This window comes from Pseudomonas sp. FP1154, from assembly GCF_030687245.1.
GTDB classification, from domain to species: Bacteria; Pseudomonadota; Gammaproteobacteria; order Pseudomonadales; family Pseudomonadaceae; genus Aquipseudomonas; species Aquipseudomonas rhizophila.
In genome coordinates this window covers 4,819,104-4,876,774 of record NZ_CP117465.1, presented here as the reverse complement: position 1 = coordinate 4,876,774, position 57,671 = coordinate 4,819,104, and the positions used below count along the sequence as shown (strand labels likewise).

Annotated in this window: 50 protein-coding genes and 2 pseudogenes (2 of these 52 cut by a window edge); 21 read left to right on the top strand and 31 right to left on the bottom strand. The window is 60.5% G+C overall.

The genetic code is table 11. From position 1 onward, the window contains the following. The 4 genes in view from PSH91_RS21840 to PSH91_RS21825 are tightly spaced (at most 35 nt apart) and all read right to left on the bottom strand, a layout consistent with a single transcriptional unit that may run on beyond the window. Positions 1-541 carry the 5' end (the start) of a heavy metal sensor histidine kinase gene (locus tag PSH91_RS21840; protein ID WP_047228908.1) on the bottom strand. 788 nt of this gene lie to the left of the window's left edge, so only the first 541 of its 1,329 coding nucleotides appear in the window; the start codon lies at positions 539-541; its stop codon lies off the left edge, out of view. A 35-nt stretch (positions 542-576) separates the two neighbouring features. Beyond that, positions 577-1,248, bottom strand: a complete 672-nt coding sequence (locus PSH91_RS21835; protein WP_047228825.1) for a heavy metal response regulator transcription factor — start codon at positions 1,246-1,248, stop codon at positions 577-579. A gap of 9 nt (positions 1,249-1,257) precedes the next feature. Next, positions 1,258-4,368 (bottom strand): multidrug efflux RND transporter permease subunit, encoded by a 3,111-nt coding sequence (locus PSH91_RS21830; RefSeq protein ID WP_305466757.1) that lies wholly within the window; start codon positions 4,366-4,368, stop codon positions 1,258-1,260. Further along, on the bottom strand, positions 4,365-5,522 hold the full coding sequence (locus PSH91_RS21825; protein ID WP_076383618.1) for an efflux RND transporter periplasmic adaptor subunit: 1,158 nt from the start codon (positions 5,520-5,522) through the stop codon (positions 4,365-4,367). Before PSH91_RS21825 ends, PSH91_RS21830 begins: the two co-directional genes overlap by 4 nt. A gap of 235 nt (positions 5,523-5,757) precedes the next feature. On the opposite strand from PSH91_RS21825, the gene PSH91_RS21820 reads away from it, so the two are divergent. Further along, positions 5,758-6,012, top strand: coding sequence for a hypothetical protein (locus PSH91_RS21820; RefSeq protein WP_047228828.1), 255 nt, complete (start codon positions 5,758-5,760; stop codon positions 6,010-6,012). A 27-nt stretch (positions 6,013-6,039) separates the two neighbouring features. Here PSH91_RS21820 and PSH91_RS21815 read toward each other — a convergent pair whose 3' ends face one another. Next, positions 6,040-7,008, bottom strand: a complete 969-nt coding sequence (locus tag PSH91_RS21815) for a LysR family transcriptional regulator (RefSeq protein WP_047228829.1) — start codon at positions 7,006-7,008, stop codon at positions 6,040-6,042. A gap of 311 nt (positions 7,009-7,319) precedes the next feature. On the opposite strand from PSH91_RS21815, the gene PSH91_RS21810 reads away from it, so the two are divergent. The 4 genes and pseudogenes from PSH91_RS21810 to PSH91_RS21795 all read left to right on the top strand — a co-directional run bounded on the left by PSH91_RS21810 (position 7,320) and on the right by PSH91_RS21795 (position 12,074). Then, a complete protein-coding gene (locus PSH91_RS21810; RefSeq protein WP_305466755.1) occupies positions 7,320-8,792 on the top strand; it encodes an efflux transporter outer membrane subunit in 1,473 nt (490 codons plus the stop codon). Between the two features lie 7 nt (positions 8,793-8,799). Continuing rightward, positions 8,800-10,998 (top strand): annotated as a pseudogene (locus tag PSH91_RS21805) (FUSC family protein). Next, on the top strand, positions 10,988-11,188 hold the full coding sequence (locus tag PSH91_RS21800) for a DUF1656 domain-containing protein (protein WP_024617598.1): 201 nt from the start codon (positions 10,988-10,990) through the stop codon (positions 11,186-11,188). Before PSH91_RS21805 ends, PSH91_RS21800 begins: the two are co-directional and overlap by 11 nt. A gap of 10 nt (positions 11,189-11,198) precedes the next feature. Further along, positions 11,199-12,074, top strand: coding sequence for an HlyD family secretion protein (locus PSH91_RS21795; RefSeq protein WP_047228832.1), 876 nt, complete (start codon positions 11,199-11,201; stop codon positions 12,072-12,074). Between the two features lie 118 nt (positions 12,075-12,192). Here PSH91_RS21795 and PSH91_RS21790 read toward each other — a convergent pair whose 3' ends face one another. Then, positions 12,193-13,017: an SDR family oxidoreductase gene (locus tag PSH91_RS21790; protein ID WP_305466753.1), complete on the bottom strand. Its 825-nt coding sequence runs from the start codon at positions 13,015-13,017 to the stop codon at positions 12,193-12,195. Positions 13,018-13,048: 31 nt separating this feature from the next. Then, positions 13,049-13,513 (bottom strand): multidrug transporter, encoded by a 465-nt coding sequence (locus PSH91_RS21785; RefSeq protein WP_305466752.1) that lies wholly within the window; start codon positions 13,511-13,513, stop codon positions 13,049-13,051. A gap of 173 nt (positions 13,514-13,686) precedes the next feature. Between PSH91_RS21785 and PSH91_RS21780 the strand changes: the two genes are divergently transcribed. After that, the gene (locus PSH91_RS21780) at positions 13,687-16,404 is read left to right on the top strand and encodes an RHS repeat domain-containing protein (protein ID WP_305466751.1); all 2,718 of its coding nucleotides are present in this window, start codon (positions 13,687-13,689) and stop codon (positions 16,402-16,404) included. 73 nt (positions 16,405-16,477) lie between these two features. Here PSH91_RS21780 and PSH91_RS21775 read toward each other — a convergent pair whose 3' ends face one another. From PSH91_RS21775 to yaaA, 13 genes are all read right to left on the bottom strand, one after another. After that, a complete protein-coding gene (locus PSH91_RS21775) occupies positions 16,478-17,929 on the bottom strand; it encodes a mannose-1-phosphate guanylyltransferase/mannose-6-phosphate isomerase (RefSeq protein WP_047228836.1) in 1,452 nt (483 codons plus the stop codon). A gap of 151 nt (positions 17,930-18,080) precedes the next feature. Continuing rightward, a complete protein-coding gene (locus tag PSH91_RS21770; RefSeq protein WP_047228837.1) occupies positions 18,081-18,749 on the bottom strand; it encodes an alginate O-acetyltransferase AlgF in 669 nt (222 codons plus the stop codon). A 14-nt stretch (positions 18,750-18,763) separates the two neighbouring features. Next, positions 18,764-19,939 (bottom strand): alginate O-acetyltransferase, encoded by a 1,176-nt coding sequence (locus tag PSH91_RS21765; protein ID WP_305466749.1) that lies wholly within the window; start codon positions 19,937-19,939, stop codon positions 18,764-18,766. A gap of 11 nt (positions 19,940-19,950) precedes the next feature. After that, complete coding sequence (locus PSH91_RS21760) at positions 19,951-21,516, bottom strand: MBOAT family protein (RefSeq protein WP_173406583.1); 1,566 nt, start codon at positions 21,514-21,516, stop codon at positions 19,951-19,953. Between the two features lie 132 nt (positions 21,517-21,648). After that, complete coding sequence (locus PSH91_RS21755; RefSeq protein ID WP_047228840.1) at positions 21,649-22,773, bottom strand: mannuronate-specific alginate lyase; 1,125 nt, start codon at positions 22,771-22,773, stop codon at positions 21,649-21,651. A gap of 23 nt (positions 22,774-22,796) precedes the next feature. After that, entirely contained in the window at positions 22,797-24,248 is a 1,452-nt protein-coding gene (locus PSH91_RS21750; protein WP_076383622.1) for an alginate O-acetyltransferase, read from the bottom strand. 11 nt (positions 24,249-24,259) lie between these two features. Continuing rightward, a complete protein-coding gene (algG, locus tag PSH91_RS21745; RefSeq protein ID WP_160893336.1) occupies positions 24,260-25,852 on the bottom strand; it encodes a mannuronan 5-epimerase AlgG in 1,593 nt (530 codons plus the stop codon). A gap of 26 nt (positions 25,853-25,878) precedes the next feature. After that, the gene (locus PSH91_RS21740) at positions 25,879-27,363 is read right to left on the bottom strand and encodes an alginate export family protein (RefSeq protein ID WP_047228909.1); all 1,485 of its coding nucleotides are present in this window, start codon (positions 27,361-27,363) and stop codon (positions 25,879-25,881) included. Between the two features lie 5 nt (positions 27,364-27,368). Next, complete coding sequence (gene algK, locus PSH91_RS21735) at positions 27,369-28,880, bottom strand: alginate biosynthesis TPR repeat lipoprotein AlgK (RefSeq protein ID WP_047228843.1); 1,512 nt, start codon at positions 28,878-28,880, stop codon at positions 27,369-27,371. Between the two features lie 9 nt (positions 28,881-28,889). Then, positions 28,890-30,059 carry an alginate biosynthesis protein Alg44 gene (locus tag PSH91_RS21730; protein ID WP_047228844.1) on the bottom strand — a complete coding sequence of 390 codons (1,170 nt, stop codon included), beginning with the start codon at positions 30,057-30,059 and terminating at the stop codon, positions 28,890-28,892. 35 nt (positions 30,060-30,094) lie between these two features. Further along, positions 30,095-31,576, bottom strand: coding sequence for a mannuronan synthase (gene alg8, locus PSH91_RS21725; protein WP_370695168.1), 1,482 nt, complete (start codon positions 31,574-31,576; stop codon positions 30,095-30,097). Between the two features lie 100 nt (positions 31,577-31,676). Then, a complete protein-coding gene (locus tag PSH91_RS21720; protein WP_076383623.1) occupies positions 31,677-32,993 on the bottom strand; it encodes a nucleotide sugar dehydrogenase in 1,317 nt (438 codons plus the stop codon). A gap of 811 nt (positions 32,994-33,804) precedes the next feature. Then, the gene (gene yaaA, locus PSH91_RS21715) at positions 33,805-34,584 is read right to left on the bottom strand and encodes a peroxide stress protein YaaA (protein ID WP_047228847.1); all 780 of its coding nucleotides are present in this window, start codon (positions 34,582-34,584) and stop codon (positions 33,805-33,807) included. Between the two features lie 177 nt (positions 34,585-34,761). Between yaaA and PSH91_RS21710 the strand changes: the two genes are divergently transcribed. The 6 genes from PSH91_RS21710 (at position 34,762) to PSH91_RS21685 (ending at position 40,096) form a co-directional block, all read left to right on the top strand. Next, complete coding sequence (locus PSH91_RS21710) at positions 34,762-35,886, top strand: polysaccharide deacetylase family protein (protein WP_047228848.1); 1,125 nt, start codon at positions 34,762-34,764, stop codon at positions 35,884-35,886. A gap of 335 nt (positions 35,887-36,221) precedes the next feature. Beyond that, the gene (locus PSH91_RS21705; RefSeq protein ID WP_047228849.1) at positions 36,222-37,616 is read left to right on the top strand and encodes a PhoH family protein; all 1,395 of its coding nucleotides are present in this window, start codon (positions 36,222-36,224) and stop codon (positions 37,614-37,616) included. A 261-nt stretch (positions 37,617-37,877) separates the two neighbouring features. Continuing rightward, a complete protein-coding gene (gene moaC, locus PSH91_RS21700; protein WP_076383624.1) occupies positions 37,878-38,351 on the top strand; it encodes a cyclic pyranopterin monophosphate synthase MoaC in 474 nt (157 codons plus the stop codon). Beyond that, positions 38,348-38,590, top strand: a complete 243-nt coding sequence (locus tag PSH91_RS21695; protein WP_047228851.1) for a MoaD/ThiS family protein — start codon at positions 38,348-38,350, stop codon at positions 38,588-38,590. The genes moaC and PSH91_RS21695 overlap by 4 nt, the downstream gene beginning before the upstream one ends. A gap of 3 nt (positions 38,591-38,593) precedes the next feature. Beyond that, positions 38,594-39,046, top strand: a complete 453-nt coding sequence (gene moaE / locus PSH91_RS21690; RefSeq protein WP_076383625.1) for a molybdopterin synthase catalytic subunit MoaE — start codon at positions 38,594-38,596, stop codon at positions 39,044-39,046. A 273-nt stretch (positions 39,047-39,319) separates the two neighbouring features. Further along, a complete protein-coding gene (locus PSH91_RS21685) occupies positions 39,320-40,096 on the top strand; it encodes an ABC transporter substrate-binding protein (protein WP_076383626.1) in 777 nt (258 codons plus the stop codon). A gap of 126 nt (positions 40,097-40,222) precedes the next feature. On the opposite strand, the gene PSH91_RS21680 is transcribed toward PSH91_RS21685, so the two are convergent. The 5 genes from PSH91_RS21680 to PSH91_RS21660 all read right to left on the bottom strand — a co-directional run bounded on the left by PSH91_RS21680 (position 40,223) and on the right by PSH91_RS21660 (position 45,419). Further along, positions 40,223-40,849 carry a transcriptional regulator gene (locus tag PSH91_RS21680; RefSeq protein ID WP_076383627.1) on the bottom strand — a complete coding sequence of 209 codons (627 nt, stop codon included), beginning with the start codon at positions 40,847-40,849 and terminating at the stop codon, positions 40,223-40,225. An 88-nt stretch (positions 40,850-40,937) separates the two neighbouring features. Next, positions 40,938-42,065, bottom strand: a complete 1,128-nt coding sequence (locus PSH91_RS21675; protein WP_305466742.1) for an FAD-binding oxidoreductase — start codon at positions 42,063-42,065, stop codon at positions 40,938-40,940. Positions 42,066-42,127: 62 nt separating this feature from the next. Further along, on the bottom strand, positions 42,128-43,075 hold the full coding sequence (locus tag PSH91_RS21670; protein WP_160893330.1) for an ornithine cyclodeaminase family protein: 948 nt from the start codon (positions 43,073-43,075) through the stop codon (positions 42,128-42,130). Between the two features lie 124 nt (positions 43,076-43,199). Next, positions 43,200-44,663: an ATP-dependent RNA helicase RhlB gene (gene rhlB / locus PSH91_RS21665; RefSeq protein WP_047228857.1), complete on the bottom strand. Its 1,464-nt coding sequence runs from the start codon at positions 44,661-44,663 to the stop codon at positions 43,200-43,202. Positions 44,664-44,762: 99 nt separating this feature from the next. Beyond that, complete coding sequence (locus tag PSH91_RS21660) at positions 44,763-45,419, bottom strand: alpha/beta hydrolase (RefSeq protein WP_173406587.1); 657 nt, start codon at positions 45,417-45,419, stop codon at positions 44,763-44,765. Between the two features lie 473 nt (positions 45,420-45,892). Between PSH91_RS21660 and PSH91_RS21655 the strand changes: the two genes are divergently transcribed. From PSH91_RS21655 to PSH91_RS21640, 4 genes are all read left to right on the top strand, one after another. Beyond that, a complete protein-coding gene (locus tag PSH91_RS21655; RefSeq protein WP_047228859.1) occupies positions 45,893-46,924 on the top strand; it encodes an amino acid ABC transporter substrate-binding protein in 1,032 nt (343 codons plus the stop codon). Between the two features lie 65 nt (positions 46,925-46,989). Then, positions 46,990-48,171: an amino acid ABC transporter permease gene (locus tag PSH91_RS21650; protein ID WP_047228860.1), complete on the top strand. Its 1,182-nt coding sequence runs from the start codon at positions 46,990-46,992 to the stop codon at positions 48,169-48,171. Between the two features lie 12 nt (positions 48,172-48,183). Further along, positions 48,184-49,281 carry an amino acid ABC transporter permease gene (locus PSH91_RS21645; protein WP_047228861.1) on the top strand — a complete coding sequence of 366 codons (1,098 nt, stop codon included), beginning with the start codon at positions 48,184-48,186 and terminating at the stop codon, positions 49,279-49,281. Between the two features lie 11 nt (positions 49,282-49,292). Further along, positions 49,293-50,057 carry an amino acid ABC transporter ATP-binding protein gene (locus PSH91_RS21640; RefSeq protein WP_047228862.1) on the top strand — a complete coding sequence of 255 codons (765 nt, stop codon included), beginning with the start codon at positions 49,293-49,295 and terminating at the stop codon, positions 50,055-50,057. 58 nt (positions 50,058-50,115) lie between these two features. Here the strand turns inward: PSH91_RS21640 and PSH91_RS21635 are convergent, their stop codons facing one another. Beyond that, a complete protein-coding gene (locus PSH91_RS21635; protein ID WP_047228863.1) occupies positions 50,116-50,604 on the bottom strand; it encodes a type II toxin-antitoxin system MqsA family antitoxin in 489 nt (162 codons plus the stop codon). Continuing rightward, on the bottom strand, positions 50,601-50,912 hold the full coding sequence (locus PSH91_RS21630; protein ID WP_047228864.1) for a type II toxin-antitoxin system MqsR family toxin: 312 nt from the start codon (positions 50,910-50,912) through the stop codon (positions 50,601-50,603). Before PSH91_RS21630 ends, PSH91_RS21635 begins: the two co-directional genes overlap by 4 nt. Before the next feature lie 319 nt (positions 50,913-51,231). On the opposite strand from PSH91_RS21630, the pseudogene PSH91_RS21625 reads away from it, so the two are divergent. From PSH91_RS21625 to PSH91_RS21610, 4 genes and pseudogenes are all read left to right on the top strand, one after another. Beyond that, a pseudogene (locus PSH91_RS21625) lies at positions 51,232-52,562 on the top strand (CynX/NimT family MFS transporter). A gap of 85 nt (positions 52,563-52,647) precedes the next feature. Further along, positions 52,648-53,118 (top strand): nuclear transport factor 2 family protein, encoded by a 471-nt coding sequence (locus PSH91_RS21620; protein ID WP_107321923.1) that lies wholly within the window; start codon positions 52,648-52,650, stop codon positions 53,116-53,118. Positions 53,119-53,159: 41 nt separating this feature from the next. Then, a complete protein-coding gene (locus tag PSH91_RS21615) occupies positions 53,160-53,483 on the top strand; it encodes a GIY-YIG nuclease family protein (protein WP_047228867.1) in 324 nt (107 codons plus the stop codon). 79 nt (positions 53,484-53,562) lie between these two features. Next, on the top strand, positions 53,563-54,495 hold the full coding sequence (locus PSH91_RS21610) for a glutathione S-transferase family protein (RefSeq protein WP_173406588.1): 933 nt from the start codon (positions 53,563-53,565) through the stop codon (positions 54,493-54,495). Positions 54,496-54,581: 86 nt separating this feature from the next. On the opposite strand, the gene PSH91_RS21605 is transcribed toward PSH91_RS21610, so the two are convergent. The 3 genes from PSH91_RS21605 to yejK form a co-directional block, all read right to left on the bottom strand. After that, entirely contained in the window at positions 54,582-54,857 is a 276-nt protein-coding gene (locus PSH91_RS21605) for a hypothetical protein (RefSeq protein WP_173406589.1), read from the bottom strand. A 309-nt stretch (positions 54,858-55,166) separates the two neighbouring features. After that, positions 55,167-55,523: a glutaredoxin family protein gene (locus PSH91_RS21600; protein ID WP_305466739.1), complete on the bottom strand. Its 357-nt coding sequence runs from the start codon at positions 55,521-55,523 to the stop codon at positions 55,167-55,169. Beyond that, positions 55,523-56,527, bottom strand: coding sequence for a nucleoid-associated protein YejK (yejK, locus tag PSH91_RS21595; RefSeq protein ID WP_173406591.1), 1,005 nt, complete (start codon positions 56,525-56,527; stop codon positions 55,523-55,525). Before yejK ends, PSH91_RS21600 begins: the two co-directional genes overlap by 1 nt. Before the next feature lie 395 nt (positions 56,528-56,922). Here yejK and PSH91_RS21590 point away from each other — a divergent pair, with 395 nt between their 5' ends. Next, positions 56,923-57,204: an HU family DNA-binding protein gene (locus tag PSH91_RS21590; protein WP_047228872.1), complete on the top strand. Its 282-nt coding sequence runs from the start codon at positions 56,923-56,925 to the stop codon at positions 57,202-57,204. A gap of 113 nt (positions 57,205-57,317) precedes the next feature. Here PSH91_RS21590 and rlmF read toward each other — a convergent pair whose 3' ends face one another. Further along, positions 57,318-57,671, bottom strand: the final stretch of a protein-coding gene (gene rlmF, locus PSH91_RS21585; protein WP_305466738.1) for a 23S rRNA (adenine(1618)-N(6))-methyltransferase RlmF. The gene runs 666 nt beyond the window's last position; the window shows 354 of its 1,020 coding nt (coding positions 667-1,020); its start codon lies beyond the right edge, outside the window; it ends in the stop codon at positions 57,318-57,320.

Here is a 57,671-nt window from a genome sequence, read left to right as displayed (position 1 = left end):
CGGACAGTTTGATCAGCGGCTTGAGGCCGATACGCGCTACCCAGTAGCCCAGCAAGGAGGCCAGGATCACCCCGACAATCGCCAAGCTCACCAGTGCCACGAGCAAATAGTGTTGGGTCTGGTAGAACGTCTGGGTGTCGATGCCGATCATGAAGCGCAACGGTGGACGCTGGTCCTTGGCCGGGAACTGGCTGACGAGCACTTTCATCGGGTATTGCTGGGCCGCCAGTTTCAGGTCGCGCTTGCCCAGCGAACCTTCGGCGAAGGCACGAATCTGTGGATCGGGGTTGCCATATTCAAAGCGTGGATCGCCACTGACGATCCAGAAGTGAATGCGTTTGTCTTCCTCTCCCAGCAGGCGCAACTTGTTATTGATCTTCACCCAGTGCTCGGGTGTGCCGTAGCGACCGACCGTGGATTCGAGCACGCTGTAGCGCGCATCGAGTTCGGCTTCCGGCAGCAGGCCCAGACCCTTTTCGACTTGCTGGTACAAGGCTCCGCCGATCAACAGGAACACCAATGCCGCCACCAGCGTGAACATGCCGCTCAGGCGCAGGGCAATACTGTCGGGCAAAGTCACTCTCTGCTCTCCAGCACATAACCCATTCCACGAATCGTGTGCAGCAGTTTCTGTTCGAACGGCCCGTCGAGCTTGGCCCGCAAGCGTTTGATGGCCACTTCCACCACATTGGCGTCGCTGTCGAAGTTGATGTCCCAGACCATTTCGGCAATGGCGGTTTTCGACAGTATTTCGCCCTGGCGACGTGCCAGGACGCTGAGCAGCGAGAACTCCTTGGCCGTCAGGTCCAGGCGTTGGCCTGCGCGGGTGGCCTTGCGGCTTATCAGGTCGATCCACAGGTCGGCGATGCTGACCTGCACCGGTTCATGACTGCCGCTGCGGCGGGTCAGGGCTTGCAGGCGGGCCACCAGCTCCAGGAAGGAGAACGGCTTGCCCAGGTAATCATCGGCGCCGTCTCGCAAGCCCTTGATGCGGTCTTCGACCCGTTCACGGGCGGTGAGCATGATCACCGGGGTCTGTTTGCGGGCGCGCAGGGCCCGCAGCACGCCGAAGCCGTCCAGGCCTGGCAGCATGACGTCCAGCACGATCACCGCGTAGTCGCTTTCCAGCGCCAGGTGCAGCCCCTCGACGCCGTCCGGCGCCACATCTACGGTGTAGCCCTGTTCGCTCAGGCCGCGATGCAGATAGTCCGCGGTTTTTTCTTCGTCTTCGATGATCAGAACGCGCATGGCCCCGCCTCAGTCTGTGGTCGCCAGCGTCGTCGGCGCAGGTCCGGGCTGCTGGACGGGCCGATGAAACAGTCGCTCGAGCCATAAGTATATGACCGGTGTAGTGAACAACGTCAGCGCCTGGCTCACCAGCAGGCCGCCGACCACTGCAATGCCCAACGGCTGGCGCAGTTCTGCGCCGGGGCCGGAGCCGAGCATCAGCGGCAGGGCTCCCAGCAGGGCGGCCAGGGTGGTCATGATGATTGGGCGAAACCGGGTCAGGCACGCCTGGAAAATCGCTTCCTGGGGCGTCAAGCCACCCTTGCGCTGGGCGTCGAGGGCGAAGTCGATCATCAGGATGCCGTTTTTCTTGACGATGCCGATCAGCAGCACCAGTCCGATCAGCGCCATGATCGAAAAATCCTGGCCCAGCAACCACAGCATGACCAGCGCGCCGAGGCCGGCCGAGGGCAGGGTGGAGATGATCGTCAACGGGTGTACGAAACTCTCGTAGAGCACGCCGAGGATGATGTACACCGCCAACAGCGCGGCGAGGATCAGCCATGGCTGGCTGGCCAGGGAGCTTTGGAATGCCTGGGCCGCGCCCTGGAAGTTACCGGTAATGGAGGCCGGCATGCCGACCTCGTTCTTGGCCTGGTCGAGCATGCGCACCGCATCCCCCAATGCCACGCCGGGCGCCAGGTTGAACGACAGATTGGCGGCCGGGAACATGCCGTCGTGGGCAATGGACAGCGGGCCGTTGGTCGGCGCATCGAAGCGGGCCAGGGCCGAGAGCGGGACCATCTCTCCACTGAGCGGCGAGCGCAGGTAGAAATAGGCCAGGCTCTCGGCCTTGCCGCGTTGCGCGGTGTCGAGCTCCAGGATCACGTTGTACTGGTTGGTTTCAGTCTGGAATTCGTTGATCTGCCGCTGGCCGAAGGCGTCGTACAGGGCCTGGTCGACATCGCTGGCGGTGAGGCCAAAGCGCGCCGCCGCGCTGCGGTCGATGTTGATGTGGGTGATGCTGCCGCCCAGTTGCAGGTCGTTGGAGATGTCCCGGAACGCGGGGTTACCGCGCAGCCTGTCGGTGAGTTTTTGTGTCCAGGTGTTGAGCGTCGGTCCGTCGTTGCTCTTGAGCACGTATTGATACTGGGCGCGGCTCGGACCGGGACTGAGGTTGATGTCCTGCCCGGCCCTCAGGTACAGCACCACGCCGGGGATGCCCAGCAGTTTGGGGCGGATCCGGTCGATGAACGCGCTGGCCGACACGTCACGCTGATCCTGGGGCTTGAGGGCGATCCAGAAGCGACCATTGGCGATGGTCTGGTTGGAACCCGAGACGCCGACAGCGTGAGAAAAGCTCTGCACCGCCGGGTCGGCGGCGACGATCTCGGCCAGGGCCTTGTGTTTGGCCACCATGTCCGGGAATGACACGTCGGCGGCGGCTTCGCTGGTGCCCAGCACCAGGCCGGTGTCTTGTACCGGGAAGAAACCCTTGGGAATGAATACGTAGCCCGCCACTGCCAGCGCCAGGGTCACGCCGAACACGCCGATCATCAGCCTCTGATGGGCCAGGGCCCAGCGCAGTGTCCGTTCATACCCACCCAGCAGGCGTTCGCCGAAACTTCGCTTGCCGTGGGCATGAGGCGTCGGGGCGCGCATGAACAGCGCGGCCAGGGTCGGTGCCAGGGTCAGGGACACCACCACCGAAATCAGGATGGTCGAAGTGGCGGTCAGGGCAAACTCCTTGAACAGACGCCCGACCACGCCACCCATGAAGAGCAGGGGAATGAACGCGGCTATCAGCGAAAAACTGATGGAGATCACCGTGAAGCCGATTTCGCCCGCTCCTTTGATCGCCGCTTCGCGCATGCCATCACCCGCCTCCAGGTGCCGGTGAATGTTCTCCACCACTACAATCGCATCGTCCACCACGAACCCGACCGAGATCACGATAGCCACCAGGGTCAGGTTGTTCAGACTGAAGCCCATCACATACATCAGGGCGAAACTGGCGATCAGCGACACGCCCAGGACCGCTGAGACAATCAGGGTCGCCGAGAGCTGGCGCAGGAACAGCGCCATCACCGACACCACCAGCAGCACCGCGATCAGCAAGGTGATCTCCACCTCATGCAGCGAAGCGCGGATAGTCTGTGTACGGTCGTTCAGTACCTTGACTTGCACGGCCGCAGGCAGCATGGCTTCCAGGGTCGGCAAGGCTGCCTGGATGCGGTCGACGGTGTCGACGATGTTCGCCCCCGGCTGACGGAAAATCACCAGGTTGAGCCCCGGTTGCTCATCGGACCAGGCCTGAATGTAGGCGTCTTCCGAACCATTGATGACTTTGGCGACGTCCTTGAGATGAACCGGTGCCCCATCCTTGTAGGACACGATCAACTCACCATATTCCTCCGGCTGGAACAGCTGATCGTTGGTGGACAGGGTGGAAACGCTCGACTCGCCGTAAAGCGCCCCCTTGGCCAGGTTGAGGCTGGCCTGCTGGAGCGCCACGCGAATGTCGGCCAGGGTCAGACCGATGGCGGCGAGTCGGTCCGCCGAGGCCTGTACCCGGATCGCCGGACGTTGCTGGCCGGTGATGTAGATTTGTCCCACGCCATCGATCTGGCTGAGTTGCCGGGCGAGCAGGGTTTCGACGTAGTCGCTCAATTCGGTGCCGGGCATCAGGCTGGAGCTGATGCTGAGGATCAACACCGGGCTGTCGGCCGGATTGACTTTGCGCCAGGTGGGCAGATTCGGCATGTCCTGGGGCAGTTTGCCGGAGGCGGTATTGATGGCCGCTTGCACTTCCTGGGCGGCGGTGTCGATGCTTTTGTCCAGGCTGAACTGCAAGGTCAGGTTGGTCGAGCCCAGGGCACTGCTTGAGGTCATCTGGGTAATGCCGGAAATGGCGCTGAATTGCACTTCCAGTGGGGTCGCCACCGACGACGCCATGGTTTCGGGGCTGGCGCCGGGCAACAGAGCCCTGACCTGGATGGTCGGGAATTCCGCTTCAGGTAACGGCGCGACAGGCAGGCGAGGAAAGGCGATCAATCCCAGCAGTATCAGGGCGAAGGTCATCAGGACCGTGGCGATGGGATGGTCGATGCACCACGCCGAAACCGAACCGCGGCCCTTCATGGTTTTGGCTCCGACACATTGGCCTGGGCCACTGGGTCACCGAGCACCTGGATGCGGCTGCCCGGCTTGAGCCGTGACTGACCGTCGCTCACCAGTTGATCGCCCGCGCTCACCCCTTTGATGATGTGCAGGTCACTGTCCTGGTAGACCATCACCACCGGTACGCTCTCTACCCGGTCGCCGGTGATTCGGTACACGAAAGGTTGCTCCAGGCCGCGCTGAACCACGGTCGGTGGAACCACCAGGGCGTCCTTGTCGAGTGCGGTCTGGATTTTCAATGTCACCAACTGCCCTGGCCATAGCCGTTGCGCGGCGTTGCTGAATTCAGCCTTGGCCCGCAGGGTGCCGGTGTTGGCGTTGATCTGGTTGTCGATCAGGCTCAGGCGGCCCTCGCCGAGCATTTCACCGGAGGTCCCATCAGCGCCTATGTAGGCCTGGACCAGCGCTTGCTCGGGGGCGGCCATCAACCGTTGCAAGGTGGGCAGCATTTGTTGGGGCAGGGCGAACTCCACTGCGATCGGGTCGATCTGGGTCACGGTGAACAAGCCCTCGGTGTCGCTGGTGCGCAGGAAGTTGCCTTCGTCCACGTTGCGAATGCCGACGCGACCGGTCACCGGGGAGCGGATCCGGGTGTAGGACAACTGCACCTGGGCGGCATCGATGGCCGCCTGATTGCCCTGGGCGGTGGCCTTGAGCTGGTTGACCAGTGCCTGTTGCTGGTCGTAGGTCTGTTTCGATACGCCGTCGTCGACACTGAGCAATTTGTAACGCTTGAGATTGACCTGGGCGACCGCCAGTTGTGCCTGGCTTTCACCGAGTTGGGCCCTGGCCTGGTCAAGGCTGGCGCGGATCGAGCGGTCGTCGATGGTGGCCAGCAGTTCCCCCTTCTTGACCTGTTGCCCTTCCTTGACCAGCAGTTGAGTGAGGATGCCGTCGATCTGCGGGCGGATCACCACGCTGTGCAGTGACAACACCGTGCCGATGCCACTGGCAAAGCGCGGCACATCCTTTTGCACCACGCTGACGACCCTTACCGGCACGGCCACGGGCGCGCCGGGCTTGGCGGTGACAGGCTTCATGACATACCAGAGGGCGACAGCTGCCAGAGCGACCAGGAGCGCGACGAGCAAGACGGTTTTTTTCTGGATGTGCATGGATGTGGGAGGCCGGTTCAGGACAGAGGGATTTTTATCTTTCTTATATAGCGTTGTGAGGTGGTCAGGAAGGTGACGCCTAACTGACGGGCTTGTCAGTTTTGTCCCGACTTGCTGTCAGACGAGTGAAGGGCCGATTGAATCCGCCCTGCGCGCGCTGGTATCGGGCGGGTATACTGCCGACTTCGCGGCTCGCTCTCCGGGCCCGACTTGCACGCATTACCCGGAGCTTTACATGACTTCCCCAACACCTTCGCCCGCGGACGAACGCCCGAACGGCGAACAGGCCGACCGGCCCGACAGCGATGTTTCCAGCGGCGAGAGCGTCAACGCGATCCCGACCTTCAAGTTTCCGTTCAAGCCCGGTGAGCTGGCCGCGGCCAAAGGGGCCGGGCAGCAGCCTTGGTACAAGAACGGCGCGAAGAACGGTCATACCAAGACCCCTGGCGCCGCGCCTCCCGGCACGCGTCGCTCGATGGGCAAGCGCTGATATCACCCTTGGAGCACGGGCGCGAAATCAGTTCGCGACCCGTGCACCGGCCAGACTGCCACTCAACTCATAGGCCGTCAGTTCGGCCTGGTGCGCCGCGAGGATTTCCGGCAGCGAGCCGCGCAGGTACTCGACCCAGGTCTTGATCTTCGCATCCAGGTACTGGCGCGAAGGATAGATGGCGTAGAGGTTCAGTTCCTGGGAGCGGTAGTTGGGCATGACCCGCACCAGCGTGCCATTGCGCAAGCCCTCAATGGCGGCATACACCGGCAACACGCCCACGCCCATGCCACTGGTGATCGCGGTTTTCATGGCATCGGCGGAGTTCACCAGGAACGGTGAGTTGCTGATGGTGACCATCTCTTGGCCTTCGGGGCCGTCAAATACCCATTTCTCCAGCGGAATGACCGGGCTGACCAGGCGCAGGCAGGCGTGGTTGAGCAGGTCGCCGGGTTTCTGCGGGCAGCCGCTGGCTTTCACGTAGGCAGGTGATGCGCAGACGATGCTGTAGGTGATCCCCAGGCGCTGGGAGACAAAGCCCGAGTCCGGCAATTCGCTGGCCAGTACGATGGAAACGTCGTAACCCTCGTCCAGGATGTCCGGCACACGATTGGCCAGGGTCAGGTCGAAAGTCACGTCGGGATGGGTTTTACGATAGCGGGCGATGGCATCGATCACGAAATGCTGGCCGATGCCGGTCATGGTATGGACCTTCAACTGCCCGGCAGGACGTGCGTGAGCATCGCTGGCCTCGGCTTCAGCCTCCTCGACATACGCCAGGATCTGCTCGCAACGCAGCAGATAACGTTTGCCGGCCTCGGTCAGGGCGATGCGGCGGGTGGTGCGGTTGAGCAGGCGGGTTTGCAGATGGGCTTCCAGGTTGGAAACCGCACGCGAAACGTTGGCTGTGGTGGTATCCAGTTGCACGGCGGCGGCGGTGAAACTGCCCGCTTCAGCAACACAGCTGAACGCACGCATGTTTTGCAAAGTGTCCATGGGAGGCTCTCTTGGGAGATGGCAAATTGTGACACGAAGTTACAGCGCCGCGGACCCCGACTAATGGATTATCGCAGTAACGGTAACAAAGATTCGCAGAAAGGTCGGCTTATCGCCGTTCGATGGGGTGCCTAGAATTGCGGCCAATCCTGGATCGCTGATTGCTGTGGGAGCGAGCCTGCTCGCGATGGCGGCATCACATTCCCCTCAATGTGTCTGCCTGGACGCTATCGCGAGCAGGCTCGCTCCCACAGTTGCGTCACCGGGCATTCAGCCTCTTCACGCCTCCCCATCTCAGGAATTTTGCGCAAGTGCCGCGTTGCATCAGCAGAGAGCTGAAGACTCTCAGTGTTTGGCTTTTAACGTTCACCATCAGCGGTTGCATCGGCACGGGAGGGATTGCGCCGCAAGGCCAGGCATTGTCGGCCAATCAACTGGCCACCGATGAAGCGATCCGCGAGGCTGCCCGTGATGCTAACTGGCCCACCGGCCAGTGGTGGAATGCCTATGGCGACCGGCAACTGGATCGCTGGACCGACCTGGCCGTGCATGACAGCCCGAGCCTGGCCCTGGCCGCTGCCCGCGTGCGGCAGGCCAAGGCCATGGCCGGTGTCGTCGAGGCTGCCGAGTCGCTACAGATCAATGGTCAAGCGACCCTCAAGCGCCACAACTGGCCCACCGATCAGTTCTATGGCCCTGGCGAGTTGGCCGACACCACCACTTGGGACAATAACGCGGGCCTGGGCTTGAGCTATGCGCTGGACCTGTGGGGCCGCGAGCGCAACGCCAGTGAGCGGGCCGTCGACCTGGCTCATGTCAGCGTGGCCGAGGCGCGGCAGGCGCAGTTGGAGTTGCAGAACAACATCGTGCGCACCTATATCCAGTTCGCGTTGCACTATGCCCAGCGCGATATCGTCGTGGCGACCCTCCATCAGCAGGAGCAGATTCTCGAACTGGCGCAAAAGCGTCTGGACGGCGGCATCGGCACCCATTTCGAAGTCAGCCAGGCCCAGGCGCCATTGCCTGAGACCCATCGGCAACTCGACGCCCTCGACGAAGCCATTGCCTTGAGCCGCAATCAAATGGCGGCGCTGGCGGGCAAAGGGCCAGGAGACGGGGCGCGGCTGCAGCGCCCGACCCTGGCCCTCGGTGCGCCCTTGAAGTTGCCGTCGGCCTTGCCCGCCGAATTGCTCGGCCAGCGTCCGGACGTGGTGGCCGGGCGTTGGCAAGTGGCCGCTCAGGCACGGGGTATCGATGTCGCGCGTGCCGGGTTTTATCCCAATGTCGACCTGGTGGGCAGTATCGGCTACATGGCGACCGGTGGCGGGGCGCTGGAGTTCTTGACCGGCAAGAAGCTCAACTACAGCGTCGGACCGGCCATCACACTGCCGATTTTCGACGGTGGGCGCCTGCGCTCACAGTTGGGGGAGGCGGCGGCCGGTTATGACATCGCCGTGGCCCACTACAACCAGACGCTGGTCGATGCACTCAAGAGCATTTCCGATCAGTTGATCCGCCGTGAGTCCATGGACAAGCAACACGTCTTCGCTGCTGAGTCGGTGGCCGCCGCGCAACGCACCTACGACATCGCGATGGTTGCGTTCCAGCGCGGGCTCACTGACTACCTCAACGTGCTCAACGCCCAAAGCCTGTTGTTCAAGCAGCAACAGGTGCAGCAGCAAGTGGAGGCGGCGCGCCTGACGGCCCACGCCGACCTGGTGACGGCGTTGGGCGGTGGCCTGGACGCCGGCAAGGACATCCCTGACTTGAGCCATGTTGAGTAGTTCTATTGTGATGTCTTTATTCGCTCCTGCCCGCTGGCTGTACCGCCTCGAATGGCGCCGTGGTTTCTTCGACTGGGCTCGCAGCGACGGTGTGACGTGGGTCTACATTTTCAAAGTGCTGCTCGCCGCCTTCCTGACATTGTGGCTGGCGATGCGTCTGGAGCTGCCGCAACCGCGCACGGCCATGATCACGGTGTTTATCGTCATGCAGCCCCAGAGCGGGCAGGTGTTCGCCAAGAGTTTCTATCGCTTGCTCGGCACGCTGGCCGGCTCGGCGGTGATGGTGGCGCTGATTGCCTTGTTCGCCCAGAACACCGAACTGTTTCTGGGCAGTCTGGCGATCTGGGTCGGCGTCTGTTCAGCGGGCGCGGCGCGTTATCGCAACTTCAGGGCCTATGGTTTTGTGCTGGCCGGCTACACCGCGGCCATGATCGGTCTGCCGGCCCTGGCTCATCCGGAAGGCGCGGCGCGTTCATGGCGGCGGTCTGGCGTGTGCTGGAAATTTCCCTGGGGATTCTCTGCGCAACCCTGATCAGCGCCGCGATCTTGCCGCAAACCGCCAGCGCCGCCATGCGCAACGCCCTGTACCAACGCTTTGGAGTGTTCGCCCTGTTTGTCACGGATGGCTTGCGTGGACGCAGCAAACGCGAGGCATTCGAGGCGCGTAACGTCGGTTTCATTGCCGAAGCCGTGGGCCTGGAAAGCCTGCGCAGCGTGACGGTGTTCGAAGACCCGCACATGCGTCGGCGCAAACGGTCGGCTCAGCCGCTTGAACAGCGAGTTCATGGGCATCACCACCCGATTCAACGCCTTGCACCAGTTGCTCGAACGTCTACGCAGCCGCGGGGTGGATCATGTGGTGAATGCCATTAAACCGGGTCTGCTAACGTTGGCCGAGTTGCTGGACGGTTTTAGCGCCCGCGCCTTGACCGATAAAGACGCCGCGCGCCTGGCGGCGGAGCTGGCAACCTATAAAGCCGATTTGCCGGCACAGGTCCGCAGGCTGCGTGGGGTGTTCGAAGAAACAGATCCGAGCGAAGCGCAACGGCTGGACTTTCACACCGCCTACGAGCTGCTGTATCGCTTCGTCGATGACTTGCACGGTTACGCCCAGACCCATGCGTCGCTGGCTGATCATCGCCACGAACGCGAGCAATGGGACCAACCTTTCATGCCGCAGACCAACGGTCTGGCGGCTGCGGCGTCGGGGTTTCGGGCAGCGTTCATCCTGCTGGTGCTGGGCAGCTATTGGGTCGCCACGGCCTGGCCGAGCGGTGCGACCATGACGATGATTGCCGCCGCCACGGTGGGCTTGTCGGCCGCCACGCCCAACCCCAAACGCATGGCGTTCCAGATGGCGTGTGGCACGCTGCTCGGGGCCTTGATCGGTTTCGTCGAGATGTTTTTCATCTTCCCGCTGATTGATGGCTTCCCCTTGCTCTGCGTGATGTTGGCGCCGGTGATCATGTTGGGCTCATTCCTCAGCTCGCGACCGCAATACGCCGGGGTCGGGTTGGGGTTGTTGATCTTCTTCTGCACAGGCTCGGTGCCCGACAACCTGACGGTCTACAACCCCTACACCTTCATCAACGATTACCTCGCGATGATCCTTGGCATGCTGGTATGTGCCGCTGCCGGGGCAATCATTCTGCCGCCCAACAGTCGCTGGTTGTGGCGCCGGCTCGAACAAGACCTGCGCGAGCAGGTGGTGTTTGCCATCAGCGGCCGGCTCAAGGGCCTGGCCTCGGGCTTTGAAAGTCGCACCCGGGACTTGCTGCATCAGGCTTATGGACTGGCGGCGGGGCAACCTGGGGTGCAGCGGGATCTGTTGCGCTGGATGTTTGTGGTCCTGGAAGTCGGCCACGCGATTATCGAATTGCGCAAGGAACAGGCGATCTTGCCCGTGCATCCGGCCTATGCCCCAAGCCAGCCCTGGCGCCAGGCGATCCGCGTGATGGGGCGGGCGTTGGTGCGGCTGTTTCGTCAGCCCGGCCAGAGCAATCTGGAGCGCGCCCTGCTGGCGGTCGACCATGCCATCAGCCGCGTACAGGCCAGTGACGAACCCTTCGCCCCGCATTTCGACACCTCAGCCCTGCGCCGGGTGAAAAGCTACCTGCATTTCATCCGCACCTCGCTGTTGGACCCGCAATCGCCATTGGCGGCCTACGCCAGGCCGCTGCCCCAGGAACCCGAACATGCCTCGTGAAATCGCCTTCCATGGCGTGTACATGCCCACCATGACCCTGATGTTTTTCATCGCCGCCGCCCTGGCCTGGGCCCTGGATCGTTTTCTGTCGGGGTTGGACCTGTACCGCTTCTTCTGGCACCCGGCGCTGCTGCGCCTGAGTCTGTTTACCTGCCTGTTTGGCGCGCTGGCGCTGACGGTCTACCGTTGAGATCAATGCGATGAAAAAGTTTTTCAGCCTGCTTGCGACGCTGTTGGTGCTGGCCCTTGCCCTGTGGATCGGCCGGGTGTTGTGGGTGCACTACATGAACACTCCGTGGACCCGTGATGGTCGGGTACGCGCCGACATCATCAACGTCGCCGCCGACGTCAGTGGTGAGGTGGTCGAGGTACCGGTGCGTGATAACCAGTTGGTAAAAAAGGGCGACCTGCTGATGCGCATCGACCCCGAGCATTACCGCATTGCGGTGAAACAGGCTCGCTCTTTGGTGGCCTCGCGCAAGGCGACCTGGGAAATGCGCAAGGTCAACGCGCATCGGCGTGCCGACCTGGACAGCCTGGTGATCTCCCGGGAAAACCGTGACGACGCCAGTAACATTGCCGACTCGGCCCTGGCCGATTACCAGCACGCCCAGGCCCAACTGGAGGCCGCCGAACTGAATCTCGCCCGTACCCAGGTCCGCGCGGCGGTGGACGGTTATGTCACCAACCTCAACGTGCATCGGGGCGACTATGCGCGCATCGGCGAGGCGAAAATGGCCGTGGTGGACATGAATTCGTTCTGGGTCTACGGCTTCTTCGAAGAAACCAAGCTGCCCAAGGTGCGGGTCGGTGATTCGGCGCAGTTGCAGTTGATGAGCGGCGAGGTGCTCAAGGGGCATGTGGAAAGCATCTCGCGGGGCATCTACGACCGTGACAACCCCGCAAGCCGCGAGTTGATCGCCGATGTGAACCCGACCTTCAACTGGGTTCGCCTGGCGCAGCGGGTGCCGGTGCGGATCCATATCGATGAAGTGCCGGACGGCGTGCTGCTGGCGGCGGGGATGACCTGTACGGTGGTGGTCGATCCCAAACCGAGCGCTGACGCCCACGGATAATTGTGGGCGCGAGCCTGCTCGCGATAGCGGTGTTTCAGTGGGCAAGGAGGTTGGTTGTGCCGTCGCTATCGCGAGCAGGCTCGCTCCCACAGGGTTTCATGCGTGTTTACCCTGTGTTTTACAGCGACCCACCCAACCCAAACCGCTTCATCAAGCCTTTTTCCAGCAACCCCTTGGGCAGCAAACCGGCCATCAACGGCAACGCCCGGCTGCCATTGCCCAAGCGCAGCAGGCGCGGGGGGCTGGGTTGCTGCACGGCCTTGAGCAGTCCTGCGGCAAAATCGCTGGCCGGGGTCGGGTTGTCCTGGGACGCCTTGGCGCGGCTGCGGATGCCGTCGCGCAGAGGCCACCAGGGTGACTGTTCGCTGATCAGTTGCTCGGCTTCATGGCCGGCATTTTTGGCGAAGCTGGAGGCAATGGCGCCGGGCTGGACTTCCATCACGCGGATGCCGAACGGTGCCAGTTCCATGCGCAGCGCATCGCTCAAGGCATGCACCGCCGCTTTCGAGGCGCAATAGGCGCCGGCAAATGGCGTCACCAGCACGCCGGAAACGCTGCCGATGTTCACCACCAATCCCTTGGCCCGGCGCAGCACCGGGAACAGTGCGCGGGTCACTCCGACGACCGCGAACACGTTGGTTTCGAACTGGCGCTGCATGGCCGGCACACCACCGTCCAACAATGGACCCATGGCGCCGTAGCCGGCATTGTTGATCAGCACATCGAGACCGCCGTGTTGTTGGTTGATGCGTTCGCTCAAGTGTTCCAAGGCCTGGCCATCATTGACGTCCAGTTGTACGGCGGTAAACCCGGCAGCACTGAGCAGCGCCACGTCCTCATCCTTGCGTGCACTGGCCCAAACTTGATAGCCGGCAGCCTTGAAGGCATCGGCGAGGGCGCGGCCGATGCCGCTGGAACATCCGGTAATCAACGCAACGGGCATAGCCATTCCTTATGCAAACAGTGAGAGGGGATCAGTTGGAGAAGCTGCCTTGCAATCGTTCGGCGCGAAACTCCAGGGTTTGTGGGCGGTAGCCGGGACGCAGTGGCGGCAGGGGCAGGCAATCCTGCCAGTCCGCGCCGGGCTGCAACTCGCCTGGGCCTCTGTAACGAGGTGCGGTGTACTGATTGTCGGCCAGGTTGATGGTGTCGCCGGCTGCATACGCCGCGATTCGCCAGCGCAGTTCGATCAGCGGTACATCGTTGCCATTGGTCATGTTCAGCAACAGCGGACGGTCGGCCGGGCAGCGTTCGGGGGCGTAAGTGACGCGCAGATCCAGGCGCGCCAGTTGCCGGGTTTCGCGGCTGTCCTCCCAGAGTACCCACGCGGCCACCAGTCCCAGCCCGACGAACGCCGCCAGGGACACCGGCAACGCCTTGGCCGGATAGCGCAGCAGCAGGATGAGCCAGGTGATGACCAGCAAGACGCCGATAAGCATGGGTGAAGCCTCCGTTACCGTCACACCATCCTACCGGAGGGGGCGGGCCGTGGGTATTCATCCGTCTCGGGCCGTCGGTCGCCGCTGTCATATCTGACAGTAGGCAAGGGTTGTCTGCCCTTGTTAGATGCCGTTTACGACGCAGCGGTGCTACGACCAAGAGGTCTGATTAGATGGGCATGGATCAGAGAACCCCGAGGCTGATGGCCTTTGACCCAAGGAGTTTACCGGTTCGTTCGGTCGACTATTGGCGCAATATCGAGAACGGGCCCACGCAAGAGCGCGTCACTCGCAGCCTTTTCGATGCCGCCGGTCGTTTGGCAAAACAGTGGGATCCTCGATTGTGGCGCTTGCAACCAGACGATCAGTCGGCGCCGGCCAACCTTACGACGGTTTATTCGCTGTCCGCTGCCGCGCTGCGTACCGATAGCGTCGATGCGGGCAGGCAGATCGATCTGCCTGGGCTCGCCGGCGAGGGTTTGCGGGCGTGGGACGGTCGGGGCACGCATCGCGAGGTGGGCTACGACGACCTGCTCCGTCCCGTGGTGGTGCTCGAACAAGGCGCCGGGCAACTGCGTCGGTGCATGGAGCGGTTGAAGTACGGTTCCCCGGGCCGGGGCGATCGCGACCATAACCAGTACGGGCAGTTGATCCGTCACGATGACCCGGCGGGTAGCGTGCTGCTGGAGTCGTTTTCCCTCACCGCGCAAAACCTTGTCCAGAACCGTCGCTTCATCCTTGATGCCGTCACTCCCGACTGGCCGGAGCCGGAAGCCGAGCGCGAAACACTGCTCGAGCCCGGCGAGGGAGCCCGGTCAACCTGGTGCCTTGGCCCCCAGGGTGACGTGCTGGAGCAAATGGATGCCCTGGGCCATCGACAACGCAAGAGACTGACCCGCGATGGCCGGTTGCATGAAAATCACTTGTTATTAAACGGGCAGGACACATGGCAGCCGCTGGTCAGGGATATCCGTTACAGCGCCGAGGGGCAAATAGAGCAAGAAACGGCCGGTAACGGCGTGCAGACCACACTTAGCTACAGTCCCGATGATGGCCGGCTGATGGAACGCCACGCCAGGTGCGCTGATCAGGTGCTGCAAGACCTGTTCTACACCTATGACCCCATGGGTAACGTGCTGAGTATCGAGGACAAGGCCCTGCCGGTGCGCTACTTCGCCAATCAGCGTATCAACCCGATCAGTCGTTTTATCTACGACAGTCTCTACCAATTGCTTGAAGCCAGCGGCTGGGAGGCGGGCGCTGCCAACCAGGGACCGGAGTCCGTTGGTCGCGTCGACCCGGCGGCGGTGAGCAACTACCGGCAGACCTATCGCTACGACGAAAGCGGCAACCTTCTGGAGCTGACCCATGTCGGCGCTCAGAATCATGGCCGCCAGTTGCAAGCGGCCCGCTACAGCAATCGTTGTTTGCCGTACCGCAACGGCGTGCCCCCAACGGAAGATGAAGTCTGCGCCGCGTTCGATGCGCGGGGCAATTGTCTGGAACAGGACGAGGGGCGTTTCCTGGCTTGGGATCTGCGCAACCAGTTGAGTTCGGTCACCCCCATCGAACGCGCCTCAAGGCTTAACGACGGTGAGATTTATGTTTACGACGGCAGCGGTCTGCGCGTTCGCAAATTGCGCACTCTGCAAGCCGGTGCCCGGACGCTGACCGCCGAGGTGCGTTATTTGCCTGGGCTGGAACTGCGTGCCGACAGCGGCACTGGGGAGTCTCTCCAGGTCATCATCGTCCAGGGTGGGCTCAACAGTGTGCGGGTATTGCATTGGGAAAGCCCATCACCTGCGGGGGCCAATGACCTCTATCGATACAGTTTTACCGACCAATTGGGTTCGACCAGTCTGGAGCTTGCCCAGGACGGGAGAATCATCAGCCGCGAGCACTTCTATCCTTTCGGCGAGACCGCGTACCTGGCCGGGGAAGATGTGATCGAGGTCAGTTACAAGACGGTTCGTTACTCGGGCAAGGAGCGGGATGCAACAGGGTTCTATTACTACGGCTATCGGTACTACATGCCCGGTCTGCAGCGCTGGCTGAATCCGGACCCTGCGGGAGATATCGATGGGCTGAATCTGTACGCGATGGTGAGCAATAACCCGCTGACTTTTCGGGACGCCGACGGGCTCAACAAGACTGGCAAGTACGAAATAGAAGTGGGCGTAAAAAACCGACTGAAGCTCACAGCGGCAGCGCTTACGAGCAGGGTTGGCGTGTTCAAGGAAGCCACAGGAAAGTTCAGCGATGTGAATGACTTCAAAGTGGTGGAGGTCGGTGCATTCAATGACTATCTGGTGGGAGGGGATGAGGTCAAACAGAATCTACAACGCTACAAGCAACGCTATAAAGCCCTCTCCAGCGAAACATCGAGTTCGAAGGTCGTTGGGCAACCTTCAAACTTCGGTCTGGGGGCAAGCATTTCCAGTTACATGTTGCGCAGTGCCAATGATGTATTCGTGGACGAGCCGATCGATCCGGACGCGTTGAACAGGCACCCTGATTTCGTCGTTGAGCGGCGCTTTTTCGCGGTCATGAAAAAATCCGACAAGTTGAAACCACCTGAAGAGCGACAGATTTATGGTCTGGCCGAATTGAACGCGTTTACAACGAAGGGAAAAACCGAAGTGGATGTTGTGCAAGTGGTCGTCCACCCTGAAACCCAGGATGGCGGGACCTTGAAGAAAGAGGCGTTGGCGCAGGCCACCTCAGTGGCGCGACTGCCGATCCTGAAGGGGGTGGGTACATTCTTGACGGTGCATGCAATCAAGGCCATTTCGAAGGGCGCGGACATCAGAAAAATCAGAACGGACGCGGTCAATCCGCGCTCGGCCAGGATTGCCGAAAAGTTTGATGCCAAGCGAGTGGTCAATCAATAAAAAAGCCCCCACCCAACCCACTGCGGATAGGGGACGCAGTGGGCTGGACGGGGGCTTCTTGTTCTGCTGATCGTTATTGGGCGATGGTTTTCACCGACACGCCGCGTTCGACCGGGGTGGAGCGACCGTAGATGTCTTCGAAGCGTTCGATATCGTCTTCGCCCAGGTAGCTGCCGGACTGCACTTCGATGATTTCCAGCGGGATCTTGCCCGGGTTGCGCAGGCGATGAACCGAGGCGATCGGGATGTAGGTCGACTGGTTTTCGCAGAGCAGGAACACGTTCTCGTCGCAGGTCACTTCAGCGGTGCCGCTGACCACGATCCAATGTTCGGCGCGGTGGTGGTGCATCTGCAGCGACAGGCATGCGCCCGGCTTGACCGAGATGTGCTTGACCTGGAAACGACCGCCCATGTCCACCGAGTCATAGGAACCCCATGGACGATAGACCTCGCAGTGGTTCTGGGTTTCGGTGCGGCCCTGGGCGTTGAGGGTGTTGACCATTTGCTTGACGCCTTGGACCTTGTCCTTGTGGGCGATCATCATGGCGTCCTTGGTTTCGACCACCACGATGTTGTCCAGGCCGATCACCGACACCAGCTTGCCATTGCCGTGGATCATGCAGTTGCGGCTGTCCTGGACGACGACGTCGCCCTTGGTGACGTTGCCGTTGGCATCCTTGGCGTTGACTTCCCACAGCGACGACCAGCAGCCGACATCGCTCCAGCCGGCCGACAGTGGCACCACGCAGGCGCGCTGGGTCTTTTCCATCACCGCGTAGTCGATGGAGTTGTCCGGGCAGCAGGCGAAAGTGGCTTCGTCAAAGGTGATGGTATCGGCCGTCTGTTCGCTGCGCTCCAGGGTCAGCAGGCAGGTGTCGTAGATGTCCGGATCGTGTTTTTTCAGCTCTTCGAGGAAACGGCTGGCGCGGAACAGGAACATGCCGCTGTTCCAGAAGTAACCACCGGCTTCGACGAACTCGGTAGCGCGCTTGACGTCGGGTTTTTCGACGAAGTGCGAAACGCGGCTCACCCCTTCAGGCAGCAGGGCGTCGTTGGTCGACTTGATGTAGCCATAACCGGTTTCCGGTTTGGTGGCCGGTACGCCGAACAGAACCATTTCGCCACGCTCGGCGGCCACGGTGGCCAGGGCCAACGCACGCTGCAAGGCTTTCTGGTCTTCCAGCACGTGGTCGGCCGGCAGGACCAGCATCAGCTCGTCGCGGCCTTCATTGACCAGCATCATCGCCGTCAGGGCCACGGCCGGCGCGGTGTTGCGCCCGAACGGTTCCATCAGGATGCGCTGGGCTTCCAGCTTGCGGTTGGTCAACTGCTCGTTGACGATGAACCGGTGGTCTTTGTTGCAGACCACGATCGGGGTGTCCATGCCTTCGAACACCAGGCGCTCGAGGGTCTGCTGGAACAGGGTATGTTCGCCGGTCAGGGCCAGGAACTGTTTAGGGAATTGCTTGCGCGAAAGCGGCCAAAGACGTGAGCCGCTACCACCTGACAAGATCACCGGAATCATGTTTGTTACTCCTACAAATCGAAATGGTTTTTAGAGCTACTGCGTTCTGTCGTTTCACTCTCTTGTTGTTGTTCCTGCGGCAGTGGCAAGTCTTGAGCTTCAAGCTGCAAGCAAAAGCTTGCCGCTTGAAGCTGGAAACTTGCCGCTGCTCTTATCGGGTCGACACCGGGCGTTTTACCCACACTGGCGACAGGCTGCTGCCGGAGCCGGTGACGTACAGCACGGCCGCTTCGCCGCGTTCCAGGGCCACGGGCTTGAGGTCGCCGACTTTCTTGTCGCCGTCGAACAGCGCCAGGCTCACTTTCACCGGGTTGATTTCACGCTCGCCACGGCTCTTGGCCGCTACGGTCTTGACCACTTCGGTCTTGCCGTCGGCGGTCTTGAGGGTCAGCGGCTTGTCGCTAAGGTTCTGCACGCGAACCAGGGATTTCTGCTTGTTCTTGAATGGCGGTTCTTCGATCAACTGAGGCTGGCCGCTGGCGTTGTTGACCAGGGTGTAATAGTGATCGGGAGCCAGTTTTACCGGGACGGTCTGGCTGCCGACCTTGGCACTGTAGTCGCCGCCAGGCATGAAGCTGAAGTCGGTGCTGGCCAGTGGTGCTACGTCGCTCAGGTTGGTGCTGCCGACGGTCGCGCTGACTTCGGCGTTGCTGGCGTTGTAGATCCGCACGAAGCTCGACCCTTTTGGCGCTACCGGGCCATACAGGGCCGAGTCACCTCCGGCAAAGGCAGACAGTGAAAGGGCGCTCATGCTGGCAACCAGGGCAACGGCCTTGAGGGAGCGAGCGGCGAGACGGCGAGGAGTTGTAGTGAAAGTCATGGTGGACCTCTCTTTCAGTTTTGCGCCCGGTCGGGCGTCTCGGATGGGGTGTTGGCGGCTACGTTCTGTTGGCGTGCGCCGGCTTGCTTGAGTTCTGCGACCCACTGCGGGTCGGCGTCACCGATTTCGTTGTTCACAGGCAGATAACGTTCAGGAAACTCCCAGATCAGCACCTGGGGCGGGCTGTTCTTGAAGGCGTCGCTCTTGAGGTAGCTGAGCATCGGCAGAATCGGGCCATGGCCGTCTTCGGCGTAGTTCACAACGTCGCTGTTCAGGGCCTGCTTGAGGGCACCGACGAAGTTCCAGGTGGGGTTGGCGCTGTAGCTGGTGCCGATCAGCGCCACCGGCACTTGGGCATCGGCAAACAGCGCGTCGCCTTCGGCCGGCTGGTCGTCGGCTTCGCGGGTGGTGCGCTTGACCAGCGGCTCCTGGGCTGGCATCAGGTTTTCGAACAGTGGGTCCAGAGGCAGGAACTGACGCAGGTCGCCCTTGTGGATGATTTTTTCCGCTGGCGTTGTCACGAAACGTTGTGGCTCGCCGTTGAGTGGGGTGCGCTCGGCAATCGTCTTCGCCAGCTTCTCGGCGGCGACCTGCGCGCCTTCGGGAGTCCAGTGGGTGTCGGTGCGCAGGAACACTTGTTGGCCGCTTTGCTTGGCCTGTTGCATCGGGCCGAGCAGGTCAGGGGCCAGGATCTTGTCTGCCGCCACACGGGCATGGAAATCCTGGTAGAGGTTGGTGTGAATGCTGGACGGCTTCACTTCACCCAAGTGTTCCGGGTAGAGGCGCGCCTTGGCTGGCACGATCGCCATCACCAGGGTGATGCCCTGTTCCTTGAGCTTCTGGCGCACGCCTTCGACCAGCGCGTAGTTGCCCTGCAGGTTTTGCTCTTCGTTGACGATCGGATTGAACTCTTCGTCGCTGTACAGCCACTGATCGCGACCCAGGACCACGCCTTTGCGGCCCTCGTTGAACAGCTTGTAGTCCAGTGCCGCCCAGATGTTGGTGCCCAGGCGCTTGATCGGGAACTCGTCGTCGTAGTGCGTCTCGACGGCTTTGCTCCAACGACCGTTGAGCACGGTCGCATCCGGGTTGGTGCTGAAGCCGAAGAAGCTGCGCACCGACCACAGGCCCAGGACCGTCAAGGTCAGCAGGAACAGTGCGATGTAGAAGATGCGTAATGAGCGGGTCATGTTCAGATCCCTCAGAACTGGAAGTAAAGGAACGGCGAGAAGCTTTGCGCCGAGAGTTTGAGAATCGAGGCGATGAACAGCACCAGCACCAGCGTGCGCATCACGTAGCGCGGCCAGTCAGCGACCCAGTACGCCGGTTGCACCTGGGCTTCGACGCCCACGGTGTAGCCCGGTTGATGAATGCTCGACGGGTTGTCGCCCGGTACAGCCTTGATCAGTCCCGGTTGTGCAGTGGCCGGGCCATCGGCCTCGGTGTTCACTTCAGGCTTGGTCTTGACCGGTGGACGATTGGTGTAGAGATCGCGCAGGCCAAAGAAGGCGAGGGTGGCGTAGGCCACCGCCAGCGTGGCGATTTGCAGGCCGGTGAGGTTGGCACGGGTCAGTTCCGACAGCGACCAGTCACCGAAGCTGAACATGGCGCCATACATGCGGCCGGCCACATGCAGGTTCTCGGCACGGAAGATCACCCAGCCCATCACCACCAGCAGGAACGTCAGTGCCCAACGGATCGGATTGATGCTGCGTGGCGTGGTGTTGATACCCACCGCTTTTTCGATGGCCAGCCACATACCGTGCCAGGCACCCCAGATCACGTAGGTGATGTTCGCGCCGTGCCACAGACCACCGAGCAGCATGGTCAGGAACAGGTTGCGATAGGTCATCAGCGTGCCTTTGCGATTGCCGCCCAGGGTGATGTAGAGGTAATCGCGCAGCCAGGTCGACAGGCTGATGTGCCAGCGCCGCCAGAACTCGGTAATCGACTGGCTGATGTAGGGCTGCTTGAAGTTCTCCATGAAACGGAAGCCCATCATCAAGCCCAGGCCGATGGCCATGTCGCTGTAGCCGGAGAAGTCGAAGTACAGTTGCGCGGTGTAGGCCAGGGCGCCGAGCCAGGCATCGCCCGTGGTCGGGTTCTCCAGGGCAAAGCAATGATCGGCCACCACCGCCAGGGTGTCGGCGATGAACACCTTCTTGATGAAGCCCTGCATGAAGCGCGTGCAGCCTTCGGAGAACTTGTCCAGGGTGTGGGTGCGGTTGTTGAACTGATCGGCCAGGTCGCGGAAACGCAACACGGGGCCGGCGATCAGGTGCGGGAAGATCGCCACGAACGCTGCAAAGTCGATCAGGTTGTGGGTCGCCGGGGTATCACCGCGATACACGTCGATGATGTAGCTGATGGACTCGAAGATGTAGAACGAGATCCCGATCGGCAACAACACGTGGGTCAGGATGAACGGATTGAGACCGAAGCCGGTAATGATCGCGTTGAGGCTGTCCACACCGAAGTTGGCGTACTTGAAGTAGCCCAGGATGCACAGATCCACACCCACGCCGAGCAACAGCCAGCGCTGGGCGGGTTTGGTGCGCACGCCGGCGGCGCCGACTTTCAGGCCGATCCAGTAGTTCCACAGGGTGACGCCGGCGAACAGCGCAAGGAAGTCCACGCGCCACCAGGCATAGAACACATAGCTGGCCAGCAATAACAGCAGGTTGCGATAGCGTTGCCCGCTCAAGTAGTACAAGCCGAGAAAGATCGGCAAGAACAGGAACAGGAACACATTGGATGAAAATACCATCCCGATCTCTCCATGTTGAATCAACAGTCAAGGGCCAGAGCCCCCCCAAACCCCCCCATGAAAACCGGGAGGTTTTATTACATTTCAGACGCTTTGCTCCCACAGCTCCCCTGCCAGGCAGGGGATACGGCATCAGCTACCTTTTTCGCCTTTTTCCCATGACGGGTCGTACACCTTGGTCAAGTCCCCGCCGAGGCGGAACGTCTTGAACGGTTGCATTTCATGCTTGCGTTCCAGCACATCCTCGGGGCATGTGTAGAGGCTGCAGAACGGTTCCAGCCAGGCGAACTTGGAATCGATTTTCAGATCCTTCATGTCCTGCTCATCGCCGTTCTTGTCTTCGAATATCTCCGGGTCTTTCACCCCGGCCAGCACCTGGTCACCCAGGCGCTTGAGGGCGCCGTTGTTTTCCTGGCGCAGGTCCACGCCGTTGACCTGGGCGAAACTGGCGATCATCGCCAGGGGCGGCAGGGCATAGTTGTGATAGGACAGCGCCCGTTGCTTGCGCTTGAGTTCGTTGGGCAAGAAGCCCTCGGCGTCGACTTGGTTGACGCCGACCTTGTATTCCTTGACGGCCCAATCGAACAGGTCGCGGCGGTTGGTCGCCACGGCGGTGGCCATCACCGACCAGGCGGCCCAGTAGGAGTGGTTGTTGATTTTTTTCAGCGGCAGGTTGTCCCAGTCGCTCACCACCTGATCGGCCATCTTGCTGAACCAGCCTTCGATCAGTTGCGCCTGCTCCTGGTGATTGGCCAGTGGGCGAGACTCGGAGAACTTCAGGCGTACGTAGGCCGAAGCCATGCTTCCCAGGGCCCATTTGCGCATGGACTTGCCGGTGTGGTTGAAGTCCTTGGACATCAGCGCATCGGCCTTGGCCCAGGCGGTCAGCCAGTTCAGGGTGCATTCCAGCTGCTCGGGGCGGCCGTCACGCATGAATTGCATCACTTGTTTGCTGACGCCGCGTTCGATCCGGGTGATGTCGGAAGTGGCATCACGGAAGGCTTTTTCCGATTTCACGTTCAGCGTTGCGCGGGCCTTGTCGGAACCCTCGTACTTGCTGCGAAATTGCAGGGCGCCCGTGTAGGGCGTTGGTACTGCCTCGCAGCGCTCGTCAGAGCTGCCCGTCTTGAATTTTTCAATCGGTGCGAAGTAACCCTGGGGCGGGCGTAGCGGGGCCGCGGCCTGCGTCGCGCCGGCGAATATCGCCAGGGTCAGCAGGGACGGCGCCAGCAGCGTTTTCAACGTTCGGGTGCGCATGGTTCTAGTCATGAGACGAGACCTCATTGTCCGATTTGAGCCGTTTGTTGCCCGGCTTGCGGAGATGCGTTGCGTTTGCAGACTTTCGCTTCGATTTGCTGTGGCTCGGCACCGGCTTCAGGTCCCTGGACTTCTACAGCCAGCAGGTTCTGGGAAGCCCAGTCCTCGTCGGTGCGCAATTGGAAGGCGAAACGTCCGTCGGTTTCGGAAGTGTCCGGTTTTTCGATCTTGATATCCTCGTGGCGCCCATTCATGTACCAGAGGGTGGCTTGTAAGGTTTTCACCGACGTATCGGCGAAGCGGATATCGATCTGGTGGCTGCCGTTACGCAGGTCCATGTTCTTGCTGTTGACCATCAATTCGTTCTTGCCGGGCTTGAGAGCAGTCTTGCTGCTCATCAGCGCGGGCTTGCCTTCGCAACCGTTGTTGTCCAGCAGCGCCATCATCTGGCGATAGATGGTTTCCTGGTCCAAGCGATACAGCGGCGAGAATTCCCAGATGAGGATTTTCGGCGGGCTCTTCTGGAATTCTTCGCTGCCCAGGTACTGGATCATCGCGCCTTCCAGACCGCCGCCGGGGAAGGCGACGTTGAGGACGTCGGCGCCGATGGCTTCTTGAAGGAAGCCGGCGAAGTTGTAGTTCTTGCCGCTGTGACTGGTGCCCACGAGGGTGATTTGCGGATCACTGGAGTCGCCGAACAGGTCGCCGTCGCCGGCCTCGCCTTTAGGCTCGGTGGTGAACTGGTCCATGTACTGGACCGCGTAGCTGGTGCCGCACAGCTGGCCGGCCATGTTGTGCAGGGTGCCGGTCTTGCCCATGCGGCCGGACTTCTTGGTCTCGAACTCACGCTTGGGAATGTCGGCAAAGGCCGGGATCTGCTTGACCTTCTCGGCCACGATCTTCGCCGTGCGCTGGGCGCCGTACGGGGTCCAGTGCTGGTCGCCACGGAAGTAGAAATCGTGGGCCGGCAGGGTGTCGGGCAGGTTTTCGTTGGTCAACGGCGACAGGTCCGGCACCACATAACCCATCTGCGCGAAACGCCCGAGCATGCTCTTGTAGTTGGTCAGGGCCTTGTCGAAGTCGTAACTGGCCTTTTCCTGAGGGTTGAGTTTGTTGCGGTTCACCAGGCCCCGGGTCGGTTGATAGACGAGCACCAGCTCAACGCCTTTTTTCTTGAACGCGTCGTGCAGCTGCTGCATGCGCTTGTAACCGGCCGGGGTGGTGTTGAATTCGGTACGCAGGTCTTCCTGGGTACGGAACAGCCAATCGCCCTGGGCCTGTACCAGCGTGGTGAAGTTCTGCTGATAGCGCGTGGTGTAGTTCTTCGCGTCATAAGCAGCCGGGCACAGGTTGCAGCACGGTTCGGCAGTGAACACAGGCGCTGTGGTTTCAGCGGCGCGCGCGCCGCTTGTGGCGGCGAGAATGCCGGCAGTCAGGGCGGACAGGCCCAGAAGTTTGATCATCTGTGGGTTCATAAAGGTCATCCTCAGTCCCGCAATTCAGTCTGGCGTTCGACAGGGTCGATCAGCACGGCTTTCTGCTGGCGCACCAGCAGGTCGAGAATTTCATCCTGGCGCTCGCCCAGGATCCCCGAGAAGCTGATGCCGCTGGATTTGGTCGGCGCGAGCATGGACACGCGGTAGAGCTCAACGCTCAACGGTGAGTCGATGGACAATGGGCCGCTGCCGTTGGCAGCCAGTTCACCACCGACCACGATCAGCGAGACCTGGGCGTCGAACGGGTCGAGCTTGATGTCCCGGTCGGTGTCGGACAGGTCCTTGATGTGGCCGTAAAGACCGGTCAGGCCGTTGGCCATGGACACGTTTTCGTAAAGGCGGATGTTCACGCTGTTACGAATCCGGATGCCGTGGCGCCGGTTGCTGATCACTTTGTTGCCCCACAACAGGTTGTCACCACTCTCGTAAAGCGTGATGCCGTCGGTGTGGTTCTTGTAGATCTCGTTGTAGGCGATCAGGTTGTTCACGCTGTTACGGTCGATCACCAGGCCCGAGAGTTTGTTGTCGTAGCTGCGGTTGTTGAAAATGAAGCTGTCGTTGACCTCACGGGAAATAATGATCCCGTGCTTCTTCTTGGTCCCGTAGACGGTGTTGTCGGCGATGATCAGCCGATGGGAACGGTCGTGGGGGTCAATGCCGTAGACGATGTTGTCCTTGTAGGTGTTGCCCTTGACCACAAAGTCGTTGGTTTCGTAGCAATAGAAGCCGTACCACATGTCCGAGAACTCGGAATCGATGATCCAGCCGGTCGGTTCCGGGCGCTTGAGGACCTTGGCCATGTTGGGCGTGTACTGGGAAATACTGACCCCGTACGACTTACTGTTGGCGTAGCCGAAGCTGGCCATTTTGGTATTGACGATGTAAGTCTCGGTGCCGCCCCAGGACAGCAGGAACGGACGGAATTCGTTGGCCGAGCGGAACGTGGCGGGGCCATTGTCCTTTTCGCGCCAGCCAGTGACCTTGGTGTCGCGGATGAACATCTTTCCATCGTTGACCAGGAAGGAGCCGCCCTCTTGGGACAGGCGCAGTTCCTGGGTCTGTTGGTCGATTTCCAGAATGCCTTTTTCACCCACCACAATCGGAATCCTGGCCAGGAAGACACCTGGCGAGGTTTCCCTGAGGTACTGCTTGGGCACTTTCTTGGCCAGGTCCTTGAGGTTCATGTAGCCATCGTCGATGAAGATGGCCTGTGGGATGCCGTGCTGGCGCACCACCCACTCGGCCATCTTGTTGTCGCCGCCGATGAAGTCCTTCAAGGCGTTTTCCTGCATCATCCGGCGCACGCTGACTTTGCCGGGCTTGCTGCGCACGATCTTGGCCGCAGCCGCTTCGGCGGTGAAGCCTGTGAGGTCGGGCAGGGTCGGCGTAGCCAGCTCCAGTGGAGCGGTCGGCGCGCTGCTGACGGTGTAGGTCTTGGCCTGCTGCAGTTCCTTGACCACGTTGCCCGGTTTGACCACCGGTTCAACGTTGGCGAACGCCGACGAGCCGGCCAGCAGCATCGCTGCGGCCAACAGGCTGATCGAACCTTTCATCGCCTGGCTGTTCCTGAGGTAGCGGTTCATATCGGGCACTCCCATGGTCATTCGCATCAGAAGCGCCAGATCACGTCGACAAAGGCGCGATGCATGTATGAATCGACCTCTTTGCCGTAGGCGTCACCAGGCTTGAACACACCGCCACGAAAGCGCACCAGCGCCGATGGCTCGTCGATGGACTGGCTCAGCGCGGCCGGCAGCAGGCCTTGCTTGAAGTACTTGGTGACCACAAGGTCGACTTCCTGGCCCAGGTCCTTGTTACCGTCGCGCAGTGGCAGGGACGAGGTGGACAGGATTGCGCCGGTCACATCGTCGGTGTTGTTTTCCACCGCGTTGATACCGTTACTGCCCACAGGCTTGTTGCCGTCCACGCGCCAGAACTTGTGGTACACCAGGCTTGCGTCGTATTCGTCACGCAACTGCCAGGAACCGAACAGGCTGGCGCTCTGGGTGTTGGCCATTTCGCCACGGAAGGCTTCACCGAAACGGTGGACCCGCGAGCGGGTACCGGTGTAGTTCGAGCGGTTGCTTTGCAGACCGTTCTGTTCGTAGTCCTCGCTGGCGCGGGCATAGGCCGCACCGACTTGCCACTGCGGATCCAGGCGCAGACGGATGCCCAGGTCGGTGGCCCAGCCATCGACGTCGTCACTGCGCTTGAGTTGCGTGGGGCGCGTGCCATCGGCGTTGAGCGGGTTGACGGTGTCGCGATCGCCGGTCATGCCGGTCAGGCTGGCCCAGTAATTGACGGTGTTGGTGTTACGCCAGTTGTAGGCGTCACTGTTGGCTTCCAGGCCCAGCCAGGACAGGTCACCGTTCTGGGTCTTGTCCAGGGAATCGGTGGCTTCGCCCGGGGTCGGGTAATCGAGGCTGCCATTGTCGTGGGTATGGTGGGCACGGATTCCGGCCCACTGGCCTGGCATCCACTGGTAGCCCACGTCACCGTAGACGTGCAGGCGGTCCTTGTCGTCAGGCGACAATTCCTTGAGGTCGGTGCGGTATTCGCTGAAGCGCTCGGCGACACCCAGGTTGGCCCGCAACAAGGTGGTATCGAAGGTCCAGTTCAGGGCTTCGATGTTGGTGTCGCGCCATTGGCCGTCTTCGTTGCGCAGGCGTTGGCGACCAAACTTCAGCTGTTCGCCCGGGTAAGGGGTCAGGCCCCGATAGCCAATCCAGAATTCGCGCATGGCCAGGTAGTTCTTCTTGACTTCGCGATCACCGCTGTCGGTTTGCGCGGTCGCGTCATCGGACTGTTGCAGGGTGTCGGTCTCGATGGTGTCGGTAGACGTCACGGCCTGGGCCATGGCGTAGGCGCTCCAGGCCCCGCGCTCACCGTAGATCCACGGACGCAGGTCCAGACCGATACCGTTGACGTCGCCGCCGCGCTGGGTGCCGAGGTCGCGATCGTCTTCGGACTGGGCGGTGATTTTCACGTCCAGGCCGAAGTTCTGGTCTTCAGTCAGGGCCGCCAGGGTCGGACAGGACCACAGCAGGGCAAACGACAGGCCAATACCGGCCTGCACAAAAGGATTGAGCTTCAAAGGCTTCATAGAGGTTCCTCGCCGTCATCTTCTTTTAGGGCTTGCAGTTCCAGCGTATCGGGGCTCATGGAGCCGCGAATGGCCTGCTCTTGTTGTAGCAGGCGCTGGGCTTGTGCAAGCTGGTTCGGCGGTAATTGGGCTTCGAGGGTCTGGGCAAGCTCGATGGCTTGCGGGGTGTTCTGGGCCTTGGCCAATTGACTGAACACATAGGCATTGACCGGGTCGGGCTTGGTGCCCTTGCCTTGGGAGAACAACTGGGCAATGGCGAAATCGGCGCTGTTCTGGCCGTTACGGGCGGCCTTGAGCAGATGGTCCAGGGCCTTTTGCGAGTACACCTGGCCCAGGTAACCACGGCGATAGATCTGGCCCAGGTAGTAATCGGCGGCCACTTCGCGGCCAACGGCTTTCTGGAAATGCGCTTCGGCGACCTTGGCGTCAGCCGGCACCCATTTGCCTTCGTAGTACAGCTTGCCCAGCAACAGATCGGCACGTGGCTGATCGGCGGCGCGGCCGTTTTCCAGGTACTGCATCATCTTGTCGACGTCACCCAACTCGGGGAAGTCGTAGAGAATCTGCGCCAGGCTGACCCAGGCAGCGGGATAGCCAGGGGCGATGCCTTCGAGCAACGACTGTGCGGTTTTTTCGTCGGTCTTGCCCAGGCTCGCATCGGCCAGGACACGGGCGACGCTGTCCACACGCTGGGCGGAGACGGTGCCACTCTGGTGACCGGCCTGCATTTGCTTGAGCAACTCGGCCTGCTGTTCAGGCTGGCCGCGTTTCTGATAGACCGTGGCCAGTTCGACGTAGCAGATGTCGGTGGTGGCCAATGCCGCCTTGCAGACTTTTTCCACTTCATCCAGATGCTGGTCGTAGGTCCCCTGGGTGCGATAGAGCAGAATCTGCGCCAGGCCCGCTTCCGGGTAACCGGCGCTGCGCCATTGGCTGATCTGCTGCTGAGCGTTGACGTTCGGGAAGCTTTGGGGATATTGCAGGTACAGCATCGCCAGCGGGATCAGGGTGCCGCCCTGACCGTTGGCGAAGGCTTTCTTCAACAGGCCTTCGGCTTCGTGCTTTTCCGCTTCGCTGGAGCCTGGCTTGGCCACCAGCAGGCGGCCCAGGCGAGCCTGGGCCCGTGGCGAGATATCGGCCGCGGCGCGGTAAGTCGCCTCGGCCTTTTTCATCTGCTCGGGGTCGCGGCTGTCCACCTGGATGTCGGCCAGGCCGACCTGGGCTTCGCTGTAGCCCAGGTCTGCCAGTTGCTGATAGTTCTGCTGCGCCAGCGTCGTGTCACCGCGCTTGAGGGCTTCGTTGGCCAGGCGCTGGTCGGGCAGACCGGCGCAGCCGCTGAGGCCGATTGCCAGCGCCAGCGCACACAACGCATACCCTGTGTGGGAGCGAGCCTGCTCGCGATGCGGGCGGCTCGATACACCAGGCACACCGCTTTGATCCCATCGCGAGCAGGCTCGCGCCCACAGGGTATGCGGCGTCTTGTTGTCTTGTGGAGTCGTCACGAGCATGTCCTCCGCTTAAATACCGACAGCCATGGCTTTGTCGATCAGCCAGTTCAGGTTCGGGCCACGGTCGCTGGTAACTTCTACCGGCCGGCCGGCCAGCGAGCTGTCCAGGGGTTCGTCAGGCTGGATCAGTACGCGGATATCGGACGACAGGTCGGCACTTTTCAGGCTGGTGCTGCTGACGATCTTGCCGGTACGGGTGGTGTCTTCGCCGGCAACCTGGAAGCTGACCGGAGTGCCTGGGCGCACGTCGCCGAACTGGCGATAGGAGAAGCGTGCTTCAACGTTGGCTTCGGTGCCCCGTGGGACCAGTTGGAAGATCACGTCACCCTTGCTGGCGTACTGACCGTCGGACACCAGTTGCTGGGACACGATGCAGTCGCACGGCGAGGTCAGGGTGCCGGTCATTTGCTTGCCGAACAGCTCCTCGACCTTGGCCGGTTGCAGCTGGTTGTCGTCCAGATGGCCCTTGAGCACATCGAGCATGCTGGTGCTGAACGTGGCCAGCGGGGCGCCTTTGGCAGCAACGCCGTCAGCCTTGACCAGACTCTGCACGGTGCCGTCGCGCGGCATGGTGATAGCCATGCCCGGTACGTTCACCAGGCCCGCCTGGGCGTGGCTGACGAAGTACATGCCGTACACCGACTTGAAGATGAAGCCGAATGCCGCCAGGCCGACGATAAAAATCGCCAGGCTGAAGGTCACGGCCCGCAGGCGGCCCAGGGCGGTCATGCCACCGTTGTCGTCCTTCTGCTTGCGCGCCTTGGTGAAGTTGTCGCGTTGCAAAGTCGCCAGCACATCGCCGACGCCGACGATGTCGCCGGCCAGGTGCGAGGTGATGATGTGACGCAGCGTCGAGATGTCCCGAGGCTCCAGATTCTGGAACTGGCAACCGGTACGACCGGTCTGGCGGTCGTAGGAGCGAACCTGCAGTTCCACGTCCATGGCCAGGCCAAGGTTGTCGATCACGAATTGCAGGCGGCCTTTGTACGCTTCGCCGACCTTGAGCGGCATCTGGCCGGCGTTGAAGCACAGGCCTCCGGCCGACAGGTCCAGGACCTTGACTTCCATGGGGGTACGGTCGGGACCGAAGAAGCGCAATTTGGCCGGGATTTTCACTCGGGCGTGTTGGCGCTGGGCTTCGGATTCATGCACTACGTTGACATTCACGGCGGTGTTCATAGGGGCGATTTCCTAGTTAATTCAGGCGAGTTCGGTCAGACCATCATCAGCAGCACGGCAACGAAAACGCTGCCGGCGGAGAAGGTCATGGTCCGAGACGACCAAGTGTTGAACCAACGTTGAAAGCTGGCGAGATCACGGGTCAGATGGGTGGGCTGGCGAGTCCAGGACTGTTGGTCGAGGCGGAAGAACACGTAGATCTTCACCAGCGCGCCAACGATCTGGTTGTAATACAGAATCGCCGGGTAGGCCGGACCGATCCGGTGTCCGGAGCACGACAGCAACAGGGTCAAGAGCAACCGAGTGATGCCGATCCACAGCAGGTACACCAGGATGAACGCGGTGCCGTACTTGAAGCTGGCAATCAGCGCCACGGTCAGGCCCAGCAGCGAGGTCCACATCGACACGCGCTGGTCGAACAGCACCACCGAAGTGAACAGGCCCAGACGCTTCATGCCCAGGCCCAGTGCCCGGGAGTTCTGCCGCAGGTTGTTGCCATACCAGCGGAACATCAGCTTGCGACTGGCCTTGATGAAGCTTTTTTCCGGCGGGTGCTCGACGGTGTTGATCGCCGCATCGGGTACGTAGAACGTGTCGTAGCCCAGGCGCATCAGGCTGAACCAGCTCGATTTGTCGTCGCCGGTGAGAAACTTGAAGCGGCCCAGGCGCCAGTGTTGCAGCGAGTCGCTTTCCACGTCGGCGATGAAGTCCGGGTTGGTGACCACGGTGGCGCGGAACACCGACATGCGGCCGGTCATGGTCAGCACACGCTTGGACAGGGCCATGGAGCACATGTTGATGTGGCGCTGAGCGAAGCGCAGTTTGTGCCATTCGCTCATGATGTAGCCGCCGCGCACCTCGCAGAACTCGTTGGTGGTCAGGCCGCCGACGTTGCCGAACAACTGGAACCACGGCACGGTCTTGCGCACCACGCCTTCGCCGAGCACGGTATCGCCATCGATCACGGCGACCACTGCACGGTCGTCCGGCAAGTGGCGGGAGATGGCGCGGAAACCGAAGGCCAGGCCGTCACGCTTGCCGGTGCCAGGAATGCGCACGAAGTCCAGCTTGACGTGCTCTGGCGGGTTCATGCGGGCCCAGAGGCTCTTGACCAGTAGTTCATCGGACATTTCCACGATGGAGCAGACCACAGTGGTCGGCAGCCCGCAGTCGATGGCTTCGCGGATTACCGAACTGTAGACCTGGGCGGTCGTCAGCGCGTCGATCCGGAAGCTGGTGACCATCAGGTACACGTGGGACGGATCCGCCGCCTTGCCCAGCTTGCGTACCTTGCGGCGCAGATGCGGGTAGACGATGTACAGGAAGATCATGCCGCGCACGAAATGCGTCGCTCCCATGGAGTAACGCCAGATGCCCACGGCGCCGATCAGGAAAATGAAATCCTTGGATTCGGAATCGAACGTGGACGTGGGCAACGCCATGGCGATGCCCATCAATAAACTCAAGTAAAACAGCCAACCGGCGGCCTGAAGCAGGCCGTGCTTTAGCCTGTGCATAATCTGCATCCGTCTCTATCTCGGGCGGGCCTTGTGGGCGGCCCGATGGGTTAAGGCAGGCGAAAGGCCGGCCGGGCCTGGGCCCGGCCGGCAAACAGACTTACCAGCAGATGCCTTCGGTCCGGCCACTCGGGTTGGTGGCCTTGGACATGAAGCCAACCAGGTCGATGACCTGCTTGCCTTCCGGTACGTTCTCGGTCAGCGCGCGGAACTTCTCGTCGCGGTTGCCCAGGATGATGATGTCGGAGCCGTCGATCACCGAGTCGAAGTCGGAGTTGAGCAAGGACGAGACGTGAGGGATCTTCGACTCGATGTAATCCTTGTTCGCACCGTGGACGCGGGCGTATTCGACGTTGCTGTCGTAGATTTTCAGGTCGAAACCCTTGCCGATCAGCATTTCCGCCAGTTCCACCAATGGGCTTTCACGCAGGTCGTCGGTGCCGGCCTTGAAGCTCAGGCCCAGCAGGGCGACTTTGCGCTTGTCGTGGCTGGAAACGATGTCGAAGGCGTTCTGCACCTGGGATTCGTTGCTGCGCATCAGCGAGTTGAGCAGCGGCGCTTCCACGTCCAGGGAACCGGCGCGGTAGGTCAGGGCGCGAACGTCCTTGGGCAGGCACGAGCCGCCGAAGGCGAAGCCTGGGCGCATGTAGTACTGGGACAGGTTCAGGGTCTTGTCTTGGCAGACCACGTCCATCACTTCACGGCCATCGACGCCGACTGCCTTGGCGATGTTGCCGATCTCGTTGGCGAAGGTCACCTTGGTGGCGTGCCAGACGTTGCAGGTGTACTTGATCATCTCGGCGACAGCGATGTCCTTGCGGATGATCGGCGCATCGAGCTCTTCGTACAGCGATTGCAGAACGTCGCCGGAGGCTTTGTCGAACTCGCCGATGACGGTCATCGGTGGCAGGTCGTAGTCCTTGATCGCGGTGCTTTCACGCAGGAACTCAGGGTTGACCGCGACGCCGAAATCGACACCGGCTTTTTTGCCGGAGCAGTCTTCCAGAATCGGGATGACCACATTCGCCACGGTGCCTGGCAGCACGGTGCTGCGAACCACGACGGTGTGGCGGGTGGTCTTGTCGCGCAGGACAAAACCGATCTCGCGGCACACCGCTTCGATGTAGTTGAGTTCCAGATCGCCGTTCTTCTTGCTCGGTGTACCGACGCAAATCATCGACAGGTCAGTATCACGAATCGCTTCGGCGAAGTTGGTGGTTCCGCGCAGACGGCCTGTTTCAATACCTTGTGCCAACAGCTCGCCCAGACCGGGTTCAACGATCGGCGATTTACCGGCGTTGATCATGTCGATTTTGTCTTTGGCGACATCTACGCCAACGACATCATGGCCCCGTGCAGACAGGCAACCGGCACATACTGCACCGACGTAACCCAAACCAAATATGCTAATGCGCATCGCATTTACCTCTGTTTTTCACGCCATTAAATGGCCGGAGTTAATAGTGTTCAGCGGTCATAGTGCACTCGGAAGTGTGGAATGCAGGCGCCACAGTGCCGTGTGCAGGCATACTAAGTTCCGAGTGTCTAAATAAGTGCACTCAAGTTGTGCGCAATGCGGCCTAGTTGTTATGACCTGCCCTGTTATGCAGCCAGTCCTCGTATTCGGGAACGTTCGTGCAAAGGTCCTTCACCTCCGATCCCTGGCAAAAAGCCCACAAAATCAGAAGCTTGTGTGCTCTGGCGAGCACGTTATAGGGGCGCAGCCTTGGCCTTGTAGGGGATAGTAATGGTGCGTTATCTCCTGTCCTTTATAAGATGGATCCAAATAGGCGACCGTTTCGCTAAATTGCCATGACAACTTGGTTACTTGGATCGACGGCCTATGTAAGTCATCTCTTACACGCACGGCGAGAATCGTTACGGGTGGTATGAGCCGTGCAATTTCACATAGTTCCGATCCGCTCATCGCGATTTTCGAAATTTTTCGAAATATTATGAAAGATGGCACTGACCTCATGATGATGGCACTCACCGTTTTGACCTTTGATAACGGGGAGTTAAGGGGGGTAGATATTTTTGTGCCACTACCGAATAAAAAATTTGGTGCCACTACGTAAAAAACTGACAGGTGTCGAGTGAAACAAAAGTTAGCGAGGGAAGGGGGCGATTTATTGGCGTCATGGAACTGACGAAGTGGGCGGGGAAGTTGGATGACGTGTTCGGGTTTGATCAAGGCCCCTGATCAAGGGGCCATATAAAGATGTGCTTTATTCGGGGGCATGGTCACGCAGGAACACCAGTTTGTCCGCGCTCGATTGTTGAGCATTGAAACGGTAGCCCTGGGCATCGAACTGCTTGAGTGCTGCTGGATCGTTGATGCGTTCCTGAATCACGAAGCGGCTCATCAGGCCGCGGGCCTTCTTGGCGTAGAAGCTGATGATTTTGTACTGGCCGTTCTTCAGGTCCTTGAACTCGGTATCAATGACCCGCGCTTTGAGCGCGCTGCGTTTGACCGCCGAGAAGTATTCATTGGAGGCCAGGTTCAACAGTATGTCGTCGCCCTGGTCAGCCAGCGCTTCGTTCAGCCATTCGCTGATGCGTGTGCCCCAGAAGGCATACAAGTCTTTGCCGCGGGCATTGGCCAGCTTCGTGCCCATCTCCAGGCGATAGGGTTGCATCAGGTCCAGTGGGCGCAGCAAGCCATAAAGACCGGAGAGCATGCGCAGATGCTCCTGGGCATAGTCGAAATCGGCTTCGGCAAAGCTTTGTGCATCGAGGCCGGTGTACACATCACCCTTGAAAGCCAGCAGAGCCTGTTTGGCATTGGCCGGGGTGAACGCCGGCGTCCAGCTGCCGAATCGTGCGGCATTGAGACCGCCGATCTTGTCGGAGACGTGCATCAGCTCGCTGATCTGTGCCGGCGAGAGTTCGCGCAACTGTTCGATCAGTTCCTGGGAATGATCCAGGTACTGCGGCTGGGTAAAACGCTCGGTGGCCGGCGGTGTTTCGTAATCGAGGGTCTTGGCGGGGGAAATCACCATCAGCATGCAATCGTCTCCTTCAAAGGTGCGGCGATTCTAGGGGGTTGTCCGGGTGGACTCCAGCTATTGGGGTGATAGGTGATGGATGGGCAAGCCTTGCTCCCACCGAGTCCTCTGACCACAAGGGTATTGCGTCAGGATCGGCTATGATGCGGCGCGGGTTTCGTTATGGAGACATCCCTTTTGCGCATCGTCCTTCTATTGTCGGCCTGGTTCCTGAGTTTCGCGGCCATTGCCGCACCCAGCGACATCGCCACCCTGGACCGCAGCACCTGGCCGGAACAGCTCACCAGCCCGACGCTGTTCGACGTGGCCTCGCGAGCCGAGATCCTGATGTTCGCCCGGGTCCTGCTGGACACCGATGCCATGGACGAAATCGCCCTCAAGCAGCACCTGGGGCTGCGCACAATCAATATGGCGGCGATCGACACCCTGCGCGCGCGGTTGTGGCAGCGACTGCTGAGCAACTACAACTTCGCTCAGCAAAGCTGCGATCAGGACGCTTCGTTCTGTTTTCTGGTGGAAGACCTGGCGACGTTGCGCGAAGAGGCGGGCAGGCTCACGCTCGATGAAAACTCCTACTACATCAAGTGGGCTGAGCCGAGCCGGATCTTCCACGCTCAATATCTGGACGAGTTGCTGCGCAAGGCCGCGTTGTTTCCGCAGACCAGCAGCGAAATTGCGCGTTTCGGCGATTACGAGCGCAACGGTGATGATCTGAATGACCGGCTGTTCCTGCTGACCTTCGACAGCGCGGCCAACATCACGCCGGACAATACCCCGTGGCTGACTGAATACCTGCGCAAGTCGAACATGAACGGCACCTTCTTCGTGCTGGGCAAGGACATCCAGGCGCGGCTTGCAGAGCGCTCGGTCAACCACCTCCAGGCCTTGTATTCGGGGCAATGCGTCGGTGTCCAGGGTTGGGAGTTCCGCTCCCACAGCCATTGGCAGGATTGGCAGGACTCGGTGCGGCGCAGCGTCGATCTGGTCAAGGGCAAGCTGCCGGAAAACTACGTGCCGCTGTTTCGCCCGCCCCAGGGCCAGCGCCGTGGCGATGCCGGCGCATTTTTCCGCAACCAGGGCCTGCAGGTGGCGCTCTGGGATATCGACCCTCAGGACAGCGCCGGCCGGCTCAACCCCGAGCAAAGCGCCCAGCGCACACTGACCCTGATGCTGTTGTGGCGCCGCGGTGTGATCAATTTCAACGTCAAGCAGGATGCGCTGAAAACGGCGCTGCCCTGGCTCATTACGCAAACGGCGCAAAGCGGGATCGGCTGGGAAGATTGTCGGGTCGCGTTTCGCTGATTTGGCCAAAGGCCCGGAAACACTGGGGGAGGAGGAGAATTCGGCGCACTTTCATGACGACCGGACTTCCGACTTTAACGGCGCAACGGCGCAACGCCAAGCGTTATTCGTCACTCTGAAAAATAAACTTCAAAAAAGCGTCAAAGTGCTTTTTCCTGTCATGTGTTTTGGAGTATCAAGAAGTCAGACCGCCGAAACCTGCAACACAGGTGGCGTCTTCCAAGACCCAGTTGTGTGCAGTTCACCTCAAGCCTTGCGGGTGAATTCGGTGGCTACTTCGAGGCGCAGCACTGTCACGGTATTGCGTCGAATGGCCCCCACAAAGGTGACCGAGTATGGATGACCACGGACGTAGCCCTTCCTCCAACCAGCCAATCCTCTATGTACTCGATACCAACGTATTGATCCACGATCCAAACGCACTCCTGAACTTCGAAGAACACCATGTTGCCATCCCGATGACCGTGCTCGAGGAGCTGGACAAGCTCAAGAGCGGGCATCACAGCGTCGCCGCCGAATGCCGGCAGGCGATCCGCCTGATCGACAAGACCCTGGGAGACGCGTCGCCCGAGGACGTTGAACTGGGTGTGCCGATCCAGCGTGGCAAAAGTGGTCCCAAAGGCCTGCTCTCGATCCTGATGAGCAAGCGCACCGAACCCAACCTGGTGCTGCCCGAACACCTGAACGACAACATCATCATCAACCAGTTGATCGACCTGCACGCGCGCAACCAGGATCAGGCCGTGGTGCTGGTGACCAAAGACATCAACATGCGCCTCAAGGCCCGCGCCTGCGGGATCGCGGCGGAGGACTACAGCACCGACCAATTGGTCGACGACGTATCACTGCTGCCCAACGGCTATCACACCATGACCGGCTCCTTCTGGGACCGGGTGAGCAAGGTCGAGACCCGTCAGGACCATGGTCGCACCTGGCACCAGGTGCAGTTGATCGACAATCTGCCGGCGGTGCACATCAATGAGTTCATCATCGACGAACAGGGTTTCGTCGGCTGGATCAAGGAAATCCAGGTCGACAAGCTGCTGATTCTCGATCTGCACCAGGAACCCCTGCTGCATCAGGAGGCCTGGGGCCTCAAGCCGCGGGATATCTACCAGAGCCTGGCCTTGTTCGCCTTGCTCGACCCGGATATCCACCTGGTCAACCTGTCCGGCGCCGCCGGTTCGGGCAAGACCATCCTGGCGCTGGCCGCCGCCATCGAACAGACCATGGTCAGCAAGCGCTACCGGCGCATCATCGCCACCCGTAGCGTGCAGGGCCTGGACCAGGAAATCGGCTTTTTGCCCGGCACCGAAGCGGAAAAAATGGAGCCTTGGCTGGGCGCCATCACCGATAACCTTGAAGCCTTGCACATGGATGACGAAAGCACTCATGGCAGCGTCGACTACATCCTCAGCAAAGTGCCGTTGCAGTTCAAATCCCTCAACTACATTCGCGGCCGCAGCTTCCAGCAGAGCCTGATCCTGATCGACGAATGCCAGAACCTCACCCCGCACCAGATGAAAACCATCATCACCCGTGCTGGCGCCGGTTCCAAAGTGGTGTGCCTGGGCAACCTGGCACAGATCGACACCCCTTACCTGTCCGCGACCAGTTCCGGGCTGACCTACCTGACCGAACGCTTCAAAGACTTCCCCAACGGGGTCCACATCACCCTGCAGGGCGTACCGCGCTCGATCCTGGCCGAATACGCCGAATCTCACCTGTAACTGACCATCAGAACCGGGCGACCTCAAGGTCGCCCGGTTTTTTTATGACTGTACGAAAACCCCTGTGGGAGCGAGCAGGCTCGCGATAGCGGTGCATCAGCCACCTATTTTTATCTGATACACCGCCTTCGCGAGCAAGCCCGCTCCCACAGGAGGATTTGCGGTGATTGGGCAATTGCGCTCGCCACAGGTGCGACAATCAGGCCTGCCGGAATCTGACTCACAGGTTTACAATCGATGCTCCCGATCAGGAGTAACCCTGTGCTGACTCATCTCGATTCCCAAGGTCGCGCCAACATGGTCGATGTGACCGACAAGGCCGTGACGTTCCGTGAAGCCACGGCCGAAGCCTTTGTGCGCATGCTGCCCGAAACACTGCAGATGATCGTCAGCGGTGGTCATCCCAAAGGCGACGTGTTCGCCGTTGCGCGCATTGCCGGCATTCAGGCGGCGAAAAAAACCAGTGACCTGATTCCGCTCTGCCATCCGCTGATGCTCACCAGCGTCAAGGTCGAGCTCAATGCCGAAGGCGAGGACCGGGTGCGCATCGTTGCCCGTTGCAAACTGTCGGGGCAGACCGGCGTGGAGATGGAAGCCCTCACCGCCGCCAGTGTTGCTGCGCTGACCATCTACGACATGTGCAAGGCCGTGGATCGGGGCATGACCATTGAAGGCGTGCGGGTGCTGGAGAAACTCGGCGGCAAGAGCGGCCACTTCCAGGCGGATGCACCATGAAAATTACCGTGAAGTTCTTTGCGCGTTATCGCGAAGCGTTGGGCGTTGATTCGCAGAAGGTCGAGGGCGATTTCTCCACGGTGGACGACGTGCGGATACTGTTGGCCGCGCGTGAAGGTTTCGATGTCTTGAAAGAACAAAACCTGATGTGCGCCCGCAACGAAGACCTGTGCCAGCTCGACGAGCCGCTGGTCGATGGTGACGAAGTGGCATTCTTTCCCACCGTGACCGGAGGCTGAGCCATGGCGATTCGGGTGCAAGCCGATCCGTTCGACCCGGGCGTCGAAGTCAACGCGATGCACGCGGCCAATGTCGGCGTGGGGGCGGTGGTGAGTTTTGTCGGCTACGTGCGTGACTTCAATGACGGCCTTGATGTGTCCGGGATGTTCCTGGAGCACTACCCGGGCATGACTGAAAAAGCCTTGGGCAAGATCGTCGCCGAGGCCGAGCAGCGCTGGCCGTTGCTCAAGCTGGAGGTCCTGCATCGCATCGGTGCCCTGGAGCCGGGCGAACCGATCGTCTTCGTGGCGGCCGCCAGTGCCCATCGCCAGGCGGCATTCGACGCCTGCGCCTTTGTCATGGACTACCTCAAGACCCGTGCGCCGTTCTGGAAAAAAGAAAACACCGCCGATGGCCCGCGCTGGGTCGAGGGGCGCGACAGTGATCATGCGGCGGCGGATCGCTGGAAGCGGTAGATAGCCTGTTGCTGATTCATTGCCTGCCAACCGCTATCGCGAGCAGGCTCGCTCCCACAAGGGATCCAGGTTGTACACAGTATTCGTGTTCGACGCAGGCCTCCTGTGGGAGCGAGCCTGCTCGCGATGAGGCCATTAGCCTCCCATCACTTTTCGCGGTTGCCCCAATTGACGATATGTACATTAAAGTCCAGTATGGATTTATAAGTACATAAAATCCGTCGCTTCACCTTTCTCTGCCAAAACCAACAACAAACCCGCGAGAGATCGATCATGAAAAAGCTCCCCCTCATCACCGGCCTGGCCTTGAGCCTGCTGGCCTCCAGCAGCCTGTTCGCCGCCGACAAGACCTTGCGTATCGGCATTGAAGCGGCGTATCCGCCGTTTGCTTCCAAGACCTCCGAAGGAAAGATCGAGGGATTTGACTATGACATTGGCAACGCGCTGTGCGCGCAGATGAAGGTCAAGTGCCAGTGGATCGAAAGTGAGTTTGACGGGCTGATTCCGTCGCTCAAGGTGAAGAAAATCGACATGGCGCTGTCGTCCATGACCATCACCGAAGAGCGCAAGAAGTCGGTGGATTTTACTCACAAGTACTACTTCACCTCGTCGCGGCTGGTCATGAAGGAGGGCGCTGTGGTCGATGATCAGTACGCCAGTCTCAAAGGCAAGACCGTGGGTGTGCAACGGGCGACCACCACCGACCGCTTCGCTACGGAGGTCTTCGAACCCAAGGGCGTGACAGTCAAGCGCTACAGCAACAACGAAGAAATCTACATGGACCTGGCGTCCGGTCGACTGGACGCGATATTCGCTGACACCATCCCGCTCGAGGATTTTCTGTCGATGCCCCGGGGCAAGGGCTACGCGTTTGTCGGGCCGGAGCTCAAGGACCCGAAATACGTCGGTGAAGGCGCGGGTATCGCGGTGCGCAAGGGCAATACCCAACTGGTGTCGGACTTGAACAAGGCCATCGACGGGATTCGGGCCAGTGGGGAGTATCAGAAGATCCAGGCCAAGTATTTCAAGTCGGATATCTATGGCGACTGATTGATCGTTATCGCGAGCAGGCTCGCTCCCACATTGGATCTCATTGAACACAAATAGCGTGTTCGACACAGACCCCCTGTGGGAGCGAGCCTGCTCGCGATGAGGCCAGGCCAGGCAAGAAAAACCTCAGCCCTTCAACTCCTTCAAATGCTTGTAAACCGTCGCTCGTCCCATGTTCAGCACATTCGCCACATAGTTGGACGCGCTCTTGCCCTTGAACGCGCCTTCGGCATGCAGCGCCAGCACCAGTTCGCGTTTATGGTCGCGGGTCAGCAGGTTCAGGCTCAACTGACGCTCGCGCATCCAGGCGTGGAGGAAGGTGTTGATCCGTTCCTGCCAGTCATCGCGAAACAGTGAGTCCGGTTGGGGGATCAACTTGCCCGGCGACAGGAACAGGTCCAGCGCGGCCTTGGCATTCTCGAACAGCGAAATATTCAGATTGATGCACAGCACCGCCAGCGGGCGCCCCCCTGCATCGCGTAGGACGCTGCTGAGGCTGCGGATTTTCTGCCCGTCCCAATTGAGTTTTTCGTATGGGCCGATGTTCCGTTCGCTGATCTCTTCGCTGAGCATGTCCTCCAGGGACGAGTCATCCCCTATCACGCGCTTGGACAGGTTGTTGGCGATGTAGTCGACTTTCTGCGTACGCAGGTCGTGCAGCACCACTTCGGCGTGAGGGTAGAACAGCGTGGCGATGGCGTCGGCGATGGTGCGGAAATTATCCAGTGTCGGATCAGGTTGCGGGGCGTTCATGACAGGGCTCCAGGCAGTGTCAGCGCCCCGTGAAGCAGGGGCGCGCAGGAGTGTGCCGCAATCGTGGCGATGCGTCACCTGGGTGGGTTCAAGCCAGGCGTGCCGGCGACAGCTGGGTGGTGCTCAGGCCGAAACGGGTCAAGGTCTCGGACAATGGCTCACCGCGCACCAGGGCCGCGCTGGCCTGACCCATGGCCGGGGACGTCTGGATGCCGTAGCCGCCCTGGGCCGCGACCCAGAACAACCCCGGTACCTGGGGATCGAAACCGGACAAGAGGTCGCCGTCGGGGACGAAACTGCGCAACCCGGCCCAGGTGCGGGTCGGACGGCGGATGGTCAGGGTGGTGGCTTCTTCGATCTGGTAGATGCCCATGGCAATGTCCAGTTCTTCAGGCTGCACGTCGTGAGGTTCCACCGGATCGGCATTTGCCGGCGAGCCGAGGAACATGCCGGCGTCGGGCTTCATATAGAACGACTCGTCGAGGCTCACCAGCATCGGCCAGTCATGAATGTCCACGCCCTCGGGGCCGGCAAAAATGAATGCCGCCCGCCGCTTGGGTTGCAGGCCCAGCTTGCGCGCGCCGGCCATTTCGGCAATGTGATCGGCCCAGGCGCCGGCCGCGTTGATCAGCACCGGAGCGCTGAAGGTCTGGCCAGCGGTTTCTACCTGCCACATCCCCTGATCGTCGCGGCTCAGGCCCAGCACTTCGGTGTCGGTGTGCACCTGACCGCCGTTGCGGCGGATACCGCGCAGGTAGCCTTGGTGCAGCGCATCGGTGTCGATGTCACAGGCGGTGGGGTCGTAGATTGCACCATGCACCTTGTCCCGTCGCAGGATCGGCAGTCGCACACAGGCTTCTTCGGCGCTGAGTAGCTGCATCTGCGGCACCGTGGCCTTGGCGCTGAGGTACTGGTTGTTCAGCTCGGCCGGGTCGCCGGTGAAATCCACGGTCATTTCGCCCCGTGGGGTGAGCAGCGGGTGCTCGCAGAAACCGGCCGGTGGGGCGTCGAAAAAGTCACGGCTGGCCTGGGTCAGCGCCCGCACCTGAGGCGTGCCATAGGCGGCGCTGTACAGCGCCGCCGAGCGCCCTGTGGAGTGGTAGCCCGGATGGGATTCGCGCTCGAGCACAATGACCCGACCGTGGGGGGCCAGCCAGTAACCGGTGGAAGCACCGGCGATGCCACCGCCGATGATGATGAAGTCTGCTGAGGTCATGAATCTCTCCTGTGGAGCGCGGTGCCGGGAGTTAGTAAAACCTTGTGGGGAAATTGGCTGTGTCAGTTGTGCAACTGATAAAGCGCATTCGCCAGCGCAACGTCTTCCAACCCCAGGCCGATGGAGCGGAAAAACACATGGCGCTCATAGCCGGGACGCGCTACGTGTTCGCTGAGCAGTTCAGGCAAATCCCCAACCAGGCGTGACGCGTCCCAGCCGTGCTGTTCAGCGGCAATCAACATTTCACCGGCCGAACCGGGGGTGGTCTGACGATAGTCACAGAACACGTCCATGTCGTTGAGGCTCTGGGGGGGCACTTCGTGGGCACGCGGAGCATTGGTGCTGATGGAGGTAATCAGGGCTGGCTTGCTCAGTGTCTGTGGGTCGAGCACTGCCTTGGCGGACGAGGTGCAGAGCATCACCACATCGGCGTCGTGCAGCGCCGCTTCAAGGCTGGCAGCGATTTGCAGGCGCGGATCCAGCTCGGTGAGCGAAGCACGCTCTTGCGCCGATTTATTCTGCAGGCTGGGCGAATAGAGGCTGATGCTTTGCCAATCCCGCAGACCCTTGACGTATTGCACGTGGGCCCTTGCCACTGCGCCGCTGCCGATGACTGCCAAGCGCCGGGCCTGGAATGGGGCAAGGGCATCCACGGCGACGGCAGTGGTGGCTGCGGTGCGGGCGGTCGTCAGTTCGGCGGCGTCGCACAGCAGCAGTGGCTGGCCGGTCTGCATCGACATCAGCAGGGTCCAGGCGGTCACCAATGGACCTTGCTCGCGCACGATATACGGTGAGGTCTTGACCCCGTAGACCTGCTCTTCAGCCAGCACGCCCAGGTAGTTGATGAAATCCCCGGCGCCTTGGGGAAACTCCACAAGTTGCTGGGGCGGTTGGACGGCCTGTCCGGCGGCGAGGTCGTGGAACAGCTTGCGTAAAATCTGCGGTACGTCGACTTGGCCGAGCAGCTCTCGGGCCTGGGCTTGGGTCATCACGTAGGGCGTGCTGGACATCGGGACTCCGGGGTGCTTTGTGTAAACTAATTTGTCCATTATGGACTTATAGTTCTGTTGGGCAATATCCCGGACGAAAAAAAGCGCAGCGTTTGCGGCTGCGCTTTCTGGTTCCTGACGACGGTTAAGGGCGTTTGCGCTCAACCGGCCGAAGTAGATGAGTCGGTGGGGTTTCGCAATTGATCTTCTTCCCCAGCAACGCTTCGATGGACGGCAACTGATAGGAGTCATCCTCACCGGCGAAGCTGATCGATACGCCAGCGGCGCCTGCACGCCCAGTACGCCCGATCCGGTGCACATAGTCATCCGGCACTTCCGGCAGGGTGAAGTTGATCACGTGGCTGATCCCGTCGATATGAATCCCGCGCCCGGCCACATCGGTGGCCACCAGCACACGGATCTTGCCTTCGCGAAAGCCTTCCAGCGTCTTGATACGCTTGTGTTGCGGCACGTCGCCCGACAACTGGGCTGCGTTGACGCCATCGCGTACCAGGCGCTCCTCGATACGGCGTACTTCGTCCTTGCGGTTGGCGAACACCATCACGCGCTCCCAACCGTTGTCGTTGACCAGGTTGTAGAGCAGCTTGTACTTGTCGGCGCCGGCCACAGCGTAGATGTGCTGCTCGACGTTTTCGCTGGCGACGTTCAGCGCTTCGATCTCGACGATGGACGGGTCGGTGGTCCATTGCTTGGCCAGGTTCATCACGTCTTCGGTGAACGTGGCGGAAAACAGCAAGGTCTGGCGTTCGCTTTTCGGTGGGGTCTGGCGAATGATCTGGCGCACTTGCGGGATGAAGCCCATGTCGAGCATGCGGTCGGCTTCGTCCAGCACCATCACCTCGACCATGTCCAGGTGCACATCGCCGCGCTGGTTGAAGTCCAGCAGGCGTCCCGGTGTTGCCACCAGAATGTCGCAGTGACGGGCTTCGAGGTGCTTGAGCTGCTTGTCGAAGTCCATGCCGCCGACGAACGTCATGACGTTCAGTCCGGTGTACTTGGTCAGGTCGGCGGCGTCCTTGGCGATCTGCACCACCAGCTCGCGGGTCGGTGCGATGATCAGCGCCCGTGGCTCGCCCATGTAGCGTTCTTTGGGCGGCGGGGTCTGCAGCAACTGGGTAATGATGGAAATCAGAAACGCGGCGGTCTTGCCGGTACCGGTCTGGGCGCGGCCGATGGCATCTTTACCTGCGAGGGTGAATCCCAGCACCTGCGCCTGGATTGGCGTGCAGTAGGGGAAGCCCAGGTCTTGGATGGCATGCATCAGTTCAGGGGCGAGTTTGAAATCATGGAAGCGGGTCTTGCCTTCCTGGGGTTCTACGACGAAATCCTCGAGCTTCCAGGCGACGACCGGCGGTTTTGGGGCGCGCTCGCGGCGTGGCTTGGGGGCTTCGTTGTGTGGCTGTTGCGGCGCGGGAGCGACAGGCGCGGTGGCCGCGTCTTTTTCTGTGTTCGCAACAGGCGTTGTCCGCCGCGGCTTTTTTTGCACCTCGGCACGACTCGGGCTGTGGGCAGGTGCGCTGGGGCCAGGCACGAGCTGCTCGGCCTCGCTTTTACCGAACATCTTCTTGAGTGCTTTGAGCACGGTCATCTCATCGATTGGTTAAGGAATGTACGCCGGCCAGTGTAATGCAAGAAACGGGCGCGGCGTAGTGTGATCGTCAAGGGGTTGACATGTCCTCACGCCCGCTTAGCGCAACCGCTCGCTCAGCCAGGTGCCGATGTCGCGAATCTCTTCGGGTAACACTTCATGGCCCATTGGGTATTCTTGCCATGTCACGGTGACACCATGCTGTTTCAAATACTCTTTCGCGGTCCGCCCCATGGGGTTGAGTACCACTTCGTCGTACTGGCCGTGTAGCGCCAATACCGGAATGCGCTGCTGGCTGGCCGACAATTGCAGTTCTTCGCTGAAAGTCGGTGCATAAGTGGACAGCGCGACTACGCCCCCCAATGGACCCTGCCATTTCACGAACGCGGTGTGATAGACCACCGCGCCGCCTTGGGAGAAACCTGCGAGGAAAATCCGCGAGGCGTCTATTCCAAGGGCTCGCTGGGCTTCGATCAGGTCGATGACCCGCTGCGCCGACACTTCCAGCTGTTGCTCGTCGATGGCCCGCGCGGGGCTCAGGGCGCGGATATCGTACCAACTCGGCATGGCGTAGCCGCCGTTGATGCTCACCGGCTGGGTCGGCGCTTGAGGCAGAACGAAACGTGTCGTGAGCAGGCTTTGCTGCAGCATTTCGGCCACCGGCAGGAAGTCGTAACGATCGGCGCCCAGGCCGTGGAGCCAGATGACGCACGCGTCGGCGGTGCCGCTGGGCTCGAGAATCAAGGGGTCGGTCATGGTCTGCTCCAAATCTGTGCGGGCGCGCTCATTCAGTGCGTTATTACAGTGCGGGCCCGGTGCCTCAGTTAATTAGATGTCGCAATCTTAAAAGTTTTTGTCTTGACGTGTCTCATAAGGGTCAAGCGCAGCGGTGTGGTACGGCGTTTGCTTTGAGGTAGCTTGAGTGATGATTCTTACGCTGCGCGGTAACACTATCAGCTTGACGCGCCGCATGGGATATCAGAAATCCGGTGATGGATGTTCGCCAATAGCCGCTACGGGCTTCGCGAACGTGAAGGGCTACAGCCCGTTCGGCCGATTGGTGAGAGATGAGGCAGGCGCCCTGTTTAGGGGCATTCTCATTATTAGACTCATAGCGAAGGTCCAGACGTCGGTTGACCCTAAAAAAAGCCAACAAGGGTCGGCAATGCCCCATAAGGGTGCGACAGGGCTCGAGCTCCGACACAACAAGAGCAAAACTGGAGGTTTGAATGAAGTTACTGAAATCCACCCTGGCCGTCGTGACTGCAGCAGCAGTGCTCGGCGTCAGCGGGTTCGCTCAGGCGGGTGCAACCCTGGATGCCGTACAGAAGAAAGGCTTTGTGCAATGTGGCGTGAGTGATGGCTTGCCGGGTTTCTCGGTACCCGATGCAAGTGGCAAGATTCTCGGCATTGACGCGGACTTCTGCCGTGCCGTGGCGGCTGCTGTGTTTGGCGATGCGACTAAGGTGAAGTTCAGCCAGTTGAACGCCAAGGAGCGCTTCACCGCGCTGCAGTCCGGCGAAATCGACATCCTTTCGCGCAACACCACCATGACCAGTTCCCGTGACGCGGGCATGGGCCTGAAATTTCCAGGCTTCATCACCTACTACGACGGCATCGGCTTCCTGGTAAACAACAAGCTGGGCGTCAAGAGCGCCAAGGAACTGGACGGTGCAACCATCTGCATCCAGGCCGGTACCACTACCGAGCTGAACGTCTCCGACTACTTCCGTGGCAATGGCCTCAAATACACCCCGATCACCTTCGACACCTCCGATGAAAGCGCCAAGTCGCTGGAATCCGGTCGTTGCGACGTGCTGACCTCCGACAAGTCCCAGCTGTTTGCCCAGCGCAGCAAGCTGGCCGCGCCGAAGGACTACGTGGTTCTGCCGGAAACCATTTCCAAGGAACCACTGGGCCCGGTCGTGCGTAACGGCGATGACGAGTGGCTGGCCGTTGTGCGCTGGACTGGCTACGCCATGCTCAACGCCGAAGAAGCCGGCATCACTTCGAAGAACGTTGAAGCTGAAGCCAAATCCACCAAGAACCCGGACGTCGCCCGTATGCTCGGCGCTGACGGTGAATATGGTAAAGACCTGAAGCTGCCCAAAGACTGGGTTGTCCAGATCGTCAAACAAGTCGGTAACTACGGTGAAGTGTTCGAGCGCAACCTCGGCAAAGGCACCCCGCTGGAAATCGATCGCGGCCTGAACGCGCTGTGGACCAACGGCGGCATTCAATACGCACCACCAGTGCGCTGATGGTTCTATCACCCGGTGGGCCAACCACCGGGTGATGTTCTGTTCCATTCTTTGCGGGGCACTTCATGCAAAATTCAATCGGCGCACCTAAGCAGAGGCTTAGCCTCAGCGATCCACGCGTGCGTGCCTGGGTATTTCAGATCGTCACCATTGTGGCGGTGGTTTCACTGGGCTGGTTTCTGTTCGACAACACGCAAACCAACCTAGAGCACCGGGGCATCACCTCCGGCTTCAGCTTTCTGGAGCGCAGTGCCGGGTTCGGCATCGCTCAAACCCTGATCGACTACACCGAAGCGGACAGCTATGCCCGCGTCTTTGTCATCGGGTTGCTCAACACTCTGCTGGTGACGTTCATCGGCGTGATCCTGGCGACGATTCTCGGTTTCATTGTCGGCGTGGCCCGACTGTCGAAAAACTGGATCATCGCCAAAGTGGCAACGGTGTATGTGGAGGTTTTCCGTAATATCCCGCCACTGCTGCAGATCCTGTTCTGGTACTTCGCGGTATTCCTCACCATGCCGGGGCCCCGCGCCGCCCATAACTTCGGCGACACCTTCTTTGTCAGCAGCCGGGGCCTGAACATGCCGGCCGCGCTGGTGGCGGACGGGTTTTGGCCATTCGTGATCAGCGTCGTGCTGGCCATCGTCGCCATCGTGCTGATGACCCGCTGGGCCAACAAGCGTTTCGAAGCCACGGGTGAGCCGTTCCATAAATTCTGGGTGGGCCTGGCGCTGTTCCTGGTAATCCCGGCGCTGTGCGCCCTGGTCTTCGGAGCCCCTGTGCACTGGGAAATGCCGGAACTCAAGGGCTTCAACTTCGTCGGTGGCTGGGTGCTGATTCCCGAATTGCTGGCATTGACGTTGGCACTGACGGTGTACACCGCGGCGTTCATCGCCGAGATCGTGCGTTCGGGCATCAAGTCGGTCAGCCACGGCCAGACCGAAGCCGCCCATTCCCTGGGCCTGCGTAACGGTCCGACCTTGCGCAAGGTGATCATCCCGCAAGCCCTGCGCGTGATCATCCCGCCGCTGACCAGCCAATACCTGAACCTGGCGAAGAACTCCTCGCTGGCGGCCGGTATCGGTTATCCGGAAATGGTTTCGCTGTTTGCCGGTACGGTGCTGAACCAGACCGGGCAGGCGATCGAAGTTATTGCGATCACCATGAGCGTGTACCTGGCGATCAGTATCAGCATTTCCCTGCTGATGAACTGGTACAACAAGCGCATTGCGCTGATCGAGCGGTGAGGAAAAACGCGCATGACATCCCATACTTTCAAACCTGACATGCCCCCACCGAGCAGTAGCATCGGCGTGGTGGCGTGGATGCGCGCGAACATGTTCTCCAGCTGGCTCAACACCTTGCTGACGTTGTTTGCGTTCTACCTGATTTACCTGGTCGTTCCACCGATCATCAGTTGGGCGATCCTCGACGCCAACTGGGTCGGCACCACACAGGCTGACTGCACCAAGGAGGGCGCCTGCTGGGTGTTCATCCAGCAGCGCTTCGGCCAGTTCATGTACGGCTACTATCCGACGGACCTGCGCTGGCGCGTGGACCTGACCGTGTGGTTGGCTGTCATTGGTGTGGCTCCGCTGTTCATCTCGCGCTTCCCGCGCAAGGCGGTCTACGGCCTGAGTTTCCTGGTGCTGTATCCGATCATCGCCTGGTGCCTGTTGCACGGTGGTGTATTCGGCTTGACCACCGTGCCGACCAGCCAATGGGGCGGCCTGATGCTGACCCTGGTGATCGCCACCGTCGGTATCGCCGGGGCTTTGCCGTTGGGCATCGTGCTGGCTTTGGGGCGGCGTTCGAACATGCCGGCGATTCGTGTGGTCTGCGTGACCTTCATCGAATTCTGGCGCGGCGTGCCGTTGATCACGGTGCTGTTCATGTCCTCGGTGATGCTGCCGCTGTTCCTGCCTGAAGGCATGAACTTCGACAAGCTGCTGCGGGCACTGATCGGCGTGATCCTGTTCCAGTCGGCCTACGTGGCTGAAGTGGTGCGTGGCGGCTTGCAAGCCATTCCCAAAGGTCAGTACGAAGCGGCCGCGGCGATGGGCCTGGGCTACTGGCGCAGCATGGGCCTGGTGATTCTGCCGCAAGCCCTGAAGATGGTGATCCCGGGTATCGTCAACACCTTCATCGCGTTGTTCAAGGACACCAGCCTGGTGATCATCATCGGCCTGTTCGACCTGCTCAACAGCGTGAAACAAGCTGCCGCCGACCCGAAATGGCTGGGCATGGCCACCGAAGGCTATGTGTTCGCCGCCCTGGTGTTCTGGATTTTCTGTTTTGGTATGTCCCGCTATTCCATGCATTTGGAACGCAAGCTGGACACTGGCCACAAGCGTTAGGAGCGTAGTTTATGAGTGAAGCGATCAAACAGCCTGTGAGCCCTGAAGGCATTATTCAGATGCAGGGCGTGAACAAGTGGTACGGCCAGTTCCACGTGTTGAAAGACATCAACCTGAACGTCCAGCAGGGCGAGCGTATCGTGCTGTGCGGCCCGTCGGGTTCCGGCAAGTCCACCACCATCCGTTGCCTCAACCGCCTGGAAGAACACCAGCAGGGTCGCATCGTGGTCGATGGCGTGGAACTGACCAACGACCTCAAGCAGATCGAAGCGATCCGCCGTGAAGTCGGCATGGTGTTCCAGCACTTCAACCTGTTCCCGCACTTGACCATCCTGCAGAACTGCACCCTGGCGCCGATGTGGGTGCGCAAGATGCCCAAGCGCAAGGCCGAGGAAATCGCCATGCATTACCTGGAGCGCGTACGCATTCCAGAGCAGGCGCACAAATACCCGGGCCAGCTCTCCGGCGGCCAGCAGCAGCGTGTGGCCATCGCCCGTGCCCTGTGCATGAAACCGAAAATCATGCTGTTCGATGAACCGACTTCAGCGCTCGACCCGGAAATGGTGAAAGAGGTTCTGGACACCATGATCGGCCTGGCCGAAGACGGCATGACCATGCTCTGCGTGACCCACGAAATGGGCTTTGCCCGCACCGTGGCCAACCGTGTGATCTTCATGGACAAGGGCGAAATCGTCGAACAGGCCGCGCCGAACGACTTCTTCGATAACCCGCAGAACGACCGTACCAAGCTGTTCCTGAGCCAGATTCTGCATTGATCCGGCCTTAGGCATTGAAATAGACCCGGACTTGTCCGGGTTTATTTTTGCCTGGGATTCAGGGTGTCAGAACGGTTGCCTGTTCCGGATGGCGGGTAGTCAACAACTGCTTCAAATCGGTGCCCTCGCTCAGTGCGAGTACTTCCGCCATCAGGTGGGGATGACGATCGAGCAGGCGCATCAGCATGAACAGTGGTTGCGGTGGGGCGACTTCGCCACGCTCGTAACGGGAAAAGGCGTTGTGTCCGCCGCCAGACAGCAGTTTCACCGCGTCTTTTTGCGTGAGGTGCAGTTTGCGGCGGATGCGTTTCATCTCCGCCGCCATCGCCTGGGCACAATCTTCGAGCAACTGATCGCTCGCCTGGGAATAACGTTGCGCGCTGTCGGTGTCGTGATCAAATTCGATTTCACCACAGACCCGGCACTCCCATCCGGCGATGTCGTGCACCTGCCGTGCTACCTGCTTGTAGTCGATGGTAAAGCTGCGGCCCTCAAAGTGTTGCATGGCGTCTTGAGTACCGCAGTTGACACATTGCTGCGTTTTCATTGGTCTTTCTCCTTGAAGGAGACTACCGGATGCCCACCGCCAGGGCGGTAGGTCACCTTGATGTAAATCTCCCGATCCTGAAATGTGGTGTGATAAACGTCCTGCCAGATTCGATGATCGGCATAGGTCGTCATCGATTTGTGCAACATCCTGTACTCCAGCGAGGCCATGATTTGCAGCATCCGGGCAGTGCTTAACGACATTCTTCGAGCGCCTTGCTGAGCGCTCATTGTGAATGCCTTGTTCCCCAGCCTGAGGACTTCGGCCTTGACGACTGCCAGGTCGTAGTGGGGTGTGCTCTTTTCCATAGAACTGTATGCCTTGTCCTTAAAATTACCCTTAAGGGGTAATTTTGACCAATCGAAAATTTCGCTCCTTTTCCCTCGCATTGACCTTAGGCGGTTGCCGTCCTACAAGAAGCTGACTAATCTGTCAGAAAATTCAACCCATGCTGCCTACCCCTGCGCTCAGCGAAGGCTATCGTGACTTCCCAAGCGTCATCGGCGCGCAGTGGCGCCAGAGCTTCGTCCTCGTCCTCAACCGGTGTTCGATCTGCACATCGAATCCTCGACGCTGTCGAACAACAGGTTCGGCAATGGGCCAAGGCCCTCCGTCGACAGTTGATCAATGAACCCTGAACCAGAGCTTTCCATGTCCCGCGATACGCTTGACCGCATGACCCCGACGACGCCCAAACGCGCCGCAGAGCTTGAACATTTGCTGATCGACGCCGAAACCGACGATGAGCAGACCCAGCAGGCCCCTCCATTGCTGCGCAAACCCTGGCTGTTACTGCTCGGGTTGATCCTGGTGGCGCTGAACCTGCGTCCGGCGCTGTCGAGCATGGCCCCATTGCTTAGTGAAGTTTCAAAAAGCCTTGGTTTGTCGGCTGCCCAGGCCGGCTTGCTGACGACGCTGCCAGTGCTTTGCCTGGGCCTGTTCGCACCGCTGGCGCCGGTGCTGGCGCGGCGCTTTGGAGCTGAGCGGGTAGTGTTGGGAATCTTGCTGGCCCTGGCCGGTGGGATCATTTTGCGCAGTTCTTTCGGCCAGATCGGCTTGTTTGCTGGCAGCATCCTGGCCGGTGCGAGCATTGGTGTGATCGGTGTGCTGTTGCCGGGCATCGTCAAGCGTGACTTCGCCAAACACGCCGGCGCCATGACCGGCGTCTACACCATGGCGCTGTGCCTGGGGGGCGGCGATGGCGGCCGGGGCCACCGTGCCGTTGAGCGAGCATCTGAATCACAGCTGGGCGATGGGCCTGGGTTTCTGGGTGGTGCCGGCGCTGCTGGCCGCCGTGTTCTGGCTGCCGCAAGTGGGCCAGAAACACGGTGCTCATCAGGTGGCATATCGGGTTCGCGGTTTGCTGCGTGACCCGTTGGCCTGGCAGGTGACGTTGTACATGGGGTTGCAATCGTCCCTGGCCTACATCGTGTTCGGCTGGCTGCCGTCGATCCTCATTGGCCGTGGCCTGACGGCCGACCCAGGCCGGGCTGGTGTTGTCCGGCTCGGTCATCGTGCAACTGATCAGTTCCCTGGCGGCGCCCTGGCTGGCGACTCGGGGCAAGGATCAACGCCTGGCCATTGTGATCGTCATGGTCATGACCCTGGGCGGGCTGTTTGGATGTCTCTATGCGCCCATTGAAGGCTTGTGGGGTTGGGCGATCCTGCTGGGGCTTGGGCAGGGAGCAACGTTCAGCCTGGCGCTGACGCTGATCGTGCTGCGCTCGCGGGACGCCCATGTGGCGGCGAATCTTTCCAGCATGGCCCAAGGGTTCGGCTACACATTGGCGTCCATGGGGCCGTTCGCGGTCGGGGTGGTCCACGACTGGACCGGCGGCTGGAGTGCTCTGGGTTGGATCTTCGGTGTGATTGGCCTGGGCGCGATCATCGCGGGCATCGGGGCCGGCCGGGCGCTATATGTCGGGGTCAGCAGCGAAAGAGTCAGTGATCTTCGCTGATGTTATTTTCATGGCGAATGACGATAGTGTTCCTCGCCAGAGCAGATTATCGTGCAGCTCTACTGAAGATTTTCGGAGCTTGTCCATGAGTGATGCCCACAACGCCTTGATCACCCGCTTCTACCAGGCCTTCCAGCGTCTGGATGCCGACGCCATGAGCGCCTGCTACACCGACGACGTGGTGTTCAGCGACCCGGCGTTTGGTGAACTGCGCGGGCGCGATGCCGGCGACATGTGGCGCATGCTCACCACTCGGGCCAAGGATTTTTCCCTGACCTTCGATAACGTGCGCAGCGATGAGCGTACCGGCGGCGCCCACTGGGTGGCGACATACCTGTTCAGCCAGACCGGCAACACGGTGGTCAATGACATTCAGGCGCGGTTCGTGTTTCGCGACGGCAAGATTTGCGAGCACCATGACAATTTTGATCTGTGGCGCTGGTCTCGCCAGGCATTGGGCACCAAGGGCCTGCTGCTGGGTTGGACGCCCCTGGTGCGCAATGCCGTCAGGGCCCAGGCCCTCAAGGGGCTACGGGCGTTTCAGGCCAGTCGCTGATAAGATTGCGGCTTGTTTTCTACACGTCTGCTGAACATCCTGTGACGACCGCCAACCCATCCTCCGACCTGCCAGGGCAAGCAGCAGCCGAACCGGGCAAGCCCTGGTTCGTCTACCTGGTGCGGGCCGCCAACGGTTCGCTGTACTGCGGCATCAGTGATGACCCGGTACGGCGTTTCGCCAAGCATCAAAGCGGCAAGGGCGCGCGCTTTTTTCTTTCCAGCCCGGCGGTGGCGCTGGTGTATACCGAAGCCTGTCGCGACAAGGGCGAAGCCCTGCGCCAGGAGCGACTGATCAAGAAGCTCAAGAAAAGCGCCAAGGAGTGCCTGGTGGCGAGTGCATCGGTGTTCCATCAACCGCGCTGATACGGCGTCATCAGAAGGGTAGGCTGTCGGACCCTGGCACGCTAAGCTGCGGGACTTCCTCCCTGCAGTGGCGAACCTCATGTCAGAGCTGATTCTTCATCATTACCCGACGTCTCCCTTCGCCGAGAAAGCCCGCTTGTTACTGGGTTTCAAGGGCCTGTCCTGGCGTTCGGTGCATATCCCGCCAATGATGCCCAAGCCCGACCTGACGGCACTGACGGGCGGCTACCGCAAGACCCCGGTATTGCAGATCGGCGCGGATATCTATTGCGACACGGCGCTGATCGCCCGTCGGTTGGAGCAGGAAAAAGCTTCGCCGGCGCTGTTTCCCGAAGGCCGGGAGATGATTGCAGCGTCTTTTGCCGCATGGGCCGATTCGGTGGTGTTTCAACATGCGGTAAGCCTGGTATTTCAGCCGGAGTCGGTGGCGGTGCGTTTCGCCAAGTTGCCGCCTGAAGTCATCAAGACGTTTATCAGCGATCGGGCCGGGCTGTTCAGTGGCGGTACGACCAAGCATCTATCTGCCGAACAGGCCAAGCACCAATGGCCCACGATCATGGCGCGTCTTGAGCAACAGTTGCAGCGCGAGGAGGGTGACTTTCTGTTGGGCGATCCATCGATTGCCGACTTCGCCATGGCTCACCCTCTGTGGTTTCTCAAAGGCACTGCGGTGACTTCGCCGCTGGTAGACACCTACCCGGCGATCTCGGCATGGTTGGCGCGAGTGCTGGGTTTTGGCCATGGCGCGTCGCACGCGATGAGTTCCGAAGAGGCTTTGGAAGTGGCTCGCAACGCTGCGCCGGCAGCGCTGCCGGATGAGTCATTCGAGGAACCGAACGGGTTCACGAAAGGGCAGCAGGTGACGATTGCCGCAACCGATTATGGCGTCGACCCGGTGGCCGGAGAGTTGTTGTTTGCCGGTCGTGAAGAGCTGATCCTACGTCGCGAAGACGCGCTTGGCGGGGTGGTGCATGTGCACTTTCCACGGCTGGGTTTTCAATTATCAACTTGATAAGAAGGTCAGGCGCTCGATTAAAGTCGATCTGTCGCCCGGAGCAGGCAATTCCGGGCGTTTATTCCAGAAGCGATCACCCGATATTACAGCTCGCATAGAACCAGGTGTGGCGCATTGGGAGGAATAAGGCCTTGCAGGTCGAAGATCGTTGTGGCGCGGCGGATTGCATCGCTCGTGCTGCTCCCGTTGAAAACGGTGGTGGTCTGTATGACGGTTTGGTTCGGTGGCAGGAAGAGTTGGCAGGTGTATTGCGCGGCAGAGGCGGAACCGGCGTAGATCGCAATGAAAGACAACACCAAGGCGCGGTGGGTGATTTTTATAACGCGGTTTCGGGCTGGGTAGTGCTGTATCGAGTTCATTTTATATGCTCCGTCTGTTCAGGCGTTCTCGCAAGAGGTTCGGCTCAGCGACGGCTTCGGCTGAGGGGGCATATAAAAAATGAACGCTATTTCAGGCATTGATACTGTAGGAGTTGACAGTCCCGACTAATGGGCGCTTACCGTCTACCCAGGGCTTGCGCTCTGACTGGACCACCGCCATCGCGAGCAAGCTCGCTCCCACACTGGATTTGCAGTGGTAACAGGCTTGGCGTCCGCCACGAATCCCTGTGGGAGCGAGCCTGCTCGCGATGAGGCCATCCGATCCAGCATCATCGCTAGCGGACAAACCTATTTCGCGGACAGTGCCTCAAGGATGTTCTGCGGCTCAAAACCACGAATCAGCGTGCCATTTACATCCAGAATCGGGATCCCGCGCCCGCCCAGCGCCTCATAGGCCTTGCGCGCCTGAGCGTCTTTCTCGATATCGAACTCGCGATAGGGCACGCCTTTTTCATCCAGGAACCGCCGGGTCGCCTTGCAGTAACCGCACCAGTCGGTGGCGTACAGCACGACCCGGGCATCGGCCCGGATCTGTTCAGGCAGCATCTGCGAGGGATTGAATACCCGCTCGATCTTGCCCCAGTTCTGGTACGCCACAACCACCAGCAAAATCAGCAGAAACTTCTTCAGAACCTTTGCGAGCATCAGTTACGGCGCTTGAGCTGATCGGTCAGCGACGTGGGCAGGCCCTTGATGATCAGCGTGCCGGCTTCTTCGTCATATTCGATCTTGGAGCCCAGCAGGTGGGCTTCGAAACTGATGGACAAGCCTTCGGCGCGGCCGGTGAAGCGGCGGAACTGGTTGAGGGTGCGTTTATCCGCCGGAATCTCCGGCGACAACCCGTAGTCCTTGTTGCGAATGTGGTCGTAGAAGGCTTTCGGGCGATCTTCGTCGATCAGTTCGGACAGCTCTTCCAGGCCCATCGGCTCGCCGAGCTTGGCCTGGCTGCTGGCGTAATCCACCAGGGTCTTGGTTTTCTCCCGGGCGTCGTCCTCGGGCAGGTCTTCGCTTTCGACGAAATCACTGAAGGCCTTGAGCAGGGTGCGGGTTTCGCCGGGGCCGTCGACGCCTTCCTGGCAGCCGATGAAGTCGCGGAAATACTCCGAGACCTTCTTGCCGTTCTTACCCTTGATGAACGAGATGTACTGCCTGGACTGTTTGTTGTTCTGCCATTCCGACACATTGATTCGCGCTGCCAGGTGCAGTTGGCCCAGATCAAGGTGACGGGACGGGGTCACGTCCAGTTCGTCGGTGACCGCCACGCCTTCGCTGTGGTGCAGCAGGGCGATCGCCAGGTAATCGGTCATGCCCTGTTGATAATGGGCAAACAACACGTGGCCGCCCACCGACAGGTTGGACTCTTCCATCAGCTTTTGCAGATGCTCCACCGCCACGCGACTGAATGCGGTGAAATCCTTGCCGCCGTCGAGATACTCCTTCAGCCAGCCGCTGAACGGGTGCGCCCCGGACTCGGCATGGAAGAAGCCCCAGGCCTTGCCTTGTTTGGCGTTATAGCTCTCGTTGAGGTCGGCGAGCATGTTCTCGATGGCCGTGGACTCGCTCAACTCGGAGTCACGGGCATGGAGCACGGCGGGCGTGCCGTCGGGTTTTTTGTCGATCAGGTGGACGATGCAATGACGGATCGGCATGGATTTCTCGGCTGATGAAAGAGAGGAGGGCGCGCTCCCCCAAAAAGGCCCAGTGTACCGCAATCACTGGTTTTGGAACCCTGCAAAGCCCCTTTCAGACCCGTCCGACACGCCATATGCATTTTTTTACCGTTTTCGCGCAAGAAAGCTGACCAAATGGGTAGCTAGAGGCGGATATTTCACAGGCGTTGTGCTAGTTTTGCCCGGTCTTACGCGAAGTCACTGCGTTAAGCGTGCATTCAGCATTTGTCAGGTCGAACCAAACCCGGTTTTCGGCATCTATTACCCCGATCCGTCGTGGTGATTACCGAGGGTGTCTGATCCTCTGAGATCGGGCTCGATGGCTGACACTGCACTCTGCAATCCATATGAATTTGATAGGGAAGGAACACTACATGGCTCTTACTAAAGACCAACTGATCGCTGACATCGCTGAAGCTATCGACGCGCCTAAAACCACCGCGCGTAACGCTTTGGACCAACTGGGTCAGATCGTTGCCGATCAGCTGGAAAATGGCGGCGAAATCACCTTGCCAGGCATCGGCAAGCTGAAAGTCACCGAGCGTCCTGCCCGCACCGGCCGTAACCCTTCGACTGGCGCAGCCATCGAAATCGCTGCCAAGAAAGTTGTTAAGTTCGTTCCAGCCAAAGCGCTGACCGACGGCATCAACAAGTAAGATCGCGTTTAAAAGAAAACCGTGCTGCGGAGTGATCCGGGCACGGTTTTTTATTGCCTTGGAAAAAGTGGTCTGTGGTCAGGGCATTTGTGGCAGCAAGGCCTTGCTCCCACTCAGCCCTTGCGAACCCAACGCGACTGGCGCCACGCCTGCTGCTGTGCCTCGGTCTGGAAGGTCCAGGCCACAAAGCGGCTCTGCTTCTGCCCCTGGGACATTTCCACCACCTGGCTGTGCAGCGCCCCGGCCTTTTTCAAGGCGGTTTGAATCGCCGGCAGATTCGACGCCTTTGACACCAGGGTGCTGAACCACAGCACCTGGCTGGCCACCTGTGCGCTCTCGCCGATCAGTTGCGTCACAAACCGGGCCTCTCCGCCCTCGCACCACAACTCCGCCGCCTGACCGCCAAAATTCAGCACCGGCAGCTTGCGCTTCGGGTCGGCCTTGCCCAGCGCACGCCATTTGCGCTG

Bases quoted from the DNA above. Each gene is read 5' to 3' on its own strand.
- PSH91_RS21835 (WP_047228825.1), bottom strand. From the start codon at position 1,248: ATGCGCGTTCTGATCATCGAAGACGAAGAAAAAACCGCGGACTATCTG.
- PSH91_RS21830 (WP_305466757.1), bottom strand. From the start codon at position 4,368: ATGAAGGGCCGCGGTTCGGTTTCGGCGTGGTGCATCGACCATCCCATC.
- PSH91_RS21825 (WP_076383618.1), bottom strand. From the start codon at position 5,522: ATGCACATCCAGAAAAAAACCGTCTTGCTCGTCGCGCTCCTGGTCGCT.
- PSH91_RS21820 (WP_047228828.1), top strand. From the start codon at position 5,758: ATGACTTCCCCAACACCTTCGCCCGCGGACGAACGCCCGAACGGCGAA.
- PSH91_RS21815 (WP_047228829.1), bottom strand. From the start codon at position 7,008: ATGGACACTTTGCAAAACATGCGTGCGTTCAGCTGTGTTGCTGAAGCG.
- PSH91_RS21800 (WP_024617598.1), top strand. From the start codon at position 10,988: ATGCCTCGTGAAATCGCCTTCCATGGCGTGTACATGCCCACCATGACC.
- PSH91_RS21795 (WP_047228832.1), top strand. From the start codon at position 11,199: ATGAAAAAGTTTTTCAGCCTGCTTGCGACGCTGTTGGTGCTGGCCCTT.
- PSH91_RS21790 (WP_305466753.1), bottom strand. From the start codon at position 13,017: ATGCCCGTTGCGTTGATTACCGGATGTTCCAGCGGCATCGGCCGCGCC.
- PSH91_RS21785 (WP_305466752.1), bottom strand. From the start codon at position 13,513: ATGCTTATCGGCGTCTTGCTGGTCATCACCTGGCTCATCCTGCTGCTG.
- PSH91_RS21780 (WP_305466751.1), top strand. From the start codon at position 13,687: ATGGGCATGGATCAGAGAACCCCGAGGCTGATGGCCTTTGACCCAAGG.
- PSH91_RS21775 (WP_047228836.1), bottom strand. From the start codon at position 17,929: ATGATTCCGGTGATCTTGTCAGGTGGTAGCGGCTCACGTCTTTGGCCG.
- PSH91_RS21770 (WP_047228837.1), bottom strand. From the start codon at position 18,749: ATGACTTTCACTACAACTCCTCGCCGTCTCGCCGCTCGCTCCCTCAAG.
- PSH91_RS21765 (WP_305466749.1), bottom strand. From the start codon at position 19,939: ATGACCCGCTCATTACGCATCTTCTACATCGCACTGTTCCTGCTGACC.
- PSH91_RS21760 (WP_173406583.1), bottom strand. From the start codon at position 21,516: ATGGTATTTTCATCCAATGTGTTCCTGTTCCTGTTCTTGCCGATCTTT.
- PSH91_RS21755 (WP_047228840.1), bottom strand. From the start codon at position 22,773: ATGCGCACCCGAACGTTGAAAACGCTGCTGGCGCCGTCCCTGCTGACC.
- PSH91_RS21750 (WP_076383622.1), bottom strand. From the start codon at position 24,248: ATGAACCCACAGATGATCAAACTTCTGGGCCTGTCCGCCCTGACTGCC.
- algG (WP_160893336.1), bottom strand. From the start codon at position 25,852: ATGAACCGCTACCTCAGGAACAGCCAGGCGATGAAAGGTTCGATCAGC.
- algK (WP_047228843.1), bottom strand. From the start codon at position 28,880: ATGCTCGTGACGACTCCACAAGACAACAAGACGCCGCATACCCTGTGG.
- PSH91_RS21730 (WP_047228844.1), bottom strand. From the start codon at position 30,059: ATGAACACCGCCGTGAATGTCAACGTAGTGCATGAATCCGAAGCCCAG.
- alg8 (WP_370695168.1), bottom strand. From the start codon at position 31,576: ATGCACAGGCTAAAGCACGGCCTGCTTCAGGCCGCCGGTTGGCTGTTT.
- PSH91_RS21720 (WP_076383623.1), bottom strand. From the start codon at position 32,993: ATGCGCATTAGCATATTTGGTTTGGGTTACGTCGGTGCAGTATGTGCC.
- yaaA (WP_047228847.1), bottom strand. From the start codon at position 34,584: ATGCTGATGGTGATTTCCCCCGCCAAGACCCTCGATTACGAAACACCG.
- PSH91_RS21705 (WP_047228849.1), top strand. From the start codon at position 36,222: ATGGATGACCACGGACGTAGCCCTTCCTCCAACCAGCCAATCCTCTAT.
- PSH91_RS21695 (WP_047228851.1), top strand. From the start codon at position 38,348: ATGAAAATTACCGTGAAGTTCTTTGCGCGTTATCGCGAAGCGTTGGGC.
- moaE (WP_076383625.1), top strand. From the start codon at position 38,594: ATGGCGATTCGGGTGCAAGCCGATCCGTTCGACCCGGGCGTCGAAGTC.
- PSH91_RS21685 (WP_076383626.1), top strand. From the start codon at position 39,320: ATGAAAAAGCTCCCCCTCATCACCGGCCTGGCCTTGAGCCTGCTGGCC.
- PSH91_RS21680 (WP_076383627.1), bottom strand. From the start codon at position 40,849: ATGAACGCCCCGCAACCTGATCCGACACTGGATAATTTCCGCACCATC.
- PSH91_RS21675 (WP_305466742.1), bottom strand. From the start codon at position 42,065: ATGACCTCAGCAGACTTCATCATCATCGGCGGTGGCATCGCCGGTGCT.
- PSH91_RS21670 (WP_160893330.1), bottom strand. From the start codon at position 43,075: ATGTCCAGCACGCCCTACGTGATGACCCAAGCCCAGGCCCGAGAGCTG.
- rhlB (WP_047228857.1), bottom strand. From the start codon at position 44,663: ATGACCGTGCTCAAAGCACTCAAGAAGATGTTCGGTAAAAGCGAGGCC.
- PSH91_RS21660 (WP_173406587.1), bottom strand. From the start codon at position 45,419: ATGACCGACCCCTTGATTCTCGAGCCCAGCGGCACCGCCGACGCGTGC.
- PSH91_RS21655 (WP_047228859.1), top strand. From the start codon at position 45,893: ATGAAGTTACTGAAATCCACCCTGGCCGTCGTGACTGCAGCAGCAGTG.
- PSH91_RS21650 (WP_047228860.1), top strand. From the start codon at position 46,990: ATGCAAAATTCAATCGGCGCACCTAAGCAGAGGCTTAGCCTCAGCGAT.
- PSH91_RS21645 (WP_047228861.1), top strand. From the start codon at position 48,184: ATGACATCCCATACTTTCAAACCTGACATGCCCCCACCGAGCAGTAGC.
- PSH91_RS21640 (WP_047228862.1), top strand. From the start codon at position 49,293: ATGAGTGAAGCGATCAAACAGCCTGTGAGCCCTGAAGGCATTATTCAG.
- PSH91_RS21635 (WP_047228863.1), bottom strand. From the start codon at position 50,604: ATGAAAACGCAGCAATGTGTCAACTGCGGTACTCAAGACGCCATGCAA.
- PSH91_RS21630 (WP_047228864.1), bottom strand. From the start codon at position 50,912: ATGGAAAAGAGCACACCCCACTACGACCTGGCAGTCGTCAAGGCCGAA.
- PSH91_RS21620 (WP_107321923.1), top strand. From the start codon at position 52,648: ATGAGTGATGCCCACAACGCCTTGATCACCCGCTTCTACCAGGCCTTC.
- PSH91_RS21610 (WP_173406588.1), top strand. From the start codon at position 53,563: ATGTCAGAGCTGATTCTTCATCATTACCCGACGTCTCCCTTCGCCGAG.
- PSH91_RS21605 (WP_173406589.1), bottom strand. From the start codon at position 54,857: ATGAACTCGATACAGCACTACCCAGCCCGAAACCGCGTTATAAAAATC.
- PSH91_RS21600 (WP_305466739.1), bottom strand. From the start codon at position 55,523: ATGCTCGCAAAGGTTCTGAAGAAGTTTCTGCTGATTTTGCTGGTGGTT.
- yejK (WP_173406591.1), bottom strand. From the start codon at position 56,527: ATGCCGATCCGTCATTGCATCGTCCACCTGATCGACAAAAAACCCGAC.
- PSH91_RS21590 (WP_047228872.1), top strand. From the start codon at position 56,923: ATGGCTCTTACTAAAGACCAACTGATCGCTGACATCGCTGAAGCTATC.